This is a genomic window from Pseudoalteromonas sp. AS84, from assembly GCF_038900255.1.
Taxonomy (GTDB): domain Bacteria; phylum Pseudomonadota; class Gammaproteobacteria; order Enterobacterales; family Alteromonadaceae; genus Pseudoalteromonas.
The window spans coordinates 230687-288357 of sequence record NZ_JBBMQY010000003.1 but is presented as its reverse complement, the minus strand read 5'-3'; the positions used below and the strand labels follow the sequence as shown (position 1 = coordinate 288357).

Below are 57671 nucleotides of genomic sequence, written 5' to 3'. Positions count from 1 at the left end.
TAGCTCTTTTTGCTCGTTGTCTCTGTGGTATGCGATAAATACGTCTCTTGAGGTGTTTTCTACCCCTTTAACATGAAACAACTCACCTTTTTCTAAATGCCCTTCAACCAATACTTGAGGTATAAATGCACTACCACCACATTGCAGTATTAAATCAAGTGCAATACGTCCTGTGCTAGTTCTAAAGTAAGGTGGCGTTTTTCCTGTAAACTGGCGTGCATGCCAAAGAGAAAAAGTAGTTCCCCAATCAACATACACATATTGATTATCAAAAAAGTTTTCGTTGGTTGCTGTGTCATATCCGCTTACAGGAATGATTGGCAACTCACAAATTCGCTCTACTACTAACTCGTCTACTTTTGGTGGATCAAACAATATTGCCAAATCAAGCGTGCGCTCTAATAATAGTCGAGTGCTTTCTTGTTGTGCTTTAACTTCTGCAACCAACGACACGCCCGGCATCGCCGATACAATATTTGTTATACCAAACTGTAAAAAAGCATCCCAAATATTAGGCGTTCCTGCTAAGCTAATTTGCTTATGCATATTATCGGCAAGCGCAACATCTACTTTGGCGCGCTGCATACCTGTAATAATCATTTGCGCGTGCGGTAATAAGCGCTCACCTGGTGCGGTAAGTTGAATATTGTTGCGCTGACGTATAAATAAATTAACACCAAGCCCTTGCTCTAATTGGCGAATTCTAAAGCTCACTGCAGACTGCGTAATATAAAGGTTTTCGGCCGCTTTACCAAAGTGACGCGTACGCACTACTTCAACGAATGTTTTTAATAAATCGATATCCAATTTTTTATCCTCACGATAAAAATAATTTGTTTAATAAATTGCCAAACTTGCATCATACTCCAGCTAATTAATAGGGTATGAGGATAAAGCTATGAGCAATAACATTTCATTACTACGCCAAGCATTTGTTAGCCAACGTCAATTTTATGATGATCAGAATTTTCCACGTGGCTTTAGCCGCAGCGGAAACTTCACCTTATTAGAAGCCAGTATATTAGAACAACACGGTGTTGTTTTAAGAGGCTTATATAGCAAAACAATTGAGCCGCAAAACGAACATCAAGAACAGTTTGTAGCAGTAGTCACTGGCTCACAAGAACCTACCAACCCAATCGAACGAGCTTGGGTAAAATACTTAAAGCTAACGACCTGTAAAACTAAATTTCATACTTTATTTGGCCGTTCAAAAATGTCAGGGCCAGCACCAATTAGCCAAGAGTATTATTCAGAAGCGGATAACCTGTAAGTACTTAAGTTATTTGCTTTTTTGCGTTTTAACAGTTACAACTTGTATAAGCAAATATTTTTGCAAAATATAAACAAGGTGTTACGTGACGCGAAAAATACTAATAGTTGAAGATACACCTGCAATGGCGCGAGTGCAAAAGCACATCGCGCTTAAAGCAGGTTATAAAGTTGATATAGCTGAGTCATTAGCACAAACAAAAGAGCTTATAAGTAAAAATAGCTACTTTTGTGCTGTAGTCGACTTTATATTACCTGATGCCCCATCAGGTGAAGCAGTACCGTGTACTGTTAAGGCTGACATTCCAACTATTGTAATGACGGGTAATATTGATAAACAAACCCGCGATACAGTCGAAAAATATCCAATCATTGATTACATCATTAAAGAAAACAAACAAGCGTATCAATACCTCGAAAGACAATTACTTAGATTAACTCGCAACGAAAATGTAAAAGTGCTTGTTGTTGATGATTCTGCATCTACACGTACTTACATTTGCAGCTTGCTTGCACGTCATAAATATCAAATTCTACAAGCCGAAGACGGTATAGAAGCACTAGCCGCGCTTGAAGCCTCACCTGATATATCTGTAATTATTACTGATAACGAAATGCCAAACATGAATGGTGATGAACTATGCACTGAAATTCGTCGTTTATATGACAACGATGAAAAAGTGATTATTGGTGTTTCTGCCGCAGACTCGTCTGATTTATCAACGTTGTTTTTAAAAAATGGTGCAAACGACTACCTTCGTAAACCTTTTAATAATGAAGAGTTTTATTGTCGTCTAAGCCAAAACGTCGATATGTTAGAGCTTATGGCCACAATAAAACGGCAAGCTAACACTGATTATTTAACTAATTTACCTAATCGCCGTTACTTTTTTGAAGAAACCAATAAGTCACTTAAAAAGATTAAAAGTAAGCAAGGTTCAGGATCCTTAGCAATGCTTGATATTGATCATTTTAAAGTGATTAATGACACACACGGACATGATGTAGGCGACGAAGTATTAAAAGGGCTTTCTATTTGCTTTAGTAAATATTTTAAAAAGTATTTAGTAGCGCGTTTAGGTGGTGAAGAATTCGCAGTGTACTTTGCCGACACTGATAAACAAGAAGCACTAAAAAGGCTTGAAGGTTTTAGGTATTTTATAGAAATGAATAGCCAAGAATTTAGTAAAGCTAAAATTAAATTTACTATCTCTATTGGCTTCTCAAACGGGCCTGTTTATCAAATTGATGAACTATTAAAACAGGCCGATTTAAAACTTTACGATGCTAAAGAATCTGGTCGTAATAAAGTAGTTAGTTAACCATTTTATTAGTTAATTATACTTCTGCGGCTGTAATAGCCGCTTTTTTACGTTTACGTGATTGATGATAAGAATCCCAACTAAAAATAGCTAATGCACTCCAAATACATGCAAACGTTACTACACGCTCCGCATCAAAAATTTCACCGTAAAACACCACTGCTAATATAAACATTAGGCTTGGTCCAATGTACTGAAAAAAGCCAAGTGTAGTGTATTGCAAGCGCTTAGCTGCACCAGTAAAACACAGTAATGGTAATGTAGTTACAATACCGGCACTAATCAGTAATGCATTTGTATGCCAATCGTTGGCTGGTAGGCTTGAAGTTGGTGTCGGCACCATTAACCACCAATAAATGAGTGCAACAGGCAGTAATATAAGTGCTTCAAGTAAAATACCAGGCAGAGCTTCAACAGGTAACTTTTTACGTATTAAACCATAAAGCGCAAACGATATAGCCAATGAAAATGCCACTACCGGAAACGAGCCAAAACTAATTAACTGCAGTACAACACCACTAAAGGCAAGTGCCACTGCTACGCCTTGAAACTTACGCAGGCGTTCACCTAAAAAGAGCATTCCCAGCAATACATTTAAAAGAGGGTTTATGTAATAGCCCAAACTCGCATCAAGCATATGGTTATTATTTATAGCCCATATAAATAAACCCCAGTTAAACCCAAGCAGCGCAGAGGTAATAACAAGCATAAGCAAAAGCTTAGGCTGAACAATGATGCGTTTTACTTTGTCCCAATACTTTAAAACACTTACTACCAGTACTAAAAATACAACCGACCAAACAACCCGATGCATTAAAATTTCAAAGGCAGTAACATGCTGAATTAACTTAAAGTATATTGGCGCAAGACCCCACATAAAAAAAGCAAGACAAGCAAAAATAGCACCTTTACGCTGCTCGGTATCAATCGACATAATAAACACTTAGTGATTTAAAAGGCCGCTAGTTTACTTGCCACGCGCGTTTTATCCAACTAAATACGTACCAGTTCCAAAAGCAATTTGAACAGATTGTTCGTTATGCAATTCCATTCTACACACACATACTTTATTGCCTGAGCGAATAAGTGTGGCACTTGCTATAAAGCTCTCCCCTTTTCCTGGGCGCAAATAATCAGTTCGTAAATCGATAGTGCCAAGGGTTGCTAGCTTTTGCTGTACACTCTTAATGTCTATATCGGTTAGCTTATCAATTACACTCGCTGCCGCGAGCATACCTCCTACGTTGTCGAGAACGGCTGAAATAACGCCACCATGTAATATTTTTTGCGCAGGGTTTCCTATAAATACGTCTTGCCAAGGAAAACTTATTTTTGCTTGCTCTGGAGTAAGTGACTCAACCGAGATATTTAAAAACTGATTAAATGGCATGCCATTTACAAACAATGCGCCCACTTGTTCAATTAACATTTCTTTATTCATTATTATTCTCTATGTTTAAACTGGTACGATGAGTAAAGCACAACTTAAGCAAAACTACGAGGCTCTCGTTAAGTCATTTTAAATAAGCCTGATATTAAAAAGCTATTTCAACCCTAGCAGAGTTAAATTTACTTACAATAGGGGTAAGGTTAAGTAACTCAGCTAAAGACATCTCACTAAAAAACCACTAAAATACCCGCCAATGAATACATCAACTCCCTCTTCGAGCACACTAGTGCGTAAACCCGAAACTGTCCTCAAACAAGTGTTTGGCTACAGTGAATTTCGCGACGGTCAAAAAGCAGTTATTGACGCTGCTATTAATGGTCAAGACTCTCTGGTATTACTACCTACCGGCGGCGGAAAATCAGTATGCTATCAAATTCCTGCTTTAGTGCTTGAGGGTGTAACTATTGTTATTTCTCCACTTATATCGCTTATGCAAGATCAGGTAACACAACTGCAAGCACTTGGAGTAAAAGCAGCTTACGTTAATAACAGCTTAGCGCGAGAAGAGCAGCAATTAGTGTATCAACAGCTTCATCAGGGGCAAATTAAGCTTTTATATGTGGCACCTGAAAAAGTATTACAACGCGAATTTTTAGAACGCTTATCACATTTAAATGTGAGTTTATTTGCCATTGACGAAGCGCATTGTGTGTCGCATTGGGGTCACGACTTTAGGCCTCATTACTTTAGATTAAATGAATTAAAGCAGCGTTTTGCACACGTCCCCATGATGGCGCTAACTGCAACTGCCGATAAAGCCACCCGTTTTGATATAGTTGAACAACTAAAACTACAACAGCCTTATATCCATACTGGCAGCTTTGATCGCCCTAATATTCGCTACACCATAGAAGAAAAATTTAAACCTATGGTGCAATTGCTTCGTTACTTAAAAGAGCAAAAAAGCCAAAGTGGTATTATTTATTGCACCAGCCGTAAACGTGTAGACGACATTGCCGAAAAATTGGCTGATGCAGGGTTAAACGCTGCCGCTTACCATGCTGGTATGAGTAATGAGCAACGACAGTTTGTTCAAACTGGTTTTGCCCGTGACGATATTCAAATAGTGGTCGCAACCGTTGCCTTTGGTATGGGTATAAATAAGCCTAACGTGCGTTTTGTACTGCATTACGATATTCCAAAAAGTATAGAGTCTTACTATCAAGAAACAGGTCGAGCTGGGCGAGATGGACTCGCAGCTGAGGCCATAATGTACTTTGATCCAGCTGATATTGGCCGCGTAAGACGCTTTTTTGAAGACATAGACGACGAACAACGCCGCCGCGTAGAAGAACAACGCTTTAATGCAATGGCAAGCTTTGCAGAAGCACAAACGTGTCGTAGGCAAATATTACTTAATTACTTTAGTGAATATCAACGCGAGCCTTGCGGCAACTGCGATATTTGCTTAAACCCGCCAAAAAGCTTTGATGGTACCTTAGTCGCCCAGCAAGCACTTTCGTGTGTATATAGAGCTGACCAACGCTTTGGTCTTGGCTACATTGTTGAATTACTACGTGGTGCAAATACTAGCCGCATACGCGATAATAATCATCATGAGCTAAGTACTTACGGCATAGGTAAAGACAAAAGCAGTGAATTTTGGCTCAGTATTTTACGCCAGCTTATTCATCAAGGCTTACTTAGCCAAGATATAACGCAAGGTGCGTCACTTAGATTGACCGAAGCCGCGCGTGCAATTTTAAAAGGCGAGTACGCACTGCAATTAGCCGAACCACGCCTGCAAGCCAAACACGTTTATCAAGATAAATTAGCGCAATTTAATTACGACAAAAAACTGTTTGCTCGCCTGCGCGCACTACGTAAAGAACTTGCTGATGCCGATGATGTACCACCTTATGTGGTATTTAATGATAAAACGCTAGCCGAAATGGCGCAGCTTATGCCAACAAACGACAGCGAATTTTTAAAAGTGTCGGGGGTAGGTTTTACCAAATTAAATAAATACGGCGGCGAATTCTTAACTGCAATTCGTAATTACCTAGCTACAAATTAAGAAAGTTATGACTCAAATAGAATATGACCACGCCCATAAATACATTTTAATTACACCAGTCGAGCCGCCAAACGATGAAGACTTTGAGCTGTGGAGTACCCTATTTTTACACTCAGATGATGTAACACTCAACGAGTATTCTGCAGGTGCCGATCGCCATCAAGTTCGCTTTACCTATCATCAGCAAACCTTTAATTTAAACTATGAGCATTATAGCCAAAGTATTTGGATTAATGCCGAAGGCCGTGAAGCTGAGCACTTATTAGCCGCTTTAGCATTTTATTTAAGCTAGCTTTAATACCTCGCGCACAGGCGGCTCTAAACCAGGTTGGTTATTAACAAAAGTGAATATGAGTAACAATTAATTAGTTTCAAAATCCATACCTTTTACTTACATTATAATAACAATGATGTAAGCTGATATTACGGTAGTCATTTGCTACGTAGCAGTAAAGAGGTTCAATGGTGAACAAGAAATGGATAGCACAGTGTTGTATTAGCTTAACGGTTTTAAGCTCTTATGTGCCTAATGCATTCGCACAACAATCTTCAACGAAAACAGATAACTGCCTTGTAGAACAGACAGATTTAAGCACAGATAAAAACTTACGCCGAGAAGTCCAAGACAAAACATCCCTCACAAATAGTAACAGTAACGCAAAAATAGCCTCAATAAAGCTCAAGCAACTTAATGTATTTAATACTGAGCTTGAAGAGGAAAATAATGCACTATTTCGATTTGCTAACCGTGCTCATATTCAAACAGAGCCCGATGTAATCAATAACCTTTTATTATTCTCCCCTGGTGACAAGTACGACGCTAAAAAGCTTGCTGAATCTGAGCGTTTACTTCGTAAAGAAAGCTATTTATATGATGCACAAATTAGTGCAACCGAAAATTGCGACGGCAATGTTAATGTAGAAGTGGTTACCCGCGACTTATGGACACTTTTACCAGAAGTAAACTTTAGCCGTAGCGGTGGAGAAAACAAATCGAGTATAGGTTTTAGAGAATCAAACCTGCTTGGTTGGGGTAAGCGCCTTTCTTTGTCACGCACGACCGACAGCGATCGTAGTGGCTATTTATTTGTTTACGACGATCCTAATATTTTATCTACCCGCTACCGCGGCCGTTTAGAATATGCCGATAATAGCGATGGCAAGCGCCACTTACTTGAGCTTACCTACCCATTTTACGCAATAGACACCCCTTTTAGTTATGGTATTTTAAGCTATTCTGAGCAGCGCGAAGAGTCGCTATATAAACGCGGTGAAGAGTTTAGCGAATTTGATCAAACTACCGATTTAAACCGTGCATTTATAGGGCACTCAAAAGCACTTAATAATAATTGGACCCAACGCTTAACCTTAGGTTACACCGACGAGCAACATACCTTTGAAGCAATAGACACGACCTTTGCACCACTTGCCGATGACAGAAGCTTAAGTTATCCCTTTATAAGCGGCCATTGGTTTGAAGATAACTATATAAAAGTACGCAATTTTGACAGCATATCTCGCACAGAAGATTTAAATTTAGGCTGGAATATTAAAAGCTTAATTGGCTATTCAGACGAGTCATTAAGTAATGACGACAGCCGCGCAGTGTATTCATTTAACTTCAAAAAAGCCCACTTTACTAACGATAATACTTTATGGCGCTTTAGCGCAGATATTGATGGTTATTGGAATAAAGAGCAGAAAAAGCTCGAAAACTTTATGGCCACCAGCCAAATACAATATTATTTAAATACCAGTGAAGACCAATCTTGGTATGTTAAAGCCCGCGTGCAGTACGCCAAAAACCTTACTGCTGATCAACAACTTACTTTAGGCGGCGAAACAGGCCTACGTGGTTACCCTATGGATTATCAACATGGCGACCGTAGTTTTTTAGTTAATCTAGAAAAGCGTTATTACTGGGAGTACGATTTACTGCAATTATTTAAAGTGGGTGGCGCAGCTTTTGTAGATGTAGGCAGAGCATGGTTCAACGATAAAGATAACGGTGAAAACGCACATGTATTAAAAAATATAGGCGTGGGTCTTCGTTTAGCACCGAGTCGTGCAAACTCAGGCACCATGATCCACATTGATATTGCAGCCCCAGTTGATAGCTACGATGATGTAGATTCAGTACAGTGGCTCGTGAGCGTTAAAAACACTTTTTAAATAATACAAACGCGTTAAACTAATATCAATTGCATTAAATTAAATTTTTATAAAAGCTCAGGGCCTAAAGTGAAAATAATAGAAGTTTTAGAATTGTTTGCATCACAATATAAGTTAATTGTCACTGTAATCGCTATTTTGGTTTTCCCTCTGCTATTAAAAATAACCAAAAAATTACTCGAAAAAGCCATTAAGGGGAAGGTAGATTTACACCGAAAGTACCGTGCAGAGCTCTTACTAAAAATAATACTCGCCTTTGTAGTGCTTTGTTTAGTTTTAGTATTTTGGGGTATAGAGCTGCGTGGCTTATTGGTTTTAGGCTCCTCTTTATTTGCCATGTTAGGCGTAGCGCTTTTTGCCGCTTGGTCATTACTGAGTAACCTAACCGCATTTTTACTGATGTTTATTCAAAATGACTGCAGAGTTGGCAATTGGGTACGAATTATTGACGGTGCTAATCATGTTGAAGGTCGAATAGTAGAAATGGGCTTGATGAATGTAGTGCTTGAACACATTGATGGGCACCGTGTAATTTATCCTAATAATTTATTCGTGACACGCCCTGTCATGGTTTTAAATAAAGAACCAAAGCCAACAAAAGCACCCGTTATAAAGCGTATTATTGGCCCTAAAAAAACATAGTTTAAAAAGCATCGTTGATAAAGCAATGTCCACAAAAAAGCCGCAGTAAGTAATTACCTACTGCGGCTTTTTAATGCTTAGCTAAACAGAATTTAGTTTAGCTATTAGTTATTTAGTTCAGCTGTTTTAAGCTCGTCATCTAAATCATTTATTTCATCAATAAAGTTCTCTAGTTGCTGCTCTACTAAACTATTGTCATTTGCAAAGTAAGCAAGGTGGAATACCGCGTCACCTTCATTTACTAATGGCATAGTTTGCTGACCAATAACAATCCCACCCTTAGGTGCTAAAAGTTCAAGCTCAGAGTCGCCTAATGGGCTACTAATATAAGCAAGTACTTGCCCTTTAGTCACATGCTCACCTAGTGATACTTGTGCACGCACAATGCCATCAACCTCTGCACGTATCCAACTAGTTGAACCTGCAATGATAGGATCTGGTAACTTTTTAGGACGCTTGCCACGGATCATTTTTAAATGACGCATAACATAATCAACACCCTGCACACCTGCCGCAATAGCTATAGGATCAAAACGCAGTGCTTCACCTGCTTCATAGGTTATAACTGGTATACCTAGGTTTGCAGCTTCACTTCGTAATGAGCCATTACGCAATGATGCATTTATTACCGCTGGTGTACCAAATGCTTTAGCCATATCAGCCGTTGCTTCATCTTCTAAATTAGCGCGAATTTGCGGTAAGTTAGTTCGATGAATAGCGCCAGTATGTAAATCAATAATGTGAGTACAATGTACTGCCACTTGATTAAAAAACATATAAGCCATACGCCCAGCAAGTGAGCCACGCTCAGAACCTGGGAAACTACGGTTCATATCGCGTCGGTCTGGTAAATAACGCGATTTATGAATAAAGCCAAACACATTCACAATAGGCACAGCTATTATCGTACCGCGCAGTTGGCTTGGGTCTATTTTAGCAATTAACTGACGCACAACTTCTACGCCATTTAGTTCATCACCATGAATTGCCGCACACACCATAAGCACAGGACCTTCCATTACACCGTTAACCACTTCAATAGGAATATTAAGTGGTGAATGGGTATAAAGTTTAGCTGCCTCTAAGGCAAGTGTTTTACGCTCGCCTACGCCTACACTCTCTCCTAATAAGGAAAAAGGACGGTTAATTTTAACCTTTGCCACGTGTTGCTGTTCCTTTACTTGAAGCATTTTTTTCGATGAAATCAATTACCATGCCTGCAATGTCTTTACCTGTTGCTATTTCAATGCCCTCTAAACCTGGTGATGAGTTTACTTCCATCACAAGTGGTCCACGAGATGAGCGAAGTAAATCAACTCCCGCTACGTTCAAGCCCATTGATTTAGCCGCCGCTACTGCCGTTTTACGTTCTTCTGGAGTAATGCGAACTAACGTAGCGCTACCACCACGGTGAAGGTTAGAGCGGAACTCACCTTCTTGTGCTTGACGTTTCATTGCTGCTATTACTTTATCGCCTAGTACAAAACAACGTATATCCGCGCCACCTGCTTCTTTAATGTATTCCTGAACCATAATATTAGCTTTTAAGCCCATAAATGCTTCAATAACACTTTCTGCCGCTTTGCGTGTTTCAGCAAGTACAACACCAATGCCTTGTGTGCCTTCAAGTAATTTAATTACAACAGGTGCACCGCCTACCATCTCTAGTAAGTCTTTTACATCATCTGGTTTGCTCGCAAAACCTGTTACTGGCATACCAACGCCTTTGCGCGAAAGTAACTGAAGTGAGCGTAATTTATCGCGCGAACGAGAAATAGCGACTGATTCGTTTACTGGGTAAACACCCATCATTTCAAACTGACGAAGTACCGAACAGCCATAAAATGTAACCGATGCACCAATACGCGGGACGATTGCGTCAAATTCTTTTAAGTTTTCACCGCGATAGTGAATTTCTGGTTGCTCCGAGTTTATATTCATATAGCAGCGTAATGCATCAATCACCTTAACTTCGTGACCGCGTGCTTCTGCCGCCTCAATTAAGCGACGTGTTGAATATAATTTTCTGTTGCGAGATAAAATACCGATTTTCATAGTTAAACCTTACGACCTAATAGTTGAGATAAAGCCGGGTCAACGACTATACGATTTTCCATGGCTGTACGCCCTAATAACATTCTAAACTTCATTGTTGCACGGCTTGTTAAAGTAAGCTCTATCGGCCAACTATGCTCGCCTGCATGCAATGTCGTTTCTATAAAATAGCGTAACTCTTTTTGCCCACTTGAGCTGGTTACGTACTTCATTTTTTTAACTTTTGCCTTGCAAGTGACTTGCGTTTGCTCATCATCCTGCAATGGTTGGGCCGTAAATTTAACCCATTTCTCTGAGTCAACTTCGTATTCTTCAATGTTAATTGCATGAATACATGAAGTGCGAGCGCCTGTATCAATTTTTGCTTTTATATCGTTAATACCAAGCTCAGGTAAACTTAACCACTCACGCCAACCAACTGTAATCTTTGCTGTCATAAATGTGCCCTTAATAAAAAAGTGACTTATACGCTACAGGTAAAAAAACACCAACGAAATAAATTTATCTAGTCGATTAGTAAATTAAATTGATCTTTTTGAACAACTAGTCACACAATGCACGCCTTACTGAACAGTACTTTATGCTACTTTGCTCAGCCCCTAGGCTCTGCATTTATTTGGTTGTTCAAACTTAACTTATTAAAAATAAAGGTAAGTTTAAAATACTTAAGTAGATACACTATAGTTAACGGTATTAAAAATACACTATTATGAGAAATAATTATGATTAATGGTTTACTACATGCACTTGTACTTGATGGACAAGGCGGCGCTCGCCCTATTGAAAGCACGAATGAGCTAAATAGCTGGCAACCAAGCCAAGGGAAACTTTGGGTGCACATGGACTATAGCCAAAGTGAGGCGGTTGAGTGGCTCAAGGCACAGCCTCATTTAAACGATTACGAATTAGACTCTTTAATTGCTGATGAAACACGACCACGTATTACAGCAACAACTAATGGGCACATGTTATTTTTACGTGGTGTAAATTTAAACCCAGCACAAAGCCCTGAAGACATGGTTTCAATTCGTTTATTTATTAGTGAAAATATCCTTATTACCACCCGTAAGCGCCGTTTATTATCGGTGCAAGATACGCTTGCGTGTTTAAATGAAAACAAAGGTCCATGTAATATTTCTGAGCTAGTATGCTCCATTACACAAAAACTAACCTCTCGCATGCAAAGCGTTATTGATTCACTCGATGAAACACTCGATGAGTTTGAAGAAGAAATAGATGAACCTAGTAAAAGGTTTGATAACCAAGGTTTATCACAGTTACGCCGTCAAACAATTGCCTTAAAACGCTATTTAAAACCGCAAAAAGAAGCCCTTAGCTCAATGGTAAATAATCACTACTCCTGGCTGTTGGATGACGATAAAGCAAAACTTAATGAAACGACTAACTTACTTATTCGTTATTTAGAGGAGCTTGATAGCTCGATTGAGCGTGCGCAAATCATTCAGCAGACAATCACTAACCAAGTCTCTGAACAGTTAAACCAGCGAATGTATGTTATGTCAGTAGTAGCGGCACTTTTTTTACCGTTAGGCTTTTTAACTGGCCTGTTAGGTGTAAACGTAGGGGGTATTCCGGGTACCGAAAGCCCTTATGCATTTAGTGCTTTTGTCATATTTTTAATTGTGCTTACTGGCGGTATTGGTGTGTATTTTAAAAATAAAAAATGGCTATAAATTAAAGCAATTTTAGTATGGCCACTCAATTGAGTGGCCATGATTGAGTAGCTAATTAGTTAGTTTCTCGGGTATAACTAACATTTGTCATCGTTATTTTAGATTCTGTAATCCCTAAATCTTCAAAGCACTCTTTGAAAGAATCCGAATTACCCGATTCCCCACACTCATCCAATGTATCAGGGTCTTGTGATTGTAGGTAATTACCAAATTTAAAGTATGACTCTGAGTCATCTTCTACAGGTATACCAAATGAGCGACCTAGTGCGCTAACATCAACATCGCCATAATTATTTTCAACACGTAGAGTAAACGAGCCACCACTAGTAATAGTACCAAGGGCAAATTTTTCTTCGTTACCGCTTGTATTTCGCAGACGAACATAAACGTCAAAAATGCCATTTCCAGCTACACTGTCATCAAATCCAGATTCATCTGTATCTGAAACATACACTTTAGAAATTGTCCCGGTATCGCTAGCATGGTGCTGAGAGATAATTGTTTTACCACCATCTGACATTTCAACTTTTACAGTTGCCTCAAAAACCTCATAGGTTTCGGTCATTGCAACACGTGCACTTTCTTTAACTTTATATTCATGACGCCAGCCATTCCCGTTTGGAGTGATATGACGCGCTTCTAAAGGAACAAACTCCAAAGTATCGCTATTTACTAATGGATGAGGATCATTACCTTCAAGATCAAAAATACTACCGTTGGTGATGTTACTCGCTATACCAGAGCCACTACCCGTATCACCGCCGCCAGTATCACCACCGGTGTCTCCACCGCCTGAAGAACTACCCTTAGTTAACGAAAAGTCATCAAAACGAACATCGCTTGAACTCTTATCATGCTTAGCAAATACTTGTAGTGAACCAGTGTTAGCCGTGGTGAAAGTTTTAGATACTTTTGTCCATGAAGAAACATTGAATTTCTCACTTTTAAACAAACCATTAAGATCATTGATCCCGATTTGCCCCTTACCGAGTACATAGGCACTTAACGTGTACTGAGTATTTCGATCTACATCTACATTTTGATAAACACGCCCTGGGCTACCTTGTATTTTCAGTGATTTAGAGCCTTTATACGAATCTGAAGATAGCGCTGCAGGCTCTGTTTCATTCCAATTACTCCAGCCACCTTCAAAACCTGAATTTTCAATCGAGGCAGCGTGCGCAAAAGAAGTACTTGCAGCAACTGCAGAGCAAATAAGTAACTTTTTAAATTTAACCATTATTTTTATTCCTTTAAACCTGAATAATAAGCAACCTTACAGCTTAGCTTGGCGATAAAAACCAAACCTAGATCGCATCATGTAAACAGACTTTTAAACCAAAAAAAATTGGTAACAACAAAAAAAGAATTTGAAAAGAAAAAACCTTCAAATTGGTATTACCAAAACCATCACCTAACCGGCAAAACAAGGCTATATTTTTTGTTACCAATATGTCAACAAGTTAATTGTTACCATGAAAACTATAAAACCTCTAAAGGGATATCTTTAAAATACAAAAAAACACTTTAAAAACAATACCGTAAAAACGTATTGATTTCTATTTACACTATGTAATAAATTTTAAATTTAAGAAAATAGTAGTACCCAAAATAAAAACCACTATTACCAATATTTAACACAAAACTTAATGCCTTATGAATAAACACCGTTATTTCCTGATAAAATTGTTACCAAAACAGACTGGTAATACCTGTTAAATTTAATTTAACTTTAGTTATAAAGATAAATTTGCATGACTAAAATTTAAAAATACGCGCTTATATAATTTAAAATTTCAAAATATTAGTACAAATAAATAATTAAAAGTAAATTTTATATGTGAGATTAACCTTTCAAATTAATAGGTGATGATGAAATTGAAATGCTAAACAGGTACTAATTTTGAGATTTCTTTGGAGTGAGTAACACTTTGTTGTCTACATGGATACAGGTGAGGGGCGTGAGCAGAACGCGGAAGCTGCGCTCGGTTAACTTATTCTTACATGGATGTAAGCAAGTTTGAATCATGTAAAATTAGCACTCCCTAATTCGAGACACAAAAAAGCGAGTACTTTTACAATACTCGCTTTCAAATTAATAAATCTAGACTCTAGTTAGCTGCATTACTCTTGAAAGTAAGTGCCCCAACCATCGTACTCAACTTCGCATTCTACGGCTAGTTGCGCTAGCTTATCAACGTCTTCCATAATTACGTCTACGTCTAGCTCAGCTTCTACTACTATGTCGAAGCTCCAAATTTTGCTGCCGTCTTCAAGCTCAAGCTCTGCTGGCTCTTCAACATCGTAGCCTAGTTTAAAAGCAGCCAATGCTGCTTGCTCTAGCTTAGGGAAGTCTTCACATACAAAATGGTGTTCTACTTCATAAAGTATTTCAGGATCTGATCCATCTTCAAGTAGTGAACTTACGATGTCTTCACTTATTTCACGCCAGTTTTCCATTATTTATCTCTCACTTGAGCATCTAATTCAGTTATTTTAGCAGCCATAATGCTATGCACGCTTTTAGCATGCTCACGCGCGCTAGTGTTTTTATCAAGCGATATAGGCGCTAACATTTCGATGTGAATTGTACCATTATCCCAACGATTTAGCTTAATGGTTTTATGTGTTGTATTCATACATACTGGAATCATGGGTACATCTGCGCTCATTGCGGTGTGAAACGCGCCAGTTTTAAACGGCAATAAACCTCTTCCGTAACTTCGTGTACCTTCAGGAAACATCCATACAGATAAACCATTATTCTTAATTTTTTCGGCTGCTTTTGAAATAGTTCCTGCTGCTTTGGAGCGATTAGATCTGTCTATTAATATATTACCCGATAACCAGTAAAGCTGACCAAAAAACGGAATCCACTTTAAGCTTTTTTTACCTAAACTTACGCAATTTTTTGGCACCATTGCTGGCACTGTAAATAAGTCGTAGCTATTTTGATGATTCGCAACATAAACCGCAGGACCTGGATCAACGGCATCTTTATGGCGTGTTAAAACTAACTTAACGCCAATCATTTTAGCCATTGAGCCAAACCAGCCCGCTATTATATGTACATTATTAGGATGAAATGGTCTTACAATCGAAAGTAATAAACCAAAAATACAACTGAATAATATAAACAGCAGCATAATAAAAACGCGTATGACAGCTAGCAAATGGGCTTCTCCAAAAATCAATTATGATTATTATAGCGTTATTTTGTGACACAAACGAGTCAATAGCGCACAAGTGTACGCTGAAATATTTAAGCTGCTTGTTTTAATATTGCTTTAAAATGGTTTTAAAACAAAAACGGCCTGCAAATGCAGACCGTTTTTATTTGTACAAAAGAAGTCATTCGCTACTCTTCGCTAATAACTTCTTTTGGTTCATCATCTTGAGGTGTTAACTCAACAACCGCTTCGTCAACACGCTGTAAGCCACGTGGTAATTTATTACCCCTACGCCCTCGCTCACCATGATAATGCTCTAAGTCACTTGGTTTAAGTGTTAGTTTTCGCTTACCAGCATGAAGCGTAACACTGCTACCTAGTGGCACAACAGCAAGCACTTTTACAAACTCTTCACGGGCTTGTACTTTAGCACCCGGTATAGAAATGATTTTATTACCTTTACCCTTACCTAATTTTGGTAAGTCTCGCAGCGGGAATAAAAGCATTCGACCTTCGTTAGAAATAGCCATACAGTAATCGCTAGCAACATCGTTCACTCTAATAGGAGAAAGTAATATTCCACCTTTAGGGACACTTACCAGCGCTTTACCATTTTTATTTTTACTAACTAAGTCTTTAAAGTCGGTGATAAAGCCGTAGCCCGCATCTGACGCCATAAGCAATACTTGCTCATCTTCACTCATTACCACGTGCTCAAAATTAGCACCTGGTGTTAAGTTAAAGCGACCTGTCATTGGCTCGCCTTGGCTACGCGCCGAAGGTAGACTGTGTGCATCGGTTGCAAACGCCCGCCCTGCTGAATCTAAAAATACTGCAGGTTGATTACTCTTACCACGAGCCGAGGCTCTAAAGCCATCACCTGAGCGATAATTTAAGCCTTGTACATCTAAGTCATGACCTTTACCAACGCGTGCCCAGCCTTTGTCTGATAGCACAACAGTAACTGACTCTGATGGAATTAAATCTTTTTCGTTAAGTGCTTTTGCTTCTGAGCGCTCAATCACTGGTGAGCGGCGATCGTCACCATACATTTCAGCGGCTTCTTGAATTTCTTTTTTAAGCAGTGTCGACATACGACGCTCAGAACCCAAAATTTGCGCTAATTTATCACGCTCTTTGGCTAGTTCATCTTGCTCACCACGAATTTTAAACTCTTCAAGTTTTGCTAAATGACGAAGTTTTAATTCTAAAATTGCTTCTGCTTGCGTATCGCTTAAATCAAAGCGCTCCATTAATACAGGCTTTGGTTTATCTTCGCTGCGGATGATTTCAATTACTTCATCAATATTTAAAAAGGCGGCTAATAAACCCTCTAAAATATGTAGGCGCGCTAATACTTTATCTAAACGATACTGCAAACGACGACGCACTGTTTCGCGTCTAAATATTAGCCACTCACTTAAAATACAGCGCAAGTCTTTAACTTGCGGGCGACCATCTAGGCCTAACATGTTTAAGTTTACGCGGTAGTTTTTTTCAAGGTCGGTAGTTGCAAATAAATGAGCCATTAATGGCTCAGCTTTAATGCGGTTTGAGCGCGGGATAATTACAATGCGTGTCGGATTTTCGTGATCTGACTCGTCACGTAAATCGGCAATCATTGGTAATTTTTTAGCGTTCATTTGCGCTGCAATTTGCTCAAGCACTTTACCACCAGAACATTGATGCGGCAGTGCTGTAATGACAATATCGCCATGCTCTTCGGTGTAAACCGCACGCATTTTGATAGACCCACGACCGGTTTTATATATTTTATGAATATCGGCTTTTGGGGTAATTATTTCAGCATCTGTTGGGTAATCTGGTGCATGTACAAGCTCAAGTAATTCTTCAAGCTCTGTTTTTGGTTTATCAAGTAATAAACAACATGCGCTAGCCACTTCACGTACGTTATGTGGCGGAATATCAGTTGCCATACCTACGGCAATACCCGTTATACCGTTGAGTAAAATATGCGGTAAACGAGAAGGCAGTACAACAGGTTCATCCATTGTGCCATCAAAGTTTGGTGTCCAATCTACGGTGCCTTGACCAAGCTCTTTAAGCAGTACTTCTGAAAACTTAGATAAACGCGCTTCGGTATAACGCATTGCTGCAAACGATTTAGGGTCATCTGCCGCACCCCAGTTTCCTTGTCCATCTACCAAGGGGTAGCGGTAAGAAAACGGCTGCGCCATTAATACCATCGCTTCGTAACATGCACTATCGCCGTGTGGATGGTACTTACCGAGTACGTCACCCACTGTACGGGCTGATTTTTTGTACTTAGCATTAGCCGACAAACCCAGTTCGCTCATCGCATAAATAATACGACGCTGTACTGGTTTTAAGCCATCACCTACATGCGGCAAAGCACGGTCCATAATTACGTACATGGAATAATTTAAATAGGCGTCTTCGGTAAAGCGCCCCATTGTTTGTTGCTCAATTCCTTGCATTAGCAAGGTATCTGTATCACTCATTAAAGCTTACCTAGTTTTTCTTATAGCTTACACGGTAGATTACGTTGGCGTAATCATCGCTTACTAACAGACTGCCGTCACCTAATTCTGCAAATGCAACAGGGCGTCCAAATGTTGTTTCGTCTTTCATAAAGCCAGTAATAAATGGCGTATATTTAGTTACGCGACCTACTTCAATTGTTGCTAGCCCTACTTTATAACCTGACTTTTTAGAACGGTTCCATGAGCCATGTTCAGCAACAAATAATTGCTGCTTATAGCTTGCTGGAAATTGCTTACCGTTATAAAAATGAATACCTAATGGCGCTACATGCGCAGGAAGTGCAAGTGCTGGTGACGTATAATCGGCAATGTTTTTACCTTCACCAAACTCAGGGTCAATAATTGCACCGGCATGAACATACGGAAAACCAAAATGCTCCCCTTCTTGTGTTGCACGATTTAACTCATCAGGTGGAATATCATCGCCCATCATGTCGCGACCGTTATCACTAAACCATAGTGCTTGAGTAGCTGGATGAAAATCAAAACCCACTGTATTTCTCACGCCCTTGGCTATTGTTTTTATTTGTTTTGTTTCTACATTAAGCGCAAAAATACGGCCAAAACGTTCATCTTCAGCACAAATATTACACGGTACACCCACGGGAATGATTAGCTCACCCGTTGGTGCAAAACGCAGAAATTTCCAACCATGATGACGCTCGCTCGGTAGCTTGTTATAGACCACATCAAACTTTGGGTCTTTTAATTGGGTATCAATGTTTTTAAAGCGAATAATACGATGTACTTCGCCTACATATAAATCGCCATCTTTAATTGCTATGCCAGAGGGCATATTAAGGCCTTTAGCCACAACAATTTTTTTATCTGCTACACCATCGCTATTATGATCAATAAGTGCATATACGTTGCCCGCTTTACGAGAACCTACATACACAATCCCTTTTTTTGAAACGGCTATTTGACGTGCATTTTCTACATCGCTCGCAAATAAGCTTATTTCAAATCCCGGTGCTACTGTGAGCTTATCGAGTATATTTTTAGCCATTACAGGAGCGGTAGTCAGCCCAAGTAACAGCAAACTTCCTAGTAGTTTTTTCATTCGCCTCTCCTAGTGTTAAGCACAGGTAATTAAACGAGTGCCTTGTTACCATGATCTTCTAACCATTGACGACGATCAGGCGATCGTTTTTTAGCAAGCAGCATATCCATCATTTCCATGGTTTCTACTTCTTCATCAAGCGTAAGCTGCACTAAACGTCGGGTATTTGGATCCATCGTAGTTTCACGAAGTTGTAACGGGTTCATTTCACCCAGACCTTTGAATCGTTGTACGTTTACTTTACCGCGTTTTTTCTCAGCTTCTATACGTGCCAAAATAGCGGTTTTTTCTTCTTCATCAAGTGCGTAATAAACTTCTTTACCAATATCTATTCTAAATAATGGCGGCATTGCTACATACACATGCCCTGTTTTTACTAACTCTGGAAAATGACGAACAAACAGTGCACATAATAACGTCGCGATGTGTAGTCCATCCGAGTCAGCATCGGCCAATATACAAATTTTATTGTAGCGCAGTCCCGACATATCCGTTGACTCGGGATCAATACCCAATGCCACTGAAATATCGTGCACTTCTTGTGATGCGAGTATTTGGCCTGACTCAACTTCCCACGTATTTAAAATTTTACCACGTAGCGGCATAATTGCCTGAAATTCACGGTCTCGCGCTTGTTTAGCAGAACCACCAGCAGAATCACCTTCCACTAAAAATAATTCGGTACGGTCGTTATCGGCCGCGCTACAATCTGTTAGTTTACCCGGTAAGGCAGGACCTGCAGTAACACGTTTACGCACTACTTTTTTAGCTGCACGCAAGCGAGTTTGCGCATTTGAAATACATAACTCAGCTAATAATTCTGCTGTATCTGTATGTTCATTTAACCATAAACTAAACGAGTCTTTTACAACCCCCGATACAAACGCAGAACATGAGCGTGATGATAGTTTTTCTTTTGTTTGACCGGCAAATTGAGGGTCTTGCATTTTAACCGACAACACGTAACTACAACGATCCCATATGTCATCAGGAGTTAATTTCACACCACGAGGGAGTAAGTTTCTAAACTCACAAAATTCACGCATTGCTTCAAGCAAGCCTTGGCGTAAACCATTTACATGCGTACCACCTTGCGCGGTAGGAATAAGGTTTACGTAGCTTTCAGCTATTGATTCACCACCTTCTGGTAGCCATACAACAGCCCAGTCAGCGCCTTCAATTGAACTTTTAAATTCGCCTACAAATGGGTCTTGCGGTAATGTTTCAAAACCTTTAATTGCTTCAACTAAATAATCTTTTAAGCCTGTTTCGTAAAACCATTCTTGGGTTTCTTTTGTTTGCTTATTAACAAACTTAATTCGCAGTCCTGGACACAAAACTGCTTTGGCTTTTAATAAATGATTAAGTTTGGTAATTGAGTAGTTTGGTGAATCAAAGTAGCTAACATCAGCCCAAAAACGAACCGTAGTACCGGTGTTACGTTTACCCACTGTACCAATTACATTTAAGTCTTCTACTTTATCGCCGCTTTCAAATGCCATTCTGTATTGTTGAGCATCGCGTCTTACTGTTACTTCTACACGCGTAGATAACGCATTTACTACCGAAATACCTACGCCGTGTAAACCGCCCGAAAACTGATAGTTTTTGTTGGAAAACTTACCACCGGCGTGTAGCTTAGTGAAGATCAATTCAACCCCAGGGATACCTTCTTCTGGGTGAATATCAATAGGCATACCGCGCCCATCATCGCTTACTTCAAGCGAATTGTCTTCGTGGAGTATTACGTCGATACGGGTAGCATGGCCAGCCATAGCTTCATCGACACTGTTGTCGATAACCTCTTGGCCTAAATGATTGGGACGTGTTGTATCTGTGTACATCCCTGGGCGTCTTTTTACCGGATCTAATCCATTAAGTACTTCAATGGCTTCGGCGTTATAATTTTGATCACTCATAGTTTTTGTCTTTATATCCGCTAAGGCTCTAATACGTTTTACTAGTTTTATTGTTATATGCGCTAAAGCGTTAATATAGTAACTAACCTTTGTTCAGGTTAACTAGTTTTACGTGATTTTAAGAAAATCTACAATACTTGCAAAGGTGCGTTCAAATTCAACGTAGCTATGATCGCCACCAAATTCTATCAATTGCTTACATTGTGAATAATATTTTACCGCGTGTTGAAAGTTCAACACTTCATCGCCTGTTTGCTGTAATAAGTACAGTAACTCAGGGTGTGCTAATTTATCTACAGCGAGTAATTTAAGTGCCTCAATGTGACTGTTATTTAGGTCGTAATGATAATCTTGATACGGATTATAATTAGGCCCAAGTAACGACTGTAATAAATTATAGGGTGCGACCGCGGGATTTATGACCACTGCAGGAATTTGATAACGCTGCGATAAATACGTGGCAAAAAAACCACCTAACGAGCTACCTAATAAAACGGTATTTGGCGTTAGTAATTGCTCAAGCTCAATTATAGCTTGTAGGGGCTCGTGGTTTAAGCTCGGTACACAATAATCAACGTCATAGTTTGCCATAAGCTCACCAAAGCGCACAGCTTTATATGATTTTTGTGAACTATTAAAGCCATGAATATAAATTACGCGTTTAGCCATACCACTTCCGTTTTTACTTCTACTTTATCTTTTTTACTGTTTATATTGAGAATTCTGTAAGCTGGGCCCGCATTTTTTTGCTCCCACTGTGAAGTGTGCTTTACAAACTGTATTGAGCTGGCTGGGGTCGCGTATATGGGCAACCCTCTAAAGCTTTGCTGGTAATCATTATGAACATGACCATGGAAAAGCGCTGATGTGTTGTTACTGTTTACTAAAATATTTAAAAGCTGTGGACCATTTTCTAATAAGTGCTTATCAAGGTAGCCATTTATTGGCAGCGGATTGTGATGACAAAATATAACCTTACTATTATTAGAGTCGACTAAAACGTCCGTTATTTCATCTAAGTGCGCACCAGTAACCCATCCTGCAGGCGTAGGTCCTTTAGAATTAACTAGAAGTAGCTCAACCCCATTAGCAATAATATGTTTAGCCGGACTTATTTGCCCACCACTTATGCGATTAAGCATCGCGAGTTCATCATGATTACCTGGTACCCAAAACACAGGGCAAGTTATGTCACTGGCATTTATAAGTTCACTAAATAGTAAGTACGATTCAAAGCTATGGTCTTGCGTTAAATCGCCACCAAAAATAATGCAGTCTATTGGCTGCTCAGCAATGTGTGCTAAGGCTTGTTCAAAATGAGCTGCGGTATTTATATCAAAGTACTCACCGCTTTTGTCTGCAAATAAATGGCTGTCAGTAATATGCGCAATGCACAAAGATGATTTATCAAATGTGTACGAATCATCAAACCAAGCCATTATTTACATCCCAATTTAATGTCGCTTGTCCATGCTCTACACAGGCTACTAACCAGTCGTATAAAAAAGCATTAAGTTGATACTTTTCATCTTTTTGATGCATTTTAGGGTTAGGGTAACCATATGATGGTTTTATGCGTTGATGGTAATCGTGGTGAACAATTTCTGCTACTTTTGCATCGTGATATAAGCGCACTGTTAAATACAGCGGTGTTATCCCTTTAACCATTCCTGTTAGCTGCTTAATTGAAATATCCATAGTGTATTTTGCGCTGCCATCAATTTTTGTAGCAAATTCACTGTTGCCAAGTTTTACTTCACGAATGCTTCCTAAATTGCGCTCGCTCGGTAATAACTTTAATAGTCGCACATAGTTATGCTCACAAAGTGTTAAATACTTTGGGAGGCTCTGAATATATCGCTTTGTTGCTAATTGTGCTGTCAAAGTACCGCCATAATTTTAGTAAGAGTTTATGCCCATTTGTTTGCCATTTTTTCGCGATTAAGCGCAAGCCACTGCATACAAATAACCGTTGCCGCATTATCCATTTCACCGTTATTGAGGCGCATTAGCGCATCATCAACTGATAAAATGTGAGTTTTTATATCCTCTCCTTCAGTTTCAAGACCATATACACCTGATTTCACTTGGCTTAAGTCAGTACGCGCTAAATATAAATGTAAGCGCTCAGTTGTACCACCGGGGCTTGATAAGTATGAAAGCATAAATTCAAGTTCAGTTAATTCAAGTCCAGCTTCTTCATACGCTTCTTTTTTAACAACTGATTCGTAATCTTTGCTGCCGTCTGTCATTCCGGCTATACATTCTAGCAGCCACGGCGAATGCTTGCTTTTAATAGCGCCAATACGTATTTGCTCAATTAAAAGAACAGTATCTGATATTGGGTCGTAAGGGAGTACTGCAATTGCATCACCACGCTCTAATATTTCGCGGCTAATTATTTTAGATTTTCCACCTGCAAATAGTGCATGTTCAAACTGGTACAAATCAACCTGAAAAAAACCTTTATAAAGGTTTTTTATTGGCTTTAAATTTACATCTTCATGTGTAAATTGAACGAGTTTTTTATCAACCACGTACCTAGCTCCTACTTATCTAAATCTTTAAAATGCGTTAATATATTCTGTTACACTTGAACATACTGTTTTACTAATTATTTTTTTTGTTATGCAGTAAAACAGGTTAACATGCTTTTAGTACAAAAATTGTCTAAGGACCGAACCCCACATGAAAAAGAACATTCTTGCGGCGCTAGTTAGTTTATCATGCGCACTAGGTGCAACAGCAGTGAAAGCTGAAGATTTACTACAAGTTTTTGAAATAGCGACAGCTAACGATCCTACTGTTTTAAAAGCAAAAGCCCAAGCCGATGCACAGTCTTATCAAAGCGATTTGGCGATGAGCACACTACTGCCTCAAATTGGTTTGACTATGAGTTATACAAAAAGCGATGCAACGTCTTATCAAAGCGTTGGCGACTTATCTAACCAAGTGAAAGTTGAAAGTGACACAGACCAATTCTCTCGTGGTGTAAGCTTAAGCCAAACATTATTTGATCTAGGTGCCTGGAACACGTTAGATATTGCCGACAAGCAAGCGCTTCAAGCAAGCGGCCTATACGATGCAGCTAAACAAAATTTAATTGTACGCGTTGCTGAAGGTTATTTTAACGTATTAAGTGCAAGCGATAACCTTGAATTTGTTGAAGCTGAAAAACGTGCAATTGAACGTCAACTTGAGCAAACAAAACAACGTTATGCGGTAGGCTTAACGGCTATTACAGACGTACACGAAGCACAAGCTCAGTTCGATAACTCTGTAGCTCAAGAAATTATTGCAGGTAATGCTGTAGAAACAGCACGCGAGCAACTTCGTGAGATTACAGGTAAATATCACGAAAAATTAGATTTTTTAAATACAGATACTTTCTCAACAACTAGACCAACTAAGCGCTCAAGCGACTTTGTTAAAGTAGCTGAAGATAAAAACATAAATCTACAAGTGTCTAAAGTAACAGTTGATATTGCAAAAGATCAAATTGAATTAGCGAAAGCGGGCCATTATCCAAAACTAACTCTAAGTGCAAGTTATGGTGATTCTCTTACAGACAATCAAATAAATGGCGCTAACTTTGATGATCAGCCACGGTCAGACTCAAGCTCTGTAGGGCTTAACTTTAGCGTACCTTTATATTCAGGTGGCGCAACGGTTGCTGCAACAAATCAGGCCCGTGCGTTTTACGTAGGTGCTAGCCAAGACTATGAAACAAATTACCGCGCAGTAACTCGCACAGTGATTACATCATATAATCAAGTTGTTTCAGACATCGCTACTTATAAAGCGCTAGAGCAAGCCGTTGTTTCAGCTCAAAGTGCGCTTAAAGCAACTGAAGCCGGTTTTGAAGTAGGTACGCGTACAATTGTTGACGTACTAGTAAGTACGCAAAATTTATACGATGCAAAGCGTAACCTTGCTGATGTACGTTACCGTTATGTGCTATCTACCCTTCGCTTAAAGCAAGCTGCGGGTACATTAACAAGTGAAGATTTAGTGGCTATAAACCAAGGTTTAAAAGCCGCTTAAATCGCATAATTCATGTAGTTAAAAACATTGGAAGCCAGCTAAATGCTGGCTTTTTGTATTTTACAGCGCTTAGCGTTAAACTATCGTTTTTATTCTCAGAGATATTTTTGTGGTCACCTCATCTCCTTTTAAAGCATCTTTTTTAGGCCCTCGATACTGGTTAACGTGGATTGGCGTTCTATTTTTATATTTAATTTCTTGGTTACCGCAAAAACTACAATTGGCAATGGGTAAACAGCTTGGTCGCTTAGTTCATAAATTTATGAAACGCCGTCGCCATATTGCAGAAGTTAACATTAAATTATGTTTTCCTGATATGAGCGCAGCAGATCAAAAAGACCTTGTGCTCAAAAATATGGAAAACACCGGTATTGCAATGGTTGAGACTGGCATGGCCTGGTGGTGGCCGCAGTGGCGAGCACAAAAAGCATTAGGGTCTTTTAAAGGGCTTGAGCACTTTGAACGTGTTCAAGCGTCTGGTAAAGGTGTTTTATTGCTTGTACCTCATATTCTGCATCTTGAAATGGCTAGCCGTATTATGGGCTTAGAGTGTCAGGGTGTTGGCTTTTATCGCCCTCATAACAACCCTCTAATGGAATACTTTACGACTAATGGCCGCCTTCGCTCTAACGAATACCTAATTGGCCGAAAAGATGTAAAAGGCTTACTAAAAGCATTAAAGAATAAAAAGGTATGCTATTACTTACCCGATCAAGATTACGGCCGTAACCGATGTGAATTTGTTCCATTTTACGCAGTCCCTGACGCAGCAACGACAACCGGTACTCTTATGTTTGCTGGTAGTAAAAACTGCGAAACAATGAGCTTAATAACTCGCCGAGATGAAAATGGTAAATATCACTTGGAAATACTACCAGAGCTTGAAAACTTCCCTAGTGGTGATGATAAGGCTGATGTAACGCGTGTGAATCAACGAATGGAACAATCTGTTAATGCCGCACCAGAGCAGTATATGTGGCTACACCGTCGCTTTAAAACTCGACCTGATAAAAATACCCCTTCTTTTTATAAAAAGTAATGGTATAACAATAATAGGAACAAATAAGGTGGGTAATAATCATGTGGTTTTGGATTAGACATTTATCATTTGCAGCCGTGCTAATTGCACTCGCCGTATACTTTTTAGTGGGTGATGGTTCTGTATTTGATATTAAAAAATCTAAAAATGCAGCCGCCGAAGGATTATCACGTTTTTACTCCTCCATTCGTAACCAAGTAAAAAGTGATACAGAACGAGATCAATTTGTTTTAAAGCTTAAAACACCAGAACAAACCTTAGATAGAGTATTGGCTGAACGTGCGCGAACAGTTGACCCCATGCCGACTAATTGGACTGGAGAAGTTGAGCCTAGGCGCTTTGAAAATGGCACAACACTTAAAGACGTACTCAATCAGTACGCTAAAAATGAAGGCATTGAACTTTACTGGTATTTAAGTAAAGACTACGTAGTTAAAGATCATTTTAGAGTAGACAGCAACTTTACTTCAGCACTTTATCAAATTGGTCGTGCTATAAATGACGACTTTGAGCATGAGGTTTATACTTACTTTTGCCATAAACAACGGGCAGCGGTTATTACAGAGTTACCATCAGAATTTGTACGTACAAACTGTTTAAAACTAAAGGTTTAAAGGTTTACTCGCACAAAAAACCCAAGCAAGCGCTTGGGTTTACAGTTCAACTTAACTCAAAAATACTATTCCAAATATTCGTCACGTTAGTAATATCTTGCAAGAAAGCTTCTCGCGAGATCAACTTGCCTTTTTGATCCAAGCTCAACACGTGATAACACGAGCGATAATCAATATACGCTTTAATCAACTGCTGTTTTTGCTCTTTAGTAATACAGCCTATATTTGCTGCATCCGTTAATATTCTTACGTTATCTGAGTAAACTGTAAGCTGTTCAAACTCATTGGCGTGTTTAAGTACTAAATATTGCGTAATAAACTCAATATCAGCCATACCACCAACATCTTGTTTTAAGTCAAATTGCTCAGTATTTCCTTTCGCTAAATGGTCGCGCATTTTTTCGCGCATTTTTATTACATCTGCTTTTAAGACTGTATGATCGCGCTGTTGGCAAAGTATATTTTTACGAATTTGTGAAAAACGATCTATAAGATCGTCTTGGCCCAAAATTAACCGAGCCCGCACAAGTGCTTGATGTTCCCACGTCCATGCTTGAGTTTGCTGATAGTGATTAAAGCTCTCTAGATTGATAGCCAGTAAACCTGATGCACCTTCAGGGCGTAATCGCGTATCAAGCTCATACAAAATACCCGATGCAGTACGAGTATTAAATAAATGCATTAAGCGCTGAGCGAGTTTTAAATAAAACTGGCGAGAATCTATCGGTTTTTCACCATTGGTTTGGCTTGAGCCATCATGATTATGCACAAACACCAAATCTAAATCTGAGTCATACCCCACTTCCAAGCCGCCCGTTTTACCATATGCAATAACAGCAAAGCCTTTGTTTTCATCATCAGTGCCAGGTGGCATACCAAAACGCTTAACAGTGTTATGCCATGCAATATTAACAGCTTGATCAACAATCGCCTCAGCGAGTACGGTTAAGTGATCGCTTACTTTCATTACATCGAGAACACCGGTTGCATCTGCAGCTGCAATTCGTAATTGATGCGTTTGCTTAAATTGCCTAAGCGATTCCATTTGCAGTTCTAAATCGTCATGCTCTATTCGTAAAAAATACTGTCTTATTTCATCTTTATAAGCCGTTAATGGTGTCGGTTTATAAAGAACCGCTGGGTCTATTAGCTCATCAAGTAATATAGGGTAGCGAGAAATATGCTCACCTATCCATTTGCTATGACAACAAAGTAAAACGAGTTGCTTTAACGCACCTTGGTTTTCGTACAGTAATTCTAAATAAGCAGTGCGTGAAATTATTTTATTAAAAATTTGGCAAACCATCGTAAAAGCAGCTTCGCTGGCATTAAAGTCATTTAACTGACTTAATAAAACAGGCATTAATTTATCAAGGGTGTCGCGCCCTCGGTTACCGATGTTTACCTTAGACAGCCTTAATTTAAAATCGTTAAGAGGAGTTTGCCATTCATCTCTAGCCTCTTTTAAAAACCCCACATCACCATGATCCCAAGCACTAATAAATGCGCCTTCACAAGTATCAAGTGGTGCGGTTTCCTCGCCAATGACAAGTGCAAACTCACCGTTAACTTGCTTCATCACTTTTTCAATAGAGCTTAAAGTAGCAGCAAAATCCGCTTGTTCTAATAATAAATTTAAGCGCTGCTGATTCAATTCATCATCAGGAAGTGTTTGCGTTTGTTGATCATCAAATATTTGTAAGTACTGCTCAACTTTTCGCAAATAAAGATAATTGCGCTTAAGCTCACTTGCTTCTTGCTCATCTATAACTTGGCTAAGTGCCAACTCATTTAATGCTTTAAGTAATGATTGAGTTTGTAAATTAGCCTCTCGGCCACCTCGTACCATTTGCAGGGCTTGCACTATAAATTCAACTTCACGAATACCACCAGCGCCTAATTTTATATTATTAGTTAAGCGTTTACGGCGAACCTCTTGTGCAATCATTAACTTCATTTTACGCAAAGATTCAATTACCGAAAAATCAATATACCGGCGATAAACAAACGGCTTTAAAAGCTTAATAAATTCATCCCAATATTTATTAGGGGTGCCAATTAGGCGCCCTTTTAACATTGCGTAGCGTTCCCAGTCGCGCCCTTGCTCCTGATAGTAATCTTCAATAGCATTAAAGCTCATGACCAAAGGGCCACTTTCGCCAAACGGGCGTAGGCGCATATCAACTCTAAATACCTGCCCGTCACCGGTGGCTTGGTTAAGTGATGCAATGAGCTTTTGTGCAACTTTAGTGTAAAATACTTGGGCCTCAAGGCTTCTGCGACCACCTTGGGTTTTTGTACTGCGCGGATACGCAAAAATGAGATCAATATCAGAGGAGTAATTTAGCTCTTGCCCGCCGAGCTTCCCCATCCCTAAAACCATTAATGGCATTGCTTGGCTTTGCTCATCAAGCGGCTCACCATTTACTTTTGCCACCTGCGCATGCGCCCATTGGTTAGCGCTATCAATTAGCATATCAGCCAGTTGGCTTATGTAATTAATGCTATCGGCAATAGGGTTATTACAACATAAATCTAAAAAGGCGACTTTAAGCCAGTATTTTTCGCGGTACTTTCGTAAGATTTGATTACACTTAGCATCGTCAATATCACTAAGTTCAATGCTATCAAAGGGAGAGGTAACATGCCTGTTTTGAATTTCATCTTTGCACAGCAGCCAGTCTTTTAACGTTGGTTGTGATTCTAAACAGCGCCAGGCAAAGTCGCTCAAGGCGAGTAATCGTATAACTTCGCTTTCATTACTTTGCTGTGGATATAATTGTTCGAAGCGCTCTAAGCCAAGTTTTTGTAATTGAATAGGAAGTTGCTTTACGTTACTCATCAATCCTCTCTTTTATATCATCAATAACCGTACTAGAATGACTAAAACCTAGAAAGGTTCACTTAATTAGGATCACCATGTCATATTTGTCTTTATCTAACACTAGTTTTATTGCGATTGCTATTAGTTTTGCGGTTATTTGTATAACTATTTTTAGTTTACGAGTTGTCACTCAAATCAAAGCAAAACAAGCGCTTAAAGATGAACTTGCGCAGCACGATAACTTTGCCATGGGTATTAGCTTCGCATCTGAAATATCAGTTGTCATAGCCACTATGGCCTTCTTATTTGATGAAATAAGCATAAGCACCGCGCAATCCAATCCATTAAAAGTTTTGGTCATTATTATTTTATTATTTACATTTATTAAGGTAGGTCACTTAATTCATCGTAAATGGATATTGCACAGGTTTAATGAAGAAGCTGCAATATTAAAGCAAAATGTATGTGCTGCACTGGTGGATTCGGGCATGTTAATCGCCAACTGTATTATTGCACTTGGTTTATACACGTGGACACATACCCAAGGGTTTAGTAACTTACTTATTGCTTGCGTTAGCTTTTTTACACTTCAGGGAATGTTTGCACTGGATAGTAAAATACGAGAATATCGTTTTGCCAAAGCAAACCAAGGCGCTTCGCTACAAAGTAACTTCAACTTAGAAAACACCTCTATAGGTATAAGATATGCTGGAAAATCAATCGGTTTAGCATTATCTGTGTACGCTGGTTTATCTAGCGCAGCATTTCAAAACGGTAAAATGGTAGAAAACATATTTACACTCGTTATGCATTGCGGTGTAATGTGGATACTACTCTACAGCTTAACGTATGTTATAAAAGTTATCTCTTTACCAAATATTGATACAGCTCTTGAAATAGACCATCAAGATAATATTGGCGTAGCATGTATAGAGTTTGCTGTTTTTTGTGCTATAGGTTATTTACTTATTAGCATGTTTTCTCTTTAGACCTTTTTACTAAAAATACAGCAATTAAAACGTCTGCATTTAAGTAATAATGGTAATTACTTAAATGTAACAAGGCCCGAGCTCTATGCCACTTGAAGCTACTAACTATTTGTTAATTGACATAGACAACGAATTTAGCCGTGCATTTGCCGAATTCTATGTTAATAATGGCAAAACCAAAGCGAGTACGCTTATTGCAGCAGGCAATAATACCCGTCAGTTAGTAAAAATGATGTTTGACGAGCTTATTAAAGACTATAGTTATTGCGATCTTGAGAACGAAATCAGCGTTTCTGAATTAATTAACTATCTAAAAGAGCATCACGATTTACACGGAGTACTTTTTAATAATACCGATTACTTACTCGCAAGTGATAAACAACGCTTTATTTATAACTCCTTACATGAAAAACGCTTTTTAATAAACCTTGATGATACAGGCTATACACTAAGCCGGGTTACTGACGAAACATTAACCGAACCTTCGCAAAATCACCATGATATAGCACACACACCACAAGATTTAATAGATCTCGCCGAGCAACTTAATAAAAATAAATAATTGCGCACAGCTCCCAGCTTACTTACCATAGCAGCATATATTTTTATGCTAAGTAGTAAGTGACGCACTATGCGAGTTCCTCATATTTATCAAACATCGAGTATTGCCCTAAACACCCCTGTAACCTTAGATGAGGATGCTGCAGGGCATATTGGCAGAGTGCTGCGCATGAAAGTAGGCGAGCATGTATCTATTTTTAATGGCGAAGGCGGCGAATACCTTAGTGAAATAATTGAAGTAACAAAAAAAACAGTCGTCGTAATGCCATTAGAGCTTAATCCCCACGATGTAGAATCTCCGCTTAAAATTCATTTAGGCCAGTGTGTATCCCGTGGTGATAAAATGGACTTTACAATTCAAAAGTCAGTTGAACTGGGCATTACCGAAATCACCCCACTTTTTAGTCAGCGCTGTGGCGTGAAACTAATGGGCGATCGCCTTGAGAAAAAACACCAACAATGGCAAAAAATTGCAATTGCAGCAGCAGAGCAATCTGGGCGTAATTTTGTGCCAATTATTCATCCTCCTGTCGATTTAAAACAATGGCTTGCACAACAAACCAATGCAATTAAGCTCACTCTCCACCCTCGTGCTGAGCACAGCATTAAAACCATTACGGTACCTAAAGATGGCGTACGCTTTTTAGTCGGCCCAGAAGGCGGCTTTACCGACGATGAAATGGCACTAACTAAACAACTAGAATTTGTAGATATTCGCTTAGGCCCGCGCGTTTTACGAACGGAAACAGCCGCTTTAACGGTCTTAAGTGCATTACAACTTCAATTTGGCGATTTAGCTAATTGAAATAACTAAAAGCACCCTCATATAAACAGTAACATTTATAGTAAGGCACAGCGCATGGCAATTAAGTTAGGTATTATTTCAGATCCTATTAGTGGGTTTAACATCAAAAAAGACACCGGTTTTGCAATGATGATGCAAGCGCAAGAACGCGGCTACGAAATTTATTATATGGAGATGGATGATTTATCTCTTCGTAAAGGTAAGTCGTACGCTTCAGCGTCTAAAGCGCAAGTGTTTAATAATGCAGAAAAATGGTACGAGCTTGAAGAAAAAGCCACTATAGCGCTTGCCGATCTTGATGTGATTTTAATGCGTAAAGATCCTCCTTTTGATACTGAATACATTTACGCGACTTATATTTTAGAACGTGCAGAACAAGAAGGTACGTTAATAATTAACAAGCCACAAAGCCTTCGCGATGCTAACGAAAAGCTATTTACAGCATGGTTTAGCGAACATACGCCAGATACCCTGGTTACACGCAGTCAAAAACAAATTCGTGAGTTTTTAGCCGAGCATAAAGACATTATTTTAAAACCCCTTGATGGCATGGGCGGCGCATCTATCTTCCGCCTTAGAGAAGACGATGCCAACATTGGTGTAATTTGTGAAACGCTAACCGAGCACGGCAGCCGCTTTGCTATGGTGCAAAATTACATCCCAGAGATCAAACAAGGCGACAAGCGCGTATTGGTTATTGATGGCGAGGTTATTCCGTATTGTTTAGCGCGTATTCCACAAAATGGTGAGACACGCGGTAATTTAGCTGTTGGCGGTCGAGGCGAAGCGCGCCCACTTAGTGAATCTGATTTAAAAATTGCGCAAGCAGTTGCGCCAACGCTTAAAGAAAAAGGCTTAATATTTGTAGGTTTAGATATTATTGGCGATAAATTAACTGAAATTAACGTAACTGCACCAACGTGCGTGCGCGAAATTGAAGCTGCTTATGATATCTCTATTACAGGTATTTTGTTTGATGCAATTGAAAGAAAGTTAGATAAATAAGCATCTATCTGTCGTTATTAAAAGCACTTTCGTGTCATGAATTTTAATATAGTTGTTAACTATTAATCTTTAAACCGTATGAGAGTGCTTTTTTAATTTTAAAAACAAAGGTATGTGCCATACTCAAAGTTCATTAACTAAAAAGGGTGAAGTCTATGCAATCATTAGAAAATCATTTTTTAATCGCGATGCCGTCGATGCAAGACCCTTTTTTTAAACGTGCTGTTACCTATATTTGTGAGCACAATGAAGATGGGGCTATGGGCTTGGTAATAAACCAACCTATTGATGTTACTGTTGGCGAACTTTTAGATAAAATAGAAATTGATAACGACAAAACTCAAAACGCAGCAAAAGTAAGTGTGTTTGCAGGCGGGCCCGTTAAAACTGACCGTGGTTTTGTACTGCACTCTCCTCAACCGGGTTATTCAGCGAGTCAAAAGCTCAGTAGCGATATTATGATCACTACCTCAAAAGACGTTTTAGCAAGCTTAACCACAGCACAAGCACCTGAGCAATTTATTATTACACTGGGTTATTCAGGGTGGGAGCAAGGACAACTCGAACAAGAGTTACTTGATAACAGCTGGTTGATCATAGAAGCAGATCCAAAGATCATTTTTAATACCCCCGTTGAAAAACGGTGGGAAAAAGCAGTTTCAATGTTGGGCTTTGATATTAGCCAACTCAGCCTTGAAGCTGGTCACGCATAACTACTTAAAACTTAAACAAGATACACATGACAAAAAAATCGCTTAAGCCGCAAGGCGAACGCACTGTAATGGGCTTTGACTTTGGCACCAAAAGTATTGGTATTGCTATTGGGCAAGAGCTAACAGGCAGCGCGTCTAGCCTTAAGGCTGTAAAAGCACAAGATGGTATTCCTAATTGGGACCATATTGCTGTGCAAGTGGCCGAATGGCAGCCTGACTTAATGGTTGTTGGCTTACCACTAAATATGGATGGAACGTCACAAGAGGTTACCTTTAAAGCAAAAAAGTTTGCCAACAGATTGCATAATCATTATGGCATTCCTGTGCAAACACAAGACGAGCGTTTAACGACCGCGGATGCTAAAGCGCGACTTTTTGAAAGTGGCGGCTATAAAAACTTAGGCAAAGGTAACGTAGATAATATGTCTGCGGTTATTATTTTAGAAAGTTTTTTTGAGTCTAGTTACGGTGAATAAGCCTGCTATATAATACCAATCTGCTTATATATGGGGTCTATTTAACGTTAAGAAAATTACGCTAGAACTAGGCAAAAGTTTTTATATCTAGTTGTTCTAAATAAAAAACTTTTAACGACGTTATAGTGCAATTTAATTCGTTAAATTGATCAAAGATTTATGCAGGTTGGTATAAACAACTCGTTATATACAAAAAAAGCGCCAATTGGCGCTTTTTTTGTATTAATACTTAATAGAAAATTCGTTTGTTTATTGATCGCCATTTTTATCGTCAAGGCCATCAATAGTAACGCCTTGTAAAAAGCCCGCACCTTGCTGTTCGTTATTGCGCAGTTTAATCATTAAGCGTAAATCATTCGGCGAATCAGCATGATGCAGTGCATCAGCGTAATTAATTCGCTGCTGTCTATACAGCTCAAATAGCGCTTGGTCAAAGGTTTGCATGCCCATCTCTTTCGATTTAGCCATTGCCTCTTTAATACCACCAATATCACCGTTTTTAATCAGTTCAGCAACCATTGGTGAGTTAAGCAATATTTCAATAGCTGCAACACGACTTTCACCATCAGCAGTCGGTACTAATTGCTGAGCTACAATAGCGCGTAAGTTAAGTGCTAAATCGTACTTAAGCTTATCGTGTTTTTCTTTGGGGACTAAATGCATAATACGGTCAATCGCTTGGTTAGCATTATTAGCATGCAGTGTTGCAACACACAGGTGACCTGTTTCGGCAAAGCTTAGTGCGTATTCCATAGTTTCTTGAGAGCGAATTTCACCAATCAAAATTACATCGGGCGCTTGGCGCAATGAGCTTTTAAGTGCTGACTCAAAGCTTTCGGTATCAAGCCCTACTTCGCGTTGAGTAATAATACTTTTACGATGCTCATGAACAAATTCAATCGGATCTTCAATAGTCAGTATATGACCACGTTGGTTACGGTTTCTGTAGCCAATAAGTGCAGCTAGAGAGGTTGATTTACCAGTGCCAGTACCACCGACAAACAATACTAGGCCACGCTTAGACATAATTACATCGGTAAGAATTGAAGGTAGGCCTAGCTCACTCACATCAGGTATTTGCGTCACAATACGACGAATAACCATACCTGCTTTATCGCGTTGCCAAAAAGCAGAAATACGGAAACGTCCTTCGTCGGTGGCAATCGCAAAGTTACATTCTTTTGTTGTATGAAACTCTGCTTTTTGTTTTTCGCTCATTGCAGATTCAACTAGCTCAAGCGATTGCTCATCAGTAAGCCTATCATCGCTTAGAGCTATTAACTCACCGTTTATTTTTGCACTTACAGGTAGCTGACTCGATACAAATAAGTCAGATCCTTTTTTCTCAATCATGATAAGTAAAAAGTCGTTTAAAGATAAAGCCATAATAGTTTCTTACCCACCAAATTGTGTTTTGTCTTGTGCTTTTTCTTTCGCTGCAGCATTTGTAACAATGCCGTGATTAACTAAATTAGTTAAACATTGATCCATTGTTTGCATGCCTACAGACGCACCTGTTTGAATAGACGAGTACATTTGTGCAATTTTATCTTCACGAATCAAGTTACGAATAGCAGGTACTGCAATCATAATTTCGTGTGCCGCAACTCGCCCGCCGCCAATCTTTTTAAGCAGTGTTTGCGAGATAACAGCACGCAAAGATTCAGATAACATTGAACGTACCATTGACTTTTCCTCACCTGGGAATACATCGATAATACGGTCAATGGTTTTTGGTGCAGACGTAGTATGTAGCGTGCCAAACACTAAGTGGCCTGTTTCGGCTGCGGTCATTGCAAGACGAATTGTTTCTAAATCACGTAACTCACCAACTAATATTACATCGGGATCTTCACGCAGTGCACTACGTAGCGCGTTTGAAAAGCTATGTGTATCGCGATGTACTTCACGTTGATTAATAAGGCTTAATTTATTATCGTGAACAAACTCGATTGGATCTTCGATTGTTAGAATATGGTGATGTTTATTTTGATTTATATAATCGACCATAGCGGCAAGTGTTGTTGATTTACCAGAGCCCGTTGGGCCTGTCACTAACACGAGTCCACGTGGGGTATCGGAGATTGTTTTAAAAATATCTGGCGCACCTAAATCATCAAGCGTTAACACTTCACTTGGTATGGTACGAAATACCGCAGCAGGCCCGCGATTAGAGTTAAATGCATTCACACGAAAACGTGCTAAATTAGGCACTTCAAACGAAAAATCCACTTCGAGATTTTGTTCGTAGTCCTTGCGTTGATTATCGTTCATAATATCGTAAACCAGACTGTTTACGTCTTTATCTGCAAGGGCTGGTATATTAATGCGGCGAACATCACCGTCTACGCGTATCATAGGTGAAACACCCGATGATAAATGTAAATCGGATGCTTTGTGTTGCACACTAAACGCTAATAATTCGGTAATATCCATTTATGACTCCACAACTAACTGATAAATATATGGTTACAATAGCAGAACGACTCACATCCGCCTACGCTAGAATTGCAGACGCGGCAAAAAACGCACAGCGAAACACTAACGAAGTCACTTTACTGGCAGTGTCTAAAACTAAACCAAGCGAAGATGTTATTGCAGCTTATGAGCATGGCCAGCGCGAATTTGGTGAATCTTATGTTCAAGAGGCTATAGATAAAATAGCTCAACTACAGTCATATAGCGATATCATTTGGCATTTCATTGGACCTATTCAATCAAATAAAAGTGCTTTAGTGGCTGCCAACTTTGATTGGGTGCAAAGTGTTGATCGTATAAAAATAGCCAAACGATTAGATTCCCAGCGCCCAGACGATAAATCGCCTCTTAATATACTTATTCAAGTAAATATAAGCGAAGAAGAAGCCAAATCGGGTTGTAGTGTTGGGCAAATTTCTGAACTTGCCGACTTTATTAACCAATGTAAGCACTTAACACTTCGCGGTTTAATGGCAATTCCGGCTAAAAGTGACGATCTGGATACGCAAATTCAATCTTTTGAGCAATTACAAACTTGCTTTGATAAACTAAAGACCCAATATCCTCAAGTAGATACTTTGTCGATGGGTATGAGCGGTGATGTTGAAGCTGCCATTAGTGCAGGCTCAACCATGGTAAGAGTCGGCACAGACATTTTTGGAACACGAACTTAAAAGGTGATAACAGATTTATGTCAGATAAAAAAATCGCATTTATAGGCACAGGTAATATGAGCTACGCCATTATTGGTGGCATGGTAAAAAACGGTTTTAACGCAAGTAACATTATTGCGACTAACCGCAACCAAGAAAAGCTTGCAAAGGTAGCAGCCGATTTCAAGGTGCAAACCACCAGTGACAATAACGAAGCCCTGCGCGATGCTGATGTAATTGTTTTGTCTGTTAAACCACAAATGATGGGCGATTTATGTAAATCGTTTCAAGATTCGGGCGTAGATTTTAGCGACAAACTGTTCATTTCGGTTGCTGCGGGCTTAACTGTAAAACGCCTTCGCGAAATGCTAGGTCAAGACGTTAAAATGGTACGCTGTATGCCAAACACACCGTCTTTATTAGGCCGTGGTGTATCAGGTTTATATGGCGCGGGCGAAACACAAAGCGAACACGAGTTTGTACAACAAGTTTTTGAATGCACTGGCATTGTTGTATGGGTTGAAAAAGAATCTCAAATTAACGACATTATTGCTGTGACTGGCTCTTCGCCTGCTTACTTTTTCTTATTTATGGAAGCCATAGAAGAAAAAGCCAAAGCGCTGGGCTTTAATGATGAAGACGCTCGTCGCCTGGTACAACAAACAGCCCTTGGCGCCGCCGAAATGGCACTTAGCCAACCTGATATTACTATTTCGCAACTACGTTCAAACGTAACATCTAAAGGCGGTACGACTCATGCAGCTGTTGAGCACTTAAAAGATGAAGGCTTAACTAAAACCGTTGGCGATGCAATGGATGCGTGTATTGCGCGTGCGATGCAAATGGAAAAAGAACTTTAAAACCACTTTTTTATTGAAGGTTACACTATGAATGCCATGCAATTTTTGATCAGTACCCTGTTTGATTTGTTTTTAATGGTGGTATTACTGCGCTTTTGGCTGCAGTGGGCAAAAGCCGACTTTTATAATCCAATGAGCCAGTTTGTGGTTAAAGCCACGTCGTTTGCGGTAAAACCACTGCGTAAAATTATTCCGGGGTTTGGCGGACTTGATTTAGCATCTTTGTTGCTGGCATTTATAGTGGCTGTAGCCAAAATTAGTACTTTAATGCTTGTTATATATAATGCGTGGGCAATACAGCCTGTACTTATTCAAGCACTTATAACGGTACTAAAAGAAGGCCTTAACTTAGTTTTTTGGGTACTTATTATTCGCGCTATTTTAAGTTGGGTTAGCCAAGGTTATAACCCTATAGAAGCCGTTTTCCATCAGCTTACTGAACCAATGCTAAAACCAATTCGTAAAATATTACCATCAATGGGTGGCTTAGATTTATCAGTTTTAGTGCTTATTATTGGTATTCAGTTTTTGCAAATGTTGCTTATGGACTTTTTAGTCTAAGCACTTAATTTTTGAGTAAAAGAGGCCCAAAGGCCTCTTTTTTATATGTTTTGAGGAATACATGATGAACCGTTTAATTAAGTTTTGTTTTATTGCTTGTTTAGCATTTGCATTTAACGCGCAAAGCGAAGAAATGCAAGGCGCACAATACAAAGAGCTTGGCCCTTGGCAAGTGCATTACATCGCTTTTCCTTCTACTTTTATTCAGCCAAAAATAGCGAAAGCGTATGGCCTTGAGCGAAGCGGATACAAAGGCATTGTGAATATTTCTGTTTTAAAAAATGATGCCGAAAACACAGCCCAAACGGCAAAGCTTACAGGCACAGCTAAAAACCTACTTGGCAACAAGCAAACGCTTACTTTTAAAGAAGTAAAAGAAGGTGAGTCAATTTATTACCTTGCCCAAGTTGATTACACCAACGAAGAGATTTTACGCTTTGAGATTGAAATACAACAAAGTAATCAATTTCAAAAATTACAGTTTCAGCAAAAATTTTACGTAGATTAATAACATGACCAAAACTTTAGTACTTGCTACAGGTAACCCTGGCAAAGTAAAAGAGCTAGCTAACATGCTAAGCTCTCTGAATATTAATGTAGTTCCACAGAGCGATTTTAATGTAAGTGAAGTTGCCGAAACCGGCACTACCTTTGTTGAAAATGCCATTATTAAAGCGCGCCATGCCGCTAAAATTACTGGCATGGCAGCTATTGCCGATGACTCTGGTTTAGAAGTTGATGGCTTAAATGGCGCGCCCGGCGTTTACTCAGCCCGTTTTGCAGGCCCAGGTGCCAGCGATCAAGATAACATTGATAAGTTACTCGTTGATTTGGGTAATAACCCTATCCGTAGTGCTCGTTTTTGGTGTGTACTGGTATTAATGCGCCACGCAGATGACCCTACTCCACTTATTTGCAGTGCAAGCTGGGAAGGCGAAATTACATTAACTCAAAATGGCAACGGTGGCTTTGGTTACGATCCGGTGTTTTTTGTAGCAGAGAAAAATTGTACGAGTGCTGAGCTTACAAAAGAGCAAAAAAATGCAGTGAGTCATCGCGGACAAGCGCTACAAAAATTATTGCTAGAGCTAAAGCAAAAAGGCGGCCTGTGAACCTTCCACCACTGAGCTTATATGTGCACGTGCCTTGGTGCGTGCAAAAATGCCCGTACTGCGATTTTAATAGCCACGGACAAAAAGGTGAAATACCTGAAGCTGAATATGTTCAGCATTTAATTGATGATTTAAAAGCTGATTTGCACTTAGTGCAAGGGCGTAAAATTCACAGCATTTTTATTGGTGGCGGCACTCCAAGCTTATTAACTGGTACAACTTACACCCGCTTACTAAAAGAAGTCGATAGCCTAATTGGACTTGAAGACAACTGCGAAATTACCCTTGAAGCCAACCCTGGCACAGTAGAAACAGGTCGTTTTAAAGATTACGTAAAAGCAGGTATTAACCGTATTTCTATTGGCGTGCAAAGCATGCAAAACGACAAGTTAAAAGCACTTGGTCGGATTCATGGCAGCGACGAGGCTAATTATGCTGCGCAGCAAGCTAAAGAAGCCGGTTTAAACAGCTTTAACCTTGATTTAATGCACGGCTTACCGGGGCAAACACTTGACGATGCACTGAGTGATTTAAAGCAAATAATAGCGCTAGATCCTCCGCATATATCTTGGTATCAACTAACTATTGAACCTAATACTCAGTTTGCATCAAAACCCCCAACCTTGCCACAAGACGAAACACTGTGGGACATTCAAGAACAAGGGGTCGAGTTACTAGCTCAAGCAGGTTACATACAATACGAAATATCAGGCTATGCAAAACCAGGCTATCAGTGCCAACATAACTTGAATTATTGGCGTTTTGGCGATTATCTCGGTATTGGCTGCGGCGCGCATGGTAAGGTTACTGATGCAAATACAGGGCTTATTACGCGTACCGAAAAGGTTAAACACCCACGCGGCTATATGGATTTAATTAAACCGTATATGTACAAAAGCTGGCATGTAGAGCAAGACGATTTAGCGTTTGAATTTTTTATGAATCGCTTTCGCCTTGTTGAGCCTTGCCCAATTAATGATTTTAATAAATTAACAACACTGCCACTGCAAAGTCAGCAAAGTGCATTAAACCAAGCAATTAATAAAGGTTTATTGACTCAAACAGGCAGTCATTGGCAGGTAAGCTTAAAAGGTCATCGCTTTTTGAATGACCTGCTAGAATTATTTGTGTAGCGCCCAGCGCTACACAAAAAATAAATATAAAACACCCTAATGGGTTTCTAACAACAAAAGGGAAAACAATGCGTAAACTTACCTTTATTGCGGCCGCAGTAAGCGTTGCACTACTTGCTGGTTGCCAGCAAACAACACAACAAGCGACTTCAGCTCCTATTGCACAAGCAGCAGTTCAATCACAACAAAGTGAAATAGACAAAGCCAATGCGTTTTTTGAAGACACATTTAACCGCGATGTAATGAGCAGTCCTGTATATCAAACATACATGGGTATTAAGCAAGATTACGATAAGTGGGACGATGGCAGCGAAGAAAGACAGCTTAAAGATTTAGCGCAAACAAAAGCTGACCTCGTTGCACTAAAAGCAATTAGCCGTGATTTATTAGATGATGCAACAAAAGTTAGCTACGACTTAAAAAAACAAGATCTTGAAAGCTCAATTGCTGACTTTAAATGGCGTTACCATAACTACCCTGTGAACCAAATGTTTGGTACACATTCTATGATCCCTGCATTTTTAATTAATCAGCACTCAATTAGTAATGTAAAAGAAGCTAAAGACTACATTTCACGTTTAAATGGTGTAACTGGTGTTATTGATCAGCTTATTATTGATTTAACTGTACGTGCAGAAAAAGGCATCATTGCCCCTAAATTTGTGTTCCCACATGTTATTGATTCAAGCAAAAACATTATTCACGGTGCACCGTTTGAAAAAGGCGATGATTCTACATTGCTTGCTGACTTTAAGCGTAAAGTAACAGCGCTTGAAATTAGCCAAGACGAAAAAGACTCGTTAATCAGCGATGCATCAGATGCATTAAAATCGGCTGTTAAACCATCTTACTCTAAGCTAATTAATTACCTAGCGCAGCTTGAAAAACGTGCTGATGATCGCGATGGCGCATGGAAACTACCTGACGGCGAAGCGTTTTATAACAACGCACTTAAACGCACAACTACAACAGATTTAACGGCTAAAGAAATTCATGCAATTGGTCTATCTGAAGTGACACGTATTCATGATGAAATGCGTGAAATTAAAGACAAAGTGGGCTTTAAAGGCGACTTAAAAGCGTTTATGCAGTTTATGAAAACTGACAAGCAATTTTACTACCCTAATGATGCAAAAGGTAAACAACGCTATCTTGATGAAGCCACTGGGCTTATTGATACAATGAAAACGCGTTTAGATGAGCTATTCATTGTTAAGCCAAAAGCTGATTTAAAAGTAAAAGCAGTTGAAGCATTCCGTGAAAAAGCGGCAGGTAAAGCATTTTACCAACAGCCAGCTCCGGATGGTTCACGCCCAGGTGTTTACTACGCAAACCTTTACGATATGGAAGCAATGCCAACGTATCAAATGGAAGCACTGGCTTACCATGAAGGTATTCCAGGACACCACATGCAAATAGCTATTTCGCAAGAGTTAGAAGGTGTTCCTAAATTCCGTAAGTTTGGTGGCTACACAGCGTATATTGAAGGCTGGGGTTTATACTCAGAGTTCATTCCTAAAGAAATGGGCATGTACTCAGACCCTTACTCAGATTTTGGTCGTCTTTCAATGGAATTATGGCGCGCATGTCGTCTAGTAGTTGATACGGGTATTCACGCAATGAAGTGGACTCGCCAAGAAGGTATTGATTACTACGTAAATAACACGCCTAATGCAACATCTGACGGTGTTAAAATGGTTGAGCGTCACATCGTAATGCCTTCACAAGCAACGGCTTATAAAGTGGGTATGCTTAAGATTCTAGAACTTCGTGAAGACGCTAAAAAGCAACTTGGTGATAAATTTGATATTCGCCAGTTCCACGACGTAGTACTTAAAAATGGCCCGGTGCCACTTAATGTACTAGAAAATTTTGTAAATGAATGGGTAGCAAGCAAAAAGGCTTAAAACCAATTTAAACAATTGCTTTAAATATGAAAGGTCGCATTTGCGGCCTTTTTTGTTTTATAGTAGTAAAAAAGATTTTTGGAAATAATAATGGATTTAAGCATACAACTACTTAATGCGCGTATTTCAAAGCAGCAGTTAAATGAGCTCGATAACGACTTTAAGCAGTTAAGCCCTGCTCAGCAAACTTTGCAGCTTAACCATTTATATGACAGTGCCCAACGGTTGAGTGTTAAGTATGACTTTATGCAAAACATAGCAACCCGTATATTAAGTACTAATACAGCACCTTCTCCATTTATTAATCAACTCACTAATATTGACGCATTGAGTTTTTTTACCCCAGCGCTGAGAGTAAATAAAGGCTTTTTAGTACAAGATACACAAGGAAATAACGTACTGCACAATGTGTTTAAGCATGCCGATGCTACAAAGCTGCCATTTAACTATGTGCGTTCTTTAATGTTGTTTGAATCAAATGATGAGTTAGCTAAAGCCCTGGCGCAACCCAACTCTCATGGCTTAACACCAGTTGCCTGCTACATAGCCTATGCAAATAAACCAAGCACACCGGTAAAGCATGAATTTTCAGCTTTGTTAGCATTAATGGAAATAGAGCAAAAACAAAATCCGAACGCAAAACAGCAGCTTATTAACGTATTAAAAGGACAAAAACTTAACGAAACCACAATTTTACTGAGCGCAGCTTATTTACAACGCTCAACGGCGCAAGTTGTGCACCTAATCAAGGCGCTTTAATTCACCCACTACTTCTATACGCACACTATCTATAGCGTGTGTAATGGATTGCGCAGCACTTTCGTGCTCAACCATATTTGGCCAATTTGTTTGCCAGACCTTTTGTAAGTCTTTTGTTTTTAAATGTACTTTATCAACGGCTAAGTAGCTTAAGTCGTGAATTAAGTTAACTTTAACCCAGCCTTTTCTAGGGCTACCATCTATTTTGTTATTGTCGTAATGTGCGGCAAATACTATAAGCTCAAGCTCGGCTAGTTCTTGTAATATTTGAAAGCTAGCAATGCGTGTATTGTTGTTCTCTTCACTTGCCTCCATTCGCCATGCATTATAACTAAAGCCTATAAACGCAAATACTACGCTCGCTATAGCAGTAAAAAAGTACGAACGGGGAGCCAGTACAAACTGACCATATTTAGACTCTGACATATTATTTCCTAGGGCCTGCTTATCTTTCGAGGTTGAATTTGCAGCAGTATGTTTGGTATTTAGGCAAGGCAGAGCCTATGCAGTGTGGTTATTCCCCATAAATAGGTGATAACGTGGAATAAATGCCAAACATGCGCTGCCCGAAGGGTTCTGCCTAGGGGCAATTTACTCTTTGTTGCTCGGTTTTTACTTATTCTTACATGGATGTAAGCCATTAGAATAACGCAGGAGCAGTTATCGAGCCCGCTAGGTTACAAACCTCACGCCGCGATTAAATCGCCCCTAGATTGAACAAATTTTAATCCTGAAAGGTCAACAGGCCCTAGTCATTTAAATAATATTCAACACCGGTTACCACTCTTATATTTTTTATTTGCGGTGTATTTGAATCTCGATTACTGATACTAAATTGCCCTTGGCGAGCTGTTTTTATTTTGCCTAATTTTGAATTAGAGTCTTTAGCAAATTTATTAGCGACTTCACGCGCTTTTTCAGTTGCTTCTTGCACCATCGCAGGTTTTACATCATTGAGGCCTGTAAAAATGTATTCAACTTTTGTTTCGTAGCTGTCCTGCACTATTGCGATATCTTGTTTAGCAAGCTGGCTTACTTTGCTCAGCGCATTTTGTACTTTATCTGGCGCAGCAGAATAAACAATAATATTTGAGCGCACTATGTATCTAAACTGCTGATTTTCGTTACTGTATTCACGTGCTTGCTTATCAATAACTGACTGGCTGCCTATTGTTATTTCATCGTCGTCAAAACCATGCAGTTTTAAAAAAGCAGTTACAGCATCATTTTTTTTCTCAACTCGGCTGACTAATTTTTCAAGATTATTGTCGGCATCACTAAATTGCAGAGGCCAAATTACTGTATCGGCTATTACTTCTCGCTCGGCCAACCCCTTAACCTGCACAGTACGTTCCATCTCTTTTACACTCAAAGCTGTACTCTTTAAAATAAACCCTAAGCTAATTAAGCCTATACTTAAACAAATAGCCGCTATAACAATGTAAAAACCGGGGGTTTTATTCACAATAATCTCCTTGATTGATATCAATAATAAGCATCTAGACGCTCGAAATAACACAGTAAACAGGGTACATTGAGACTATAAATAACGCAAAACTTAATCAGCCTAGGAAAAACCATGAGCCTTAAGCGCATTACCCAGTTTTTTAATCCAAGCTCAGTGGCCGTTATTGGTGCCTCTAATATATCAACTCGTGCTGGTTTTGTGGTTATGCGCAATTTGCTTCAAGGCGGCTTTAAAGGGCCGATAATGCCTGTTACTCCAAGCCATAGCGCAGTACACGGCGTGCTTGCTTACCCCACTATTGCGGACTTACCAAAAGTACCCGACCTTGCTGTTATTTGCACTAACAAAAACACCTTAATTGATATTATTGAGCAGCTGGGAGAACTTGGCTGCAAAACGGCGATTGTTATTGCAGATGGGCTTTCTGGAGAGCAAAAAAGCGCGCTCAAAGCATGCGCTCAAGCCAAGCAAGTTACTTTGCTCGGGCCAAATTGTTTAGGCTTGCTGATCCCTCATATTGGTTTAAATGCGAGCTTTTCACATACTGTGGCAAGCCCAGGTAAAATTGCATTTGTATCGCAATCAGCAGCAGTATGCTCAACCATTTTAGATTGGGCTAAAAACAAAGAAATTGGCTTTTCATATTTTGTATCGGTAGGTGACTGCCTTGATATTAACTTTAATGAACTACTCGACTTTTTAGGTCGCGATGCTAAAACCAAAGCTATTTTACTCTACATTGATAACATTGAGGATATTCGTGGTTTTATATCAGCAGCAAGAGCTGCGGCTTTTAGTAAGCCTGTAATTGCGATTAAAACAGGTAAAACAAGTGCAGGCGCACTTGCAGCCGAAATTCACACCGGCGGAAAGCAAAGCTCTGATGCTGTTTACGATGCGTTATTTCAACGTGCAGGTATGCTGCGCGTAAATGATTTACGGGAGCTATTTGCAGCGACACAAACACTTGCCATGCATCCAAAATTATTAAAAGTAGAGCAGCTGACTATCTTAACTAATGGTGGCGGGCCGGGAGTTATGGCCGTTGATGAGCTTATTCAAAATTCAGGAAAGTTAGCAGAGCTAAGCATTGAAACTCGAAATGCGCTAAATAAAGTAATTCCACAATCAGAAACCACCTCAAACCCTGTGGATATTTTTGGCGACTCAGCTCCTGCTCGGTACAAACAAGCACTGGAGATTTTATTACACGCTAAAGAAGTTAAAAATTTACTCATAATTCATACCCCATCAGCACTTGCACTCAGCGAAGACTACGCCAACGTTATTGTAGAAACCTTGCAAACATTACCCAAAATGGCGCGCCCTTACGTTATAACTAACTTTATGGGGGAGGATGCATCTTATGCTGCAAGAAAAGTATGCTCTAATAATGCTATACCTACTTACCGTACGCCCGAAGGCGCTGTTGGCGCATTTATGCACTTGGTAACGTATCGTCGTAACCAAAAGCATTTAACGCAAACACCTGAGTCGAATACTGATGACGCAAAAATAAATAAAGTGCCTGCTAAAGCACTTATTAATGAATTTTTAGATGAAGGACAAAGCTACTTACCTACCCATCAGGCAAGCCAAGTATTAAATCATTACGGTATTAAATGCATTCAAACTGAGGTTGCCTACACACCAACAGAAGCGAGAGAGCAAGCCATAGAGCTGGGTTTTCCAGTCGCGTTAAAGCTCATTAGCCCAAGTATTGCCTCAAAGTCTGAAGTAGGTGGTGTGGTGCTTAATTTAAACGACGCCAACGAGGTTGAACAAACCGCTTTTGCAATGCTTATACGTATTAAAAACACGTATCCGGATGCGATTATTGAAGGGTTCTCATTACAAAAAATGGCGCCGCGAGCAGGCGCAAATGAGCTGCGAATTGCGATTAAAACAGAGCCAAATTTTGGCCCTGTTATATTATTAGGTGAAGCAGGAACCGGCCTTGAATATGCACAAGCCGCCGTTGCGCTACCTCCACTGAATATGAACTTAGCAAAGTATTTAATTGCCGCAGCGCACGATAAAGGCGTACTAAAGGAGCGCATATTACCCGAAAAGGTTGATAAGTATCGTTTATGTGCACTGCTAACACGTATTTCTCAGTTAATTATTGACCAACCTGACATAAGCTCTATGGAACTAAATCCTATCCTTGCCAGCAACGGGCAGTTTTTAGTACTCGATGCCACTATGACCCTTAACCGCTATCAAACTCAGAGCAATCGTAAGCGCTTATCTATTCGTCCCTACCCTATTGAGCTTGTTGAAGTAGTAACACTTAAAAATAACACCCAAGCTACGCTCAGGCCTATAAAGCCAGAAGATGAACAAGCTCATAAAGCATTTGACGAGTCACTTAATAAAGAAGACAGATATAAACGCTTTTTTGGCGAACTACCACAATTTAACCACGACCAACTCGCTAAAATGACGCAAATTGATTACGACCGTGAAATGGCCTTTATTGTTTGCCAACGCTTTGAAGGTAAAACCCGCACACTAGGTGTGTCTCGCGTCATTATGGATCCCGATAACCTGCATGCTGAGTTTGCCATTGTAGTACGCTCAGACTGCCAAGGTTTAGGGCTTGGTCGCATACTAATGAGTGCTGCAATCAACCACTGTAAACGCCAAGGTGTGGAGTCGATTGAAGGCATAACCTTACCAGAGAATACGGGGATGATTGAGCTAGCCCGAAAGTTAGGTTTTAAAATTAGTCGCGACTTTGAAGAAGGCAGTATTAATATGGTACTTAAACTTAAATAATGAATGAACCACATACTTTAAGACAAAAAATGGCCTGCCTGTTTGAAGGCACAGGTCAATACCATCGAGCAGGACATATTCTTGATATCGCGCTCATTAGCTTAATAATGATTAACGTTGTAGCCATTGTTATTGAATCAATCCCAAGTGTGGCAGAGCAGTATTACAACGAATTCTTAGTTTTAGAAATTGTCTCGGTCGCTATTTTTGCTATTGAGTACTTAGCCAGACTTTGGGCTTGCGTAGATAAAACACAATATGCAGCAATGGAAGGATCTCATACCAAACGTCGGCTTAGCTATTTTTTCTCCCCTTTGGCAATTGTTGATTTAATTGCGATTTTGCCAAGTTTAATGATGTTTTTATTTCCTCTCGATTTACGCTTTTTACGTGTGCTTCGACTATTAAGGGTATTTAAACTCACTCGCTACTCACGTGCCATGCAGCTACTTTTAAAAGCCTTTAACGATGAAGGTAGTTCATTAATGGCTGCCTTTTTTATTATGGCCGTCGTGCTTATTTTAGCTTCATGCGGAATTTACTTAATTGAGCACGACATACAACCCGATAAATTTGGCTCGATTCCTGCGGCTATGTGGTGGGCAATGGCAACACTAACGACTGTTGGTTATGGCGATGTAGTACCTATAACGCCATTGGGTAAATTTTTCGGCGGCGTTATTACACTACTAAGCATGGGAATGGTTGCGATACCTACCGGTTTACTCGCGTCTAGTTTTTCAGAACAAATACGTAAACGCCGCCAATTTTTTGAAGATGCTGTACATGAACAAATTCAAGACGGCACTCTTAATGATACTCAACAAGGACACCTAGAAGAACTACGCTATAAACTCGGCTTGAGTAAACTAGAAGCTAATAAGGCCATTAAAACGCAGTTAAATGAGCATAATAGCCATTTATTTTGTAGGCACTGCGGTAAAAGGCCTTAAATGAGTACTGCCATTATCAATTAAATATATCACTCCAATTGCGATTAATAAGCGGTAGTACTTCGTTATTTGGTACTGGTTTACTAAATAAGTACCCTTGGAAATGCATGCACCCTCGCGCCTTTAAAAAGGCGAGTTGGTGCGAGCTTTCTACGCCTTCAGCTACACATTCTTTACCTAAACTATCAGCAAGCGCGAGTATTGATTGAATAATAGCTTCATCGTCAGAATCTATACCTATGTCTTGCACAAAGCTTCTATCTATTTTTAATACATCAATAGGAAAACGCTTTAAATAAGTAAGCGATGCGTAACCCGTACCAAAATCATCCATATACAATCTACAGCCCAACTTTTTAAGTTGTTCCATACTATGTAACGCTTCTTTGGAATCACGCATTAATATTGATTCAGTTATTTCAAAAACAATTGCCTCAGATGATACCCCTGCGTTACTTAACGCTTTTTTTATTTCGGGAACAAGGTCTTTAAACTCAAAATCAAGTGCCGATAAATTAATAGATAAATATAGGCTAGGTGAGGCTTTTCGCCACTCTTTTAGCGCTAGTAAAGCGCGCGCAAAAGTCTGCAGCATAATTTTTGTAATTAGGCCTATACCTTCTGCTGCCACCGAAAACTCTTGAGTTTGCACAAGCTTATTTTCAGGCCAACGCAGCAGTACTTCAAAACCTTCTGTTTTTTGACTTTCAGCGTTAATGATAGGCTGGTAGTAATTACAGAACTCTTCTTCTTGATACGCTCTTGTAAGCTGAGATTCAAGATGCAGCGCTCTTTGAACATGCTGATTCATCTCTTGCTTATAAAACTGATAACGTCCCTCTAAAGAGTCTTTTGCATGATATAACGCTATGCTCGCAGCTTTTAAAAGCGCTGATCCTTGCTGCGCATCATCTGGTGATATAGACACGCCAATACTTAAATTAACGTTTACGACTTGACCATTAATCGTAATATTTTGATTCACACAATCCATCAACTTAGTACATATAATGAGTACTTGTTCTATTTGATGAATGTCTTCTACCAGTACAACAAATTCATCGCCACCAAATCGAGCAACACTATCCGATGGACGCAAGGAGCATTTTAAACGCTCAGCTACCTCTTTAATAAGCTCATCAGCAACTGCATGCCCTAAAGAATCATTAAAGTATTTAAAACGCTTAATATTTATATGTAATAAAGCAACTTTACATTCGTGAAATTTTGCTTGCTCAAGGGCGTGTTCAACGCGGTCGTTAAATAACGTACGATTTGGCAGCCCAGTTAAAGCATCGTAATTGGCTAATAAGTGCAGCTCGTTTTCAGCTGATTTTTGTGCGTTTATATCGGTTAAAATAATGACATAGCTATTAAGACGCTGTTCGTTATCGGCTACTGCACTTATTTTCACAAGTACATGGCGTGGCTCACCATTTGCTAAAACCACACTGTCCTCACACGAAAAGTGCTCCCCAACAGATAGCTTTTGCATTATGCGTAAATAATCAAAACGATTGCTGCGCGATATACCTAAATTTAATGCTCGACTAGATAACGACTCAGCAGAGAAGCTAAAGGCGGTCTGCAGGGATTTATTGGAGGCCCTAATATTTAAATTTTTATCGAGAATAAACACCCAATCACGTGTTTGTTCAAACGCTGCGGTAAATAATAATGCATGTTCTTCAAACACCATCTCACGGGTCATATTTGTGTAGGTACCCGCTACTTTTTGTGGCGTTTTATCATCCCACTCAACGACTTTCCCAAAATCCTTATACCAGCGCCAATAGCCTTTTGCATGGCGCAGGCGGTAGGTGCAATTAAAATAACCTTTATCGGTAGATAAAAATTCAAGCCACTCTAAGCGAAATAGTTGTTTGTCTTGCGGATGAATTTTAGATAAATATTCATCTAGGCTCACGGTTTCATTTTCGTAGCCTAATTCACTCGCTAAGCGAGGTTGATAAATACTTGGATTACTTGATTCCCAATCCCAAACACCCGACTCGCTGCCTTCAAGAGCTAGCTTTAAACGCGCTTCGCTTTCTTTACTTTCTTTATTTGCTGCTAATAAAATACGCTGGATTTTATTACGGCGCATAACCCACATAGCAATAAAGCCAATAAACAACATGCCATAAAGCACCATAAAATAAGGTGCACGCCAAAGCGGATACTTTACTTTTATTTTTAAAATAGCGGGCGAAGTATATTCGCCAGTCAGCGGATCTTTAGCCCAAACTTTTAATTGATAATTACCTGGATTTAATTTTGGAAACAGTACACGGTTGTTATTTCGAGTATAACTTTTTTGCCCGTTATCGAGTTGATACTCATAAATGATGCGTTCTTGATTACTGAATGCCATGGCCGAAAATGCCACTTCAAGCCCTATATCATCATGATTTAACACAACCTCGTTGAGCGGCTGTTTTAAATCAAGCGATAAATCTCGAGACATTAAATCAACTCGCGTAATATTTACGTGATCAATAAGCGACTGGTAATTTTGGTTTTCCATTGGATGAAAATAAGTAAATCCTTTTAAGCTACCATACGCAATATGGCCATCTTTGAGCTGTGCCATGGCGTTACTATTAAACTCAGCTGAAAGTAGCCCCTCTGATGTAGAAAATTGCTGAAAATGAAGTGTTTCTGGGTTTAATCGCCAAATACCTTTATGGCTGCTCATCCAAATCATACCATCATCATCTAGCACCATATCGTAGAGCAGTGTGCCTAATTTATTTTTCTCTAAATCGATTGTATGGACTAATTGGTAGGTAGATGCGTCGAGGCCTATCAAGCCAAAATTAGAAAGTGATATCCACAATATATTGTTGTTATCAATTAAGTAAGAAAGCACACTGATAGCTACGTTTTCATGCTGTTTTGGCACTTTGTAAATCATTTTAAGTGCTAAATCACTTGGGTTTACTTGGTATAAAATACCGGCATTAAAAAACAATGGTGAGTCTGGTTTATTGCTCAGCGCAGGTAAAAAGCCATGAGCTAAAAAGGGTTCAAATTGATCAAATTGGCCACCCAAACGCGTTATTACTTGAGAGTCTATATTGTATATAAATACCCCATGATCTGAGTGCACAAAGTATAAGTCGCCATTTGGCATTAATGTAACGCCATGCACCCTACCGGTAATTAGCTCTTGATTAGCAGGGTCATGCACTTTAGGTTCGCTAACTTGATGCGTTACAGGATCAAAAATAAACAAACCACGGTTTGTATAAAGCCATAAATTGTCTTTATAAGGTGTTATTTCGTATACGGTAAACTCAGTGGTGAGTAAGTCGACTTTGTAGTCTTTTAAATAAACTTTGCCAATATTTGTTTTTAAATCGACTTCGGTAATACCATTATGCGTTGCAAGCCAGAGTTTATCTTTATATTCAGTAATACCCCAAATAGAGTGATGTGATAAACCATCGCCCCCGAGTAAAGTGCCATCGATATTATTAAAATGATAACTGTCATGAGATAAATAAAATGCCCCATCGGTTTTAGTCGCAACCCAAGTACCACCCGATTTATCTTTAGCCATATCAATAATACTGGTATCAGCAAGTGTGTACTTACTTTGGGCTATTCGGGTGTTTTTAATCATTTCCCCAGTGCTTAAATCAAATTTAAACAAGCCTTTATCAGTAGCTAAATCTATTTTTCCGTGTTCGTTTACTATGCTCCACACATTTAAATCAGTTAGTAATACCTTACTTTTAAACGGTAAATCTGGACGTTCAAACATTTTTGATAAGTTACTAATATCAACTTCGTATAAGCCTTTTACCGCCCCTACTAACAACTGTTTATTTTCACCTAATGCGAACGACTTAACATTATTTTGATAAATATGCTCAGCTTCACCTTTTAAGTGTTGTAGTGGCCTAACCTGCTCTGTTGCAATATCAAATACATATGCACCATGGCTTGTACCAATAAATATATAACCATTGTAGGCAAACAGCTTTCTTACAAGGGTATTTTTATATTTAGCGGGTAGCTCAAAGATAGTTGTAATTTCTCCGGTCGCAATATCAAGCTTTGCAAAATCGCGGCCTCGCCCAATCCAAAGTGTTTTTTTATCAACGGCCACCATACTAAAAACAGATTGATTGATAATTTCTTCTTCACTGGTGGGTTTTTCTAAAAACTGCTGATATGAATCTGTTACGGGGTCGTATCTAAATAGGCCTGCAAGTAAAGAAGCTATCCAAATGTGCCCTTGGGTATCTTGGTAAATACGATCAATGATCGCTTCTTCTAATTCACCATTAGGGCCGTTTATTGGAATAACTTGATAGCCATCATAACGATTAAGCCCAGCCTCAGTAGAAAGCCAAAGGTAACCATTAGTGTCGATGAGCATTGTATTAACGTAGCTTTGCGATAAGCCTTCGCTTGGAGATAAACGTTTTACTTGTGCGCCTACTTGGCAACTTAGGATAGCGATTAAAACTACAAAGCAACTAATGATCCCGTTAACGCATTTACTCATGCTTATTCCATATTATTATTTATTATTATGGGTACTCTAGAGCGACTATATTTCGATGTTTGTAAGTATCAAAAAGTACTTGTAAAGCAAGAGTATATGTTAACACCTGGTTAAAACCAATAGCACAATATAAATCAACTACGTTTTTATATGCGAAGGTATTAATCTTCTTATCTTGCGACTTTAAGAGTGTTGATAATAGCTGCTTAGCAACACCTTTACCGCGATGCTCCAGCGCAACAAACACGGTAGATAAAAATAAAAAATCTGTTTTATCTTGTAACCTACATGCTGCAACTATTTCATTATTATAGTAAGTAACCCATACTTTATCTTGTTTATTAGCCCGTCCTCTTACATTATGTTTTTTATAAAATTTATTAACGAGTGGAATTTTTATCTCATCCAATAATTCAACTATATGCATATTTATATCAACACTTAGCTAAGCATCAAGGCTAAATATTGCTCAAACTTTTGCTTTAACACCATTTGCTCTGCCATTGGGCGGCTATGAATTGTATTATAAACTTGCTCTCGCGTTTTTTTGTTTCGCTTAATTTGATACGCCCAAAAAGACGCTTCATAATCTAACTGAATTTGGTATTTTTCTTCACGTGGCAATAGGCATAAATTAAAACTCACAATACTTCCTCATTCGCTTTTAAAATTATTTGATTAACCCCGAAACTGGGCAAGAGGTAATCTCCTTGTTATTATACGCGTCTTATTTTATTTATTTCTGTAGTAATTGGAACTGATAATGAATAGACATTTTAGTATCTTGTTATTATTGGTAAATTTATCTTTTAGTGCCTCTTGTTTTAGTCATCAATACAACCTCACTTTTAATCGTCCGCAAAGTACACCACAAGCTGATTATGCCTTAGAGCTATTAAAGTTAGCATACGCAGATATAGGTTTTAAAATATATATCATCGATTTTAGCCACCAAAATGCTTTGCTAGCTGCAAATAATGGCGTACTTGATGGACAGTTAGGAAGAGATGTAAGCGTTGAAAAAAATTACGAAAACTTAATTAGGGTCGATTATGAGCTATTTAAGTTTGACTTAGTGTTATATAAAAACTGTTTACCTAGCAGTTTAGAGCAACTAGATAGCGTCGCAATTGTTGATGGCTACCCTGTCCAAGAACATTATTTAGCAAACACTCAATTTGCAGGAAATATTATTAAAGTTAAAAGTATGAATGCCCAGCTTAATTTACTAGCTCAGCAAAAAGTACAAGGGGCTTTAATGATTAACTTTATAATGCAAAACAACGATCTCCCTACACCGCAAGGTTGCTTTGAAAAAGAAGTGTTGAATACGTATCCGCTTTATCATTATTTAAATAAGCGTAATAAAAACCTAGTAGAAAAACTTAAAATGTCATTAATTAACTTAACTAACAATGGCACTGTGTACGCACTAAGAGCCAAATATGGATTAAGCTTTTAAAAATCGAACCCTTGTTGCTCTGCCTGTGTACTTGGCACTGCATTTTGCTGCTTTTTTTGAAGATAGCGTTTGTAGCGCTGCTGGCACAAACTAAGCACCTTCTTTTTTTGGTCGTTAGTTAAGCTATTCCACGAAAAGCGTTCATCGCGACTACGATAACACCCCTTACAATACCCTCTGTTATTAACTAAGCAAATACTTTTGCAAGGGCTTGGAATATCAAATATTTCAATTTGTTGCATAGCATTCGCACCGTTTAATTAGAGGTACTTAGTATAGCGTCATTTTTGAGCAAAAAAAAAGCAGCAATTAAATTGCTGCTTACTTTTATTAAGCTATGAGCATTAATGCTCGCAGCTATTTGTGTTTATCTCTGCTTTACGATGAAACGGCTTAGCATACATAGCTAGCACTAATGGTTTTAACTCTTCAGGCACACAGGCTAAACGTTGTTCAAATGTCGCTGTATCAGGAGAGTCTATTACCGCCTCTTTACAGCCACCAGCAATGTAATTGCCTGGGTGTAAATAAAACGAATCAACAATTTGCCTATCAATCGTTTTAGCAAGCTCTTCAGCACTATCACATTTAGATTCAATTGGTTGCCCAAATGCTAAATGCACATGCCCTTTCGCAGTACTAAAGCCTTCAACAATGCTCGCAATATCTTCACCAGCCGATTTAACGTACTCACCATGGTGTTGTTTATGGTAAAGCTCTTTGGCTTTAGCAATTGCACACGGCTCATATTGATAAGAAATAGAAACCGGCACTATTTTTAACTCTTTAATATAATCGCCAAACTCTTTCTTTTGTTTACGCCCGTTTAATTGCAACATTTTTAGAAGCGCAGGATCAGTTTGATCAAAACCGTCTTTTGCACGCCCTTCTTTTTGCGCAATCCAAATAGAATTTCCACCCACTACAGAATCGTAAATGTATGACGATAATTGAGTCAGTGCTTTTAACATCTCTTTTGGTGCTTTAGCAGAGCGCTTAACGATAAAGCTTTTATTTAGACGCATAAGCTCAGTAATGTAAGGTATTTGCAATAAATTATCGCCAATAGCAATACGCACTGTTTTCATTTTATGTTGATATAAACCCCAGTTTACTAATGCAGGATCAAGCACTATGTCTCTGTGGTTTGAAATAAATAAATAGGCCTGGTTAGCATCTAACTGATCTAACCCAGAAAAGGTTACTTTTGACGTGGTGCGCTTTACTAATTTATCTAAGTATTGCGCAACTTCGTTTTGCACGTCTTCGACGGTGCTTACTTTACCCCATTTTTTGCGCAATTGGCTTCTAACCAATGGACGAGCTATAAATGGCACAGACGATAAAAAGCGTGGTAGATTATATTTTGCGATCACATCAATAAACGCATTATCGTTCATTAAACGCGAAAGCGAAGCCGTAACTTCATCATCGTTATAAGGTCTTATATCAGCGTACTTATCTTCTAATTCACTCATTACTACATCTATAATGTTAAAAAACGGCACACGAAAGCGCCGTATTTTGGGATTATTATTCTCTAACTGATTATAACTCAGCCAATATCAAATAAGAAATAGCTCAATTTATACCAATTGCATTAAATAAGTGATTATTATATCGCGAAGAAAATAACACACTAACAAGGCGAAAATTGTGACATATAGTTGTTCTATATAAATAATTTTCAACACAGTTAGTGAGTTATTTAATGCGATAGAATGATCATGTTTTTAATAAAGTTGGTATTAGTTAGTGTTTTATTTTCTTCATATACCAATTGACCATTAAACGCAGCATAAGTGCAATTAAAACGATGCTACATAATAAAGTAAGCCAGTTAGGCAGGATATCATATTCTTCTCCTATAAGAGGGCTGACCACAAAGCCATATTTTTCAACTAAAAAATCGGTTAAAAAGCCAAATACCACTGCTACGCCTATTACACCAATTAAATAAGCTGCAAGGGCACGCTTTCCAAGCTCATTGGCTACAACACCAAGTGTCGCAATATTTGTTGCAGGCCCCGCCAACATAAAAACTAAAATAGAGCCTGGCGAAAGCCCGCTCATTAATAAGCCTGCTGCAATAGGCGTTGAAGCTGTCGCGCAAATATACATAGGGATACTGACTAATATCACAACGAGCATAGCCAAAACGCCACTTCCCCACTGGGATAAAAAACTCTCAGGAACATAAGTTTGTACTAATGCGGCAAAAAACAAGCCAATCAATAACCACTTCATCGTATCTTCTAAAAGCTTATTACAACTGAAACTGATTGCAGCTTTTAATTTAAGCCATTGCCCAGTGTGTTTAATTGAGTTTACTGAGCATCCGAGGGGATCTTCTTTTTCAATATTACTGGAACAACATGAATCGCTCAGAGGTTTTTCGTTTTCATTATTTGTACTATGAGTTGATTGTTGAGGCACTTTTGATTGCGTATCACAACATAAGGAAGGCGCCGTTTTTACATCACTCGCACTACAGCTATCGCTCTCATTTTTACGACTATTATTAAAAGACCCTTTTTTATCATTTTTACTTTCGCGCCCAACTAATACCCCTGCCACAATAGCACTACAAATAGCTGCTATCGGGCGAATAACCGCCATAAATGGACCGAGTAAAATATAAGACACCGATACAG

The 57671-nt window shown here is 39.1% G+C and carries 54 protein-coding genes (2 of these 54 running past the window's edge); 27 read left to right on the top strand and 27 right to left on the bottom strand.

Annotation, left to right across the window (positions count from 1 at the left end; translation table 11 throughout):
- Positions 1–807, bottom strand: partial view of a LysR family transcriptional regulator gene (locus WNY79_RS05530; RefSeq protein WP_024598997.1) — the 5' portion only. It extends 66 nt beyond the left edge of the window; 807 of the gene's 873 nt are visible here — the first part of the coding sequence; it begins with the start codon at positions 805–807; the stop codon falls past the left edge of the window.
- A gap of 91 nt (positions 808–898) precedes the next feature.
- Here WNY79_RS05530 and WNY79_RS05525 point away from each other — a divergent pair, with 91 nt between their 5' ends.
- Both WNY79_RS05525 and WNY79_RS05520 read left to right on the top strand, forming a co-directional pair.
- Positions 899–1273, top strand: a complete 375-nt coding sequence (locus WNY79_RS05525; RefSeq protein WP_007583734.1) for a DUF413 domain-containing protein — start codon at positions 899–901, stop codon at positions 1271–1273.
- 85 nt (positions 1274–1358) lie between these two features.
- Positions 1359–2594 (top strand): diguanylate cyclase, encoded by a 1236-nt coding sequence (locus WNY79_RS05520; RefSeq protein WP_342875345.1) that lies wholly within the window; start codon positions 1359–1361, stop codon positions 2592–2594.
- Between the two features lie 16 nt (positions 2595–2610).
- Here the strand turns inward: WNY79_RS05520 and rarD are convergent, their stop codons facing one another.
- Both rarD and WNY79_RS05510 read right to left on the bottom strand, forming a co-directional pair.
- Complete coding sequence (gene rarD / locus WNY79_RS05515) at positions 2611–3528, bottom strand: EamA family transporter RarD (protein WP_024598999.1); 918 nt, start codon at positions 3526–3528, stop codon at positions 2611–2613.
- A gap of 51 nt (positions 3529–3579) precedes the next feature.
- Complete coding sequence (locus tag WNY79_RS05510; RefSeq protein WP_024599000.1) at positions 3580–4035, bottom strand: thioesterase family protein; 456 nt, start codon at positions 4033–4035, stop codon at positions 3580–3582.
- A 202-nt stretch (positions 4036–4237) separates the two neighbouring features.
- Between WNY79_RS05510 and recQ the strand changes: the two genes are divergently transcribed.
- The 4 genes from recQ (at position 4238) to WNY79_RS05490 (ending at position 8875) form a co-directional block, all read left to right on the top strand.
- A complete protein-coding gene (gene recQ / locus WNY79_RS05505) occupies positions 4238–6061 on the top strand; it encodes a DNA helicase RecQ (RefSeq protein ID WP_166421311.1) in 1824 nt (607 codons plus the stop codon).
- 7 nt (positions 6062–6068) lie between these two features.
- The gene (locus WNY79_RS05500) at positions 6069–6353 is read left to right on the top strand and encodes a DUF3630 family protein (RefSeq protein WP_024598872.1); all 285 of its coding nucleotides are present in this window, start codon (positions 6069–6071) and stop codon (positions 6351–6353) included.
- A 170-nt stretch (positions 6354–6523) separates the two neighbouring features.
- Complete coding sequence (locus WNY79_RS05495; RefSeq protein WP_342875344.1) at positions 6524–8233, top strand: ShlB/FhaC/HecB family hemolysin secretion/activation protein; 1710 nt, start codon at positions 6524–6526, stop codon at positions 8231–8233.
- A gap of 69 nt (positions 8234–8302) precedes the next feature.
- On the top strand, positions 8303–8875 hold the full coding sequence (locus WNY79_RS05490) for a mechanosensitive ion channel domain-containing protein (RefSeq protein WP_154903704.1): 573 nt from the start codon (positions 8303–8305) through the stop codon (positions 8873–8875).
- Between the two features lie 104 nt (positions 8876–8979).
- Here WNY79_RS05490 and WNY79_RS05485 read toward each other — a convergent pair whose 3' ends face one another.
- Genes WNY79_RS05485 through WNY79_RS05475 form a run of 3 tightly spaced genes read right to left on the bottom strand, consistent with a single transcriptional unit; the run spans position 8980 to position 11367 of the window.
- A complete protein-coding gene (locus WNY79_RS05485) occupies positions 8980–10038 on the bottom strand; it encodes a succinylglutamate desuccinylase/aspartoacylase family protein (protein ID WP_024596237.1) in 1059 nt (352 codons plus the stop codon).
- Entirely contained in the window at positions 10025–10930 is a 906-nt protein-coding gene (gene rimK, locus WNY79_RS05480; protein ID WP_002961977.1) for a 30S ribosomal protein S6--L-glutamate ligase, read from the bottom strand. The genes WNY79_RS05485 and rimK overlap by 14 nt, the downstream gene beginning before the upstream one ends.
- Before the next feature lie 2 nt (positions 10931–10932).
- Positions 10933–11367 (bottom strand): ATP-dependent zinc protease, encoded by a 435-nt coding sequence (locus tag WNY79_RS05475; protein WP_024596236.1) that lies wholly within the window; start codon positions 11365–11367, stop codon positions 10933–10935.
- A 285-nt stretch (positions 11368–11652) separates the two neighbouring features.
- Between WNY79_RS05475 and WNY79_RS05470 the strand changes: the two genes are divergently transcribed.
- Positions 11653–12624 (top strand): zinc transporter ZntB, encoded by a 972-nt coding sequence (locus WNY79_RS05470; RefSeq protein WP_076925088.1) that lies wholly within the window; start codon positions 11653–11655, stop codon positions 12622–12624.
- A gap of 55 nt (positions 12625–12679) precedes the next feature.
- On the opposite strand, the gene WNY79_RS05465 is transcribed toward WNY79_RS05470, so the two are convergent.
- From WNY79_RS05465 to WNY79_RS05420, 10 genes are all read right to left on the bottom strand, one after another.
- Positions 12680–13864: a polysaccharide lyase family 7 protein gene (locus WNY79_RS05465; RefSeq protein WP_342875343.1), complete on the bottom strand. Its 1185-nt coding sequence runs from the start codon at positions 13862–13864 to the stop codon at positions 12680–12682.
- Between the two features lie 884 nt (positions 13865–14748).
- Complete coding sequence (gene rraB / locus WNY79_RS05460; RefSeq protein WP_007376503.1) at positions 14749–15084, bottom strand: ribonuclease E inhibitor RraB; 336 nt, start codon at positions 15082–15084, stop codon at positions 14749–14751.
- Entirely contained in the window at positions 15084–15797 is a 714-nt protein-coding gene (locus WNY79_RS05455) for a 1-acylglycerol-3-phosphate O-acyltransferase (protein WP_342875342.1), read from the bottom strand. Before WNY79_RS05455 ends, rraB begins: the two co-directional genes overlap by 1 nt.
- Positions 15798–15982: 185 nt before the next feature.
- Positions 15983–18277, bottom strand: a complete 2295-nt coding sequence (parC, locus tag WNY79_RS05450) for a DNA topoisomerase IV subunit A (RefSeq protein ID WP_342875341.1) — start codon at positions 18275–18277, stop codon at positions 15983–15985.
- 10 nt (positions 18278–18287) lie between these two features.
- A complete protein-coding gene (locus WNY79_RS05445; protein ID WP_024598879.1) occupies positions 18288–19382 on the bottom strand; it encodes a PQQ-dependent sugar dehydrogenase in 1095 nt (364 codons plus the stop codon).
- A 29-nt stretch (positions 19383–19411) separates the two neighbouring features.
- Positions 19412–21301 carry a DNA topoisomerase IV subunit B gene (gene parE / locus WNY79_RS05440; protein ID WP_024598880.1) on the bottom strand — a complete coding sequence of 630 codons (1890 nt, stop codon included), beginning with the start codon at positions 21299–21301 and terminating at the stop codon, positions 19412–19414.
- A gap of 108 nt (positions 21302–21409) precedes the next feature.
- Entirely contained in the window at positions 21410–21970 is a 561-nt protein-coding gene (locus WNY79_RS05435) for a YqiA/YcfP family alpha/beta fold hydrolase (RefSeq protein ID WP_024598881.1), read from the bottom strand.
- Positions 21955–22740 (bottom strand): metallophosphoesterase, encoded by a 786-nt coding sequence (locus tag WNY79_RS05430; protein ID WP_342875340.1) that lies wholly within the window; start codon positions 22738–22740, stop codon positions 21955–21957. Before WNY79_RS05430 ends, WNY79_RS05435 begins: the two co-directional genes overlap by 16 nt.
- Complete coding sequence (locus WNY79_RS05425; protein ID WP_024598883.1) at positions 22727–23185, bottom strand: DUF1249 domain-containing protein; 459 nt, start codon at positions 23183–23185, stop codon at positions 22727–22729. Before WNY79_RS05425 ends, WNY79_RS05430 begins: the two co-directional genes overlap by 14 nt.
- 26 nt (positions 23186–23211) lie before the next feature.
- A complete protein-coding gene (locus tag WNY79_RS05420; protein ID WP_024598884.1) occupies positions 23212–23838 on the bottom strand; it encodes an NUDIX domain-containing protein in 627 nt (208 codons plus the stop codon).
- 151 nt (positions 23839–23989) lie between these two features.
- Here WNY79_RS05420 and tolC point away from each other — a divergent pair, with 151 nt between their 5' ends.
- The 3 genes from tolC to WNY79_RS05405 all read left to right on the top strand — a co-directional run bounded on the left by tolC (position 23990) and on the right by WNY79_RS05405 (position 26998).
- Positions 23990–25345: an outer membrane channel protein TolC gene (gene tolC / locus WNY79_RS05415; RefSeq protein ID WP_024598885.1), complete on the top strand. Its 1356-nt coding sequence runs from the start codon at positions 23990–23992 to the stop codon at positions 25343–25345.
- 109 nt (positions 25346–25454) lie between these two features.
- Positions 25455–26384: an LpxL/LpxP family Kdo(2)-lipid IV(A) lauroyl/palmitoleoyl acyltransferase gene (lpxL, locus tag WNY79_RS05410; RefSeq protein ID WP_170072458.1), complete on the top strand. Its 930-nt coding sequence runs from the start codon at positions 25455–25457 to the stop codon at positions 26382–26384.
- 41 nt (positions 26385–26425) lie between these two features.
- A complete protein-coding gene (locus WNY79_RS05405; protein ID WP_024598887.1) occupies positions 26426–26998 on the top strand; it encodes a toxin co-regulated pilus biosynthesis Q family protein in 573 nt (190 codons plus the stop codon).
- A gap of 46 nt (positions 26999–27044) precedes the next feature.
- Here the strand turns inward: WNY79_RS05405 and glnE are convergent, their stop codons facing one another.
- Positions 27045–29840: a bifunctional [glutamate--ammonia ligase]-adenylyl-L-tyrosine phosphorylase/[glutamate--ammonia-ligase] adenylyltransferase gene (gene glnE, locus WNY79_RS05400; RefSeq protein WP_342875339.1), complete on the bottom strand. Its 2796-nt coding sequence runs from the start codon at positions 29838–29840 to the stop codon at positions 27045–27047.
- 77 nt (positions 29841–29917) lie between these two features.
- Between glnE and WNY79_RS05395 the strand changes: the two genes are divergently transcribed.
- The 6 genes from WNY79_RS05395 to ruvX all read left to right on the top strand — a co-directional run bounded on the left by WNY79_RS05395 (position 29918) and on the right by ruvX (position 34371).
- The gene (locus WNY79_RS05395) at positions 29918–30811 is read left to right on the top strand and encodes a hypothetical protein (RefSeq protein WP_024596224.1); all 894 of its coding nucleotides are present in this window, start codon (positions 29918–29920) and stop codon (positions 30809–30811) included.
- 85 nt (positions 30812–30896) lie between these two features.
- The gene (locus tag WNY79_RS05390; RefSeq protein ID WP_024596223.1) at positions 30897–31373 is read left to right on the top strand and encodes a hypothetical protein; all 477 of its coding nucleotides are present in this window, start codon (positions 30897–30899) and stop codon (positions 31371–31373) included.
- 69 nt (positions 31374–31442) lie between these two features.
- Positions 31443–32177, top strand: coding sequence for a 16S rRNA (uracil(1498)-N(3))-methyltransferase (gene rsmE / locus WNY79_RS05385; protein ID WP_197185499.1), 735 nt, complete (start codon positions 31443–31445; stop codon positions 32175–32177).
- Between the two features lie 54 nt (positions 32178–32231).
- The gene (gshB, locus tag WNY79_RS05380; protein WP_342875338.1) at positions 32232–33182 is read left to right on the top strand and encodes a glutathione synthase; all 951 of its coding nucleotides are present in this window, start codon (positions 32232–32234) and stop codon (positions 33180–33182) included.
- A 155-nt stretch (positions 33183–33337) separates the two neighbouring features.
- On the top strand, positions 33338–33895 hold the full coding sequence (locus WNY79_RS05375) for a YqgE/AlgH family protein (protein ID WP_024598891.1): 558 nt from the start codon (positions 33338–33340) through the stop codon (positions 33893–33895).
- 26 nt (positions 33896–33921) lie between these two features.
- A complete protein-coding gene (gene ruvX / locus WNY79_RS05370) occupies positions 33922–34371 on the top strand; it encodes a Holliday junction resolvase RuvX (protein WP_002961947.1) in 450 nt (149 codons plus the stop codon).
- Positions 34372–34620: 249 nt separating this feature from the next.
- Here the strand turns inward: ruvX and WNY79_RS05365 are convergent, their stop codons facing one another.
- Entirely contained in the window at positions 34621–35757 is a 1137-nt protein-coding gene (locus WNY79_RS05365) for a PilT/PilU family type 4a pilus ATPase (RefSeq protein ID WP_024598892.1), read from the bottom strand.
- Between the two features lie 9 nt (positions 35758–35766).
- Positions 35767–36807, bottom strand: a complete 1041-nt coding sequence (locus WNY79_RS05360) for a type IV pilus twitching motility protein PilT (RefSeq protein ID WP_007585408.1) — start codon at positions 36805–36807, stop codon at positions 35767–35769.
- A 2-nt stretch (positions 36808–36809) separates the two neighbouring features.
- Between WNY79_RS05360 and WNY79_RS05355 the strand changes: the two genes are divergently transcribed.
- From WNY79_RS05355 to WNY79_RS05320, 8 genes are all read left to right on the top strand, one after another.
- A complete protein-coding gene (locus WNY79_RS05355) occupies positions 36810–37523 on the top strand; it encodes a YggS family pyridoxal phosphate-dependent enzyme (RefSeq protein ID WP_024598893.1) in 714 nt (237 codons plus the stop codon).
- A gap of 17 nt (positions 37524–37540) precedes the next feature.
- Positions 37541–38362: a pyrroline-5-carboxylate reductase gene (proC, locus tag WNY79_RS05350; RefSeq protein WP_024596216.1), complete on the top strand. Its 822-nt coding sequence runs from the start codon at positions 37541–37543 to the stop codon at positions 38360–38362.
- Positions 38363–38389: 27 nt separating this feature from the next.
- A complete protein-coding gene (locus WNY79_RS05345; protein WP_002962568.1) occupies positions 38390–38923 on the top strand; it encodes a YggT family protein in 534 nt (177 codons plus the stop codon).
- Between the two features lie 64 nt (positions 38924–38987).
- Entirely contained in the window at positions 38988–39431 is a 444-nt protein-coding gene (locus tag WNY79_RS05340; protein ID WP_024596215.1) for a DUF4426 domain-containing protein, read from the top strand.
- A gap of 4 nt (positions 39432–39435) precedes the next feature.
- Complete coding sequence (locus WNY79_RS05335) at positions 39436–40035, top strand: XTP/dITP diphosphatase (RefSeq protein WP_182196828.1); 600 nt, start codon at positions 39436–39438, stop codon at positions 40033–40035.
- Positions 40032–41168 carry a radical SAM family heme chaperone HemW gene (hemW, locus tag WNY79_RS05330; RefSeq protein WP_342875337.1) on the top strand — a complete coding sequence of 379 codons (1137 nt, stop codon included), beginning with the start codon at positions 40032–40034 and terminating at the stop codon, positions 41166–41168. Before WNY79_RS05335 ends, hemW begins: the two co-directional genes overlap by 4 nt.
- 68 nt (positions 41169–41236) lie before the next feature.
- Positions 41237–43075 carry a DUF885 domain-containing protein gene (locus tag WNY79_RS05325; protein ID WP_342875336.1) on the top strand — a complete coding sequence of 613 codons (1839 nt, stop codon included), beginning with the start codon at positions 41237–41239 and terminating at the stop codon, positions 43073–43075.
- A gap of 90 nt (positions 43076–43165) precedes the next feature.
- Positions 43166–43834: a hypothetical protein gene (locus WNY79_RS05320; protein WP_342875335.1), complete on the top strand. Its 669-nt coding sequence runs from the start codon at positions 43166–43168 to the stop codon at positions 43832–43834.
- Here the strand turns inward: WNY79_RS05320 and WNY79_RS05315 are convergent.
- Positions 43817–44260 carry a hypothetical protein gene (locus tag WNY79_RS05315; protein ID WP_166419701.1) on the bottom strand — a complete coding sequence of 148 codons (444 nt, stop codon included), beginning with the start codon at positions 44258–44260 and terminating at the stop codon, positions 43817–43819. The two genes, WNY79_RS05320 and WNY79_RS05315, sit on opposite strands and share 18 nt — an antisense overlap.
- Before the next feature lie 322 nt (positions 44261–44582).
- A complete protein-coding gene (locus WNY79_RS05310; protein ID WP_342875334.1) occupies positions 44583–45299 on the bottom strand; it encodes an SIMPL domain-containing protein in 717 nt (238 codons plus the stop codon).
- Between the two features lie 114 nt (positions 45300–45413).
- On the opposite strand from WNY79_RS05310, the gene WNY79_RS05305 reads away from it, so the two are divergent.
- Both WNY79_RS05305 and WNY79_RS05300 read left to right on the top strand, forming a co-directional pair.
- Complete coding sequence (locus WNY79_RS05305; RefSeq protein ID WP_342875333.1) at positions 45414–48083, top strand: bifunctional acetate--CoA ligase family protein/GNAT family N-acetyltransferase; 2670 nt, start codon at positions 45414–45416, stop codon at positions 48081–48083.
- Positions 48083–49036 (top strand): ion transporter, encoded by a 954-nt coding sequence (locus WNY79_RS05300; protein ID WP_342875332.1) that lies wholly within the window; start codon positions 48083–48085, stop codon positions 49034–49036. The genes WNY79_RS05305 and WNY79_RS05300 overlap by 1 nt, the downstream gene beginning before the upstream one ends.
- Positions 49037–49052: 16 nt before the next feature.
- Here the strand turns inward: WNY79_RS05300 and WNY79_RS05295 are convergent, their stop codons facing one another.
- The 3 genes from WNY79_RS05295 to WNY79_RS05285 are packed head-to-tail and all read right to left on the bottom strand — an operon-like array spanning position 49053 to position 54200.
- Entirely contained in the window at positions 49053–53555 is a 4503-nt protein-coding gene (locus tag WNY79_RS05295) for an EAL domain-containing protein (protein ID WP_342875331.1), read from the bottom strand.
- A 25-nt stretch (positions 53556–53580) separates the two neighbouring features.
- Positions 53581–53982 (bottom strand): GNAT family N-acetyltransferase, encoded by a 402-nt coding sequence (locus WNY79_RS05290; protein ID WP_024598903.1) that lies wholly within the window; start codon positions 53980–53982, stop codon positions 53581–53583.
- A gap of 14 nt (positions 53983–53996) precedes the next feature.
- The gene (locus tag WNY79_RS05285; protein WP_002962585.1) at positions 53997–54200 is read right to left on the bottom strand and encodes a DUF3283 family protein; all 204 of its coding nucleotides are present in this window, start codon (positions 54198–54200) and stop codon (positions 53997–53999) included.
- Positions 54201–54318: 118 nt separating this feature from the next.
- Here WNY79_RS05285 and WNY79_RS05280 point away from each other — a divergent pair, with 118 nt between their 5' ends.
- Positions 54319–55017: a transporter substrate-binding domain-containing protein gene (locus WNY79_RS05280; RefSeq protein WP_024598904.1), complete on the top strand. Its 699-nt coding sequence runs from the start codon at positions 54319–54321 to the stop codon at positions 55015–55017.
- Here WNY79_RS05280 and WNY79_RS05275 read toward each other — a convergent pair.
- The 3 genes from WNY79_RS05275 to WNY79_RS05265 form a co-directional block, all read right to left on the bottom strand.
- On the bottom strand, positions 55014–55259 hold the full coding sequence (locus tag WNY79_RS05275; RefSeq protein ID WP_024598905.1) for a DUF1289 domain-containing protein: 246 nt from the start codon (positions 55257–55259) through the stop codon (positions 55014–55016). The genes WNY79_RS05280 and WNY79_RS05275 overlap by 4 nt on opposite strands.
- Positions 55260–55361: 102 nt before the next feature.
- Complete coding sequence (locus WNY79_RS05270) at positions 55362–56495, bottom strand: 1-acyl-sn-glycerol-3-phosphate acyltransferase (protein ID WP_076925118.1); 1134 nt, start codon at positions 56493–56495, stop codon at positions 55362–55364.
- 274 nt (positions 56496–56769) lie between these two features.
- A protein-coding gene (locus WNY79_RS05265; protein ID WP_342875330.1) for an SO_0444 family Cu/Zn efflux transporter crosses the window boundary here: on the bottom strand, positions 56770–57671 show its 3' portion. It continues 289 nt past the right edge of the window; the window shows 902 of its 1191 coding nt (coding positions 290–1191); its start codon lies off the right edge, out of view — the gene reads right to left on this strand; its stop codon occupies positions 56770–56772.

What these genes read in the sequence shown, in the direction of transcription:
- WNY79_RS05300 (WP_342875332.1), top strand. Translation starts at nt 48,083, where the DNA reads ATGAATGAACCACATACTTTAAGACAAAAAATGGCCTGCCTGTTTGAA.
- WNY79_RS05340 (WP_024596215.1), top strand. Translation starts at nt 38,988, where the DNA reads ATGAACCGTTTAATTAAGTTTTGTTTTATTGCTTGTTTAGCATTTGCA.
- WNY79_RS05360 (WP_007585408.1), bottom strand. Translation starts at nt 36,807, where the DNA reads ATGGATATTACCGAATTATTAGCGTTTAGTGTGCAACACAAAGCATCC.
- WNY79_RS05445 (WP_024598879.1), bottom strand. Translation starts at nt 19,382, where the DNA reads ATGAAAAAACTACTAGGAAGTTTGCTGTTACTTGGGCTGACTACCGCT.
- WNY79_RS05270 (WP_076925118.1), bottom strand. Translation starts at nt 56,495, where the DNA reads ATGAGTGAATTAGAAGATAAGTACGCTGATATAAGACCTTATAACGAT.
- WNY79_RS05435 (WP_024598881.1), bottom strand. Translation starts at nt 21,970, where the DNA reads ATGGCTAAACGCGTAATTTATATTCATGGCTTTAATAGTTCACAAAAA.
- WNY79_RS05470 (WP_076925088.1), top strand. Translation starts at nt 11,653, where the DNA reads ATGATTAATGGTTTACTACATGCACTTGTACTTGATGGACAAGGCGGC.
- WNY79_RS05335 (WP_182196828.1), top strand. Translation starts at nt 39,436, where the DNA reads ATGACCAAAACTTTAGTACTTGCTACAGGTAACCCTGGCAAAGTAAAA.
- WNY79_RS05295 (WP_342875331.1), bottom strand. Translation starts at nt 53,555, where the DNA reads ATGAGTAAATGCGTTAACGGGATCATTAGTTGCTTTGTAGTTTTAATC.
- WNY79_RS05355 (WP_024598893.1), top strand. Translation starts at nt 36,810, where the DNA reads ATGACTCCACAACTAACTGATAAATATATGGTTACAATAGCAGAACGA.
- rsmE (WP_197185499.1), top strand. Translation starts at nt 31,443, where the DNA reads ATGCGAGTTCCTCATATTTATCAAACATCGAGTATTGCCCTAAACACC.
- WNY79_RS05275 (WP_024598905.1), bottom strand. Translation starts at nt 55,259, where the DNA reads ATGCAACAAATTGAAATATTTGATATTCCAAGCCCTTGCAAAAGTATT.
- glnE (WP_342875339.1), bottom strand. Translation starts at nt 29,840, where the DNA reads ATGAGTAACGTAAAGCAACTTCCTATTCAATTACAAAAACTTGGCTTA.
- WNY79_RS05315 (WP_166419701.1), bottom strand. Translation starts at nt 44,260, where the DNA reads ATGTCAGAGTCTAAATATGGTCAGTTTGTACTGGCTCCCCGTTCGTAC.
- WNY79_RS05280 (WP_024598904.1), top strand. Translation starts at nt 54,319, where the DNA reads ATGAATAGACATTTTAGTATCTTGTTATTATTGGTAAATTTATCTTTT.
- rraB (WP_007376503.1), bottom strand. Translation starts at nt 15,084, where the DNA reads ATGGAAAACTGGCGTGAAATAAGTGAAGACATCGTAAGTTCACTACTT.
- WNY79_RS05510 (WP_024599000.1), bottom strand. Translation starts at nt 4,035, where the DNA reads ATGAATAAAGAAATGTTAATTGAACAAGTGGGCGCATTGTTTGTAAAT.
- gshB (WP_342875338.1), top strand. Translation starts at nt 32,232, where the DNA reads ATGGCAATTAAGTTAGGTATTATTTCAGATCCTATTAGTGGGTTTAAC.
- WNY79_RS05365 (WP_024598892.1), bottom strand. Translation starts at nt 35,757, where the DNA reads ATGGCTTTATCTTTAAACGACTTTTTACTTATCATGATTGAGAAAAAA.
- parE (WP_024598880.1), bottom strand. Translation starts at nt 21,301, where the DNA reads ATGAGTGATCAAAATTATAACGCCGAAGCCATTGAAGTACTTAATGGA.
- WNY79_RS05430 (WP_342875340.1), bottom strand. Translation starts at nt 22,740, where the DNA reads ATGGCTTGGTTTGATGATTCGTACACATTTGATAAATCATCTTTGTGC.
- WNY79_RS05290 (WP_024598903.1), bottom strand. Translation starts at nt 53,982, where the DNA reads ATGCATATAGTTGAATTATTGGATGAGATAAAAATTCCACTCGTTAAT.
- rarD (WP_024598999.1), bottom strand. Translation starts at nt 3,528, where the DNA reads ATGTCGATTGATACCGAGCAGCGTAAAGGTGCTATTTTTGCTTGTCTT.
- WNY79_RS05320 (WP_342875335.1), top strand. Translation starts at nt 43,166, where the DNA reads ATGGATTTAAGCATACAACTACTTAATGCGCGTATTTCAAAGCAGCAG.
- WNY79_RS05500 (WP_024598872.1), top strand. Translation starts at nt 6,069, where the DNA reads ATGACTCAAATAGAATATGACCACGCCCATAAATACATTTTAATTACA.
- rimK (WP_002961977.1), bottom strand. Translation starts at nt 10,930, where the DNA reads ATGAAAATCGGTATTTTATCTCGCAACAGAAAATTATATTCAACACGT.
- WNY79_RS05405 (WP_024598887.1), top strand. Translation starts at nt 26,426, where the DNA reads ATGTGGTTTTGGATTAGACATTTATCATTTGCAGCCGTGCTAATTGCA.
- WNY79_RS05345 (WP_002962568.1), top strand. Translation starts at nt 38,390, where the DNA reads ATGAATGCCATGCAATTTTTGATCAGTACCCTGTTTGATTTGTTTTTA.
- WNY79_RS05475 (WP_024596236.1), bottom strand. Translation starts at nt 11,367, where the DNA reads ATGACAGCAAAGATTACAGTTGGTTGGCGTGAGTGGTTAAGTTTACCT.
- ruvX (WP_002961947.1), top strand. Translation starts at nt 33,922, where the DNA reads ATGACAAAAAAATCGCTTAAGCCGCAAGGCGAACGCACTGTAATGGGC.
- WNY79_RS05395 (WP_024596224.1), top strand. Translation starts at nt 29,918, where the DNA reads ATGTCATATTTGTCTTTATCTAACACTAGTTTTATTGCGATTGCTATT.
- WNY79_RS05465 (WP_342875343.1), bottom strand. Translation starts at nt 13,864, where the DNA reads ATGGTTAAATTTAAAAAGTTACTTATTTGCTCTGCAGTTGCTGCAAGT.
- recQ (WP_166421311.1), top strand. Translation starts at nt 4,238, where the DNA reads ATGAATACATCAACTCCCTCTTCGAGCACACTAGTGCGTAAACCCGAA.
- WNY79_RS05390 (WP_024596223.1), top strand. Translation starts at nt 30,897, where the DNA reads ATGCCACTTGAAGCTACTAACTATTTGTTAATTGACATAGACAACGAA.
- WNY79_RS05495 (WP_342875344.1), top strand. Translation starts at nt 6,524, where the DNA reads ATGGTGAACAAGAAATGGATAGCACAGTGTTGTATTAGCTTAACGGTT.
- parC (WP_342875341.1), bottom strand. Translation starts at nt 18,277, where the DNA reads ATGAGTGATACAGATACCTTGCTAATGCAAGGAATTGAGCAACAAACA.
- tolC (WP_024598885.1), top strand. Translation starts at nt 23,990, where the DNA reads ATGAAAAAGAACATTCTTGCGGCGCTAGTTAGTTTATCATGCGCACTA.
- WNY79_RS05305 (WP_342875333.1), top strand. Translation starts at nt 45,414, where the DNA reads ATGAGCCTTAAGCGCATTACCCAGTTTTTTAATCCAAGCTCAGTGGCC.
- proC (WP_024596216.1), top strand. Translation starts at nt 37,541, where the DNA reads ATGTCAGATAAAAAAATCGCATTTATAGGCACAGGTAATATGAGCTAC.
- WNY79_RS05325 (WP_342875336.1), top strand. Translation starts at nt 41,237, where the DNA reads ATGCGTAAACTTACCTTTATTGCGGCCGCAGTAAGCGTTGCACTACTT.
- WNY79_RS05525 (WP_007583734.1), top strand. Translation starts at nt 899, where the DNA reads ATGAGCAATAACATTTCATTACTACGCCAAGCATTTGTTAGCCAACGT.
- WNY79_RS05375 (WP_024598891.1), top strand. Translation starts at nt 33,338, where the DNA reads ATGCAATCATTAGAAAATCATTTTTTAATCGCGATGCCGTCGATGCAA.